The 41,867-nt window shown below is 70.2% G+C and carries 36 protein-coding genes; 10 read left to right on the top strand and 26 right to left on the bottom strand.

The genetic code is table 11. The features are described 5' to 3' along the window. Positions 1-109 precede the first annotated feature (109 nt). Positions 110-1,054 (top strand): phosphotransferase, encoded by a 945-nt coding sequence (locus tag HMPREF0043_RS04105; RefSeq protein ID WP_021601620.1) that lies wholly within the window; start codon positions 110-112, stop codon positions 1,052-1,054. Here the strand turns inward: HMPREF0043_RS04105 and HMPREF0043_RS04100 are convergent. Both HMPREF0043_RS04100 and HMPREF0043_RS04095 read right to left on the bottom strand, forming a co-directional pair. Then, the gene (locus tag HMPREF0043_RS04100) at positions 1,044-4,361 is read right to left on the bottom strand and encodes an ATP-dependent DNA helicase (RefSeq protein WP_021601619.1); all 3,318 of its coding nucleotides are present in this window, start codon (positions 4,359-4,361) and stop codon (positions 1,044-1,046) included. The two genes, HMPREF0043_RS04105 and HMPREF0043_RS04100, sit on opposite strands and share 11 nt — an antisense overlap. Further along, the gene (locus HMPREF0043_RS04095) at positions 4,358-7,582 is read right to left on the bottom strand and encodes an ATP-dependent helicase (protein WP_040317810.1); all 3,225 of its coding nucleotides are present in this window, start codon (positions 7,580-7,582) and stop codon (positions 4,358-4,360) included. The genes HMPREF0043_RS04100 and HMPREF0043_RS04095 overlap by 4 nt, the downstream gene beginning before the upstream one ends. A gap of 211 nt (positions 7,583-7,793) precedes the next feature. Between HMPREF0043_RS04095 and HMPREF0043_RS04090 the strand changes: the two genes are divergently transcribed. Continuing rightward, positions 7,794-8,021, top strand: a complete 228-nt coding sequence (locus HMPREF0043_RS04090) for a DUF3107 domain-containing protein (protein ID WP_040317823.1) — start codon at positions 7,794-7,796, stop codon at positions 8,019-8,021. A 102-nt stretch (positions 8,022-8,123) separates the two neighbouring features. Here the strand turns inward: HMPREF0043_RS04090 and HMPREF0043_RS04085 are convergent, their stop codons facing one another. The 5 genes from HMPREF0043_RS04085 to HMPREF0043_RS04065 form a co-directional block, all read right to left on the bottom strand. Beyond that, entirely contained in the window at positions 8,124-10,076 is a 1,953-nt protein-coding gene (locus HMPREF0043_RS04085; protein WP_021601616.1) for a DUF2334 domain-containing protein, read from the bottom strand. Continuing rightward, positions 10,054-11,262, bottom strand: a complete 1,209-nt coding sequence (gene wecB / locus HMPREF0043_RS04080) for a non-hydrolyzing UDP-N-acetylglucosamine 2-epimerase (protein ID WP_021601615.1) — start codon at positions 11,260-11,262, stop codon at positions 10,054-10,056. Before wecB ends, HMPREF0043_RS04085 begins: the two co-directional genes overlap by 23 nt. 128 nt (positions 11,263-11,390) lie before the next feature. Further along, complete coding sequence (locus HMPREF0043_RS04075; RefSeq protein ID WP_021601614.1) at positions 11,391-12,035, bottom strand: hypothetical protein; 645 nt, start codon at positions 12,033-12,035, stop codon at positions 11,391-11,393. Beyond that, on the bottom strand, positions 12,032-13,441 hold the full coding sequence (locus HMPREF0043_RS04070; protein WP_051317425.1) for a glycosyltransferase family 2 protein: 1,410 nt from the start codon (positions 13,439-13,441) through the stop codon (positions 12,032-12,034). The genes HMPREF0043_RS04075 and HMPREF0043_RS04070 overlap by 4 nt, the downstream gene beginning before the upstream one ends. A gap of 29 nt (positions 13,442-13,470) precedes the next feature. After that, positions 13,471-13,758: a hypothetical protein gene (locus HMPREF0043_RS04065; protein ID WP_156897503.1), complete on the bottom strand. Its 288-nt coding sequence runs from the start codon at positions 13,756-13,758 to the stop codon at positions 13,471-13,473. A gap of 474 nt (positions 13,759-14,232) precedes the next feature. On the opposite strand from HMPREF0043_RS04065, the gene HMPREF0043_RS04060 reads away from it, so the two are divergent. Continuing rightward, positions 14,233-15,762, top strand: coding sequence for a DEAD/DEAH box helicase (locus tag HMPREF0043_RS04060; protein ID WP_021601611.1), 1,530 nt, complete (start codon positions 14,233-14,235; stop codon positions 15,760-15,762). Between the two features lie 3 nt (positions 15,763-15,765). On the opposite strand, the gene HMPREF0043_RS04055 is transcribed toward HMPREF0043_RS04060, so the two are convergent. Further along, positions 15,766-16,383: a MarC family protein gene (locus HMPREF0043_RS04055; RefSeq protein WP_021601610.1), complete on the bottom strand. Its 618-nt coding sequence runs from the start codon at positions 16,381-16,383 to the stop codon at positions 15,766-15,768. Further along, complete coding sequence (locus tag HMPREF0043_RS04050; RefSeq protein WP_021601609.1) at positions 16,380-17,213, bottom strand: PHP domain-containing protein; 834 nt, start codon at positions 17,211-17,213, stop codon at positions 16,380-16,382. The genes HMPREF0043_RS04055 and HMPREF0043_RS04050 overlap by 4 nt, the downstream gene beginning before the upstream one ends. A gap of 160 nt (positions 17,214-17,373) precedes the next feature. On the opposite strand from HMPREF0043_RS04050, the gene HMPREF0043_RS04045 reads away from it, so the two are divergent. From HMPREF0043_RS04045 to HMPREF0043_RS04025, 5 genes are all read left to right on the top strand, one after another. Continuing rightward, entirely contained in the window at positions 17,374-18,867 is a 1,494-nt protein-coding gene (locus tag HMPREF0043_RS04045; protein ID WP_040317816.1) for an aminopeptidase P family protein, read from the top strand. A 3-nt stretch (positions 18,868-18,870) separates the two neighbouring features. After that, positions 18,871-20,136: a magnesium transporter MgtE N-terminal domain-containing protein gene (locus HMPREF0043_RS04040; RefSeq protein WP_021601607.1), complete on the top strand. Its 1,266-nt coding sequence runs from the start codon at positions 18,871-18,873 to the stop codon at positions 20,134-20,136. After that, positions 20,129-20,710, top strand: a complete 582-nt coding sequence (locus tag HMPREF0043_RS04035) for a DUF1003 domain-containing protein (RefSeq protein WP_021601606.1) — start codon at positions 20,129-20,131, stop codon at positions 20,708-20,710. The genes HMPREF0043_RS04040 and HMPREF0043_RS04035 overlap by 8 nt, the downstream gene beginning before the upstream one ends. Positions 20,711-20,871: 161 nt before the next feature. Continuing rightward, on the top strand, positions 20,872-21,999 hold the full coding sequence (locus tag HMPREF0043_RS04030) for an Mrp/NBP35 family ATP-binding protein (RefSeq protein WP_021601605.1): 1,128 nt from the start codon (positions 20,872-20,874) through the stop codon (positions 21,997-21,999). Positions 22,000-22,012: 13 nt separating this feature from the next. After that, positions 22,013-22,642 (top strand): O-methyltransferase, encoded by a 630-nt coding sequence (locus HMPREF0043_RS04025; protein ID WP_021601604.1) that lies wholly within the window; start codon positions 22,013-22,015, stop codon positions 22,640-22,642. Positions 22,643-22,732: 90 nt separating this feature from the next. Here HMPREF0043_RS04025 and HMPREF0043_RS10620 read toward each other — a convergent pair whose 3' ends face one another. The 3 genes from HMPREF0043_RS10620 to dapE form a co-directional block, all read right to left on the bottom strand. Further along, entirely contained in the window at positions 22,733-22,900 is a 168-nt protein-coding gene (locus HMPREF0043_RS10620; RefSeq protein ID WP_084432147.1) for a DUF3117 domain-containing protein, read from the bottom strand. A 134-nt stretch (positions 22,901-23,034) separates the two neighbouring features. Beyond that, a complete protein-coding gene (locus HMPREF0043_RS04020) occupies positions 23,035-23,799 on the bottom strand; it encodes a TIGR00730 family Rossman fold protein (protein ID WP_021601602.1) in 765 nt (254 codons plus the stop codon). Positions 23,800-23,852: 53 nt separating this feature from the next. Continuing rightward, positions 23,853-24,914, bottom strand: a complete 1,062-nt coding sequence (gene dapE, locus HMPREF0043_RS04015; RefSeq protein WP_021601601.1) for a succinyl-diaminopimelate desuccinylase — start codon at positions 24,912-24,914, stop codon at positions 23,853-23,855. A 282-nt stretch (positions 24,915-25,196) separates the two neighbouring features. Between dapE and HMPREF0043_RS11870 the strand changes: the two genes are divergently transcribed. Beyond that, positions 25,197-25,325, top strand: coding sequence for a hypothetical protein (locus tag HMPREF0043_RS11870; protein WP_269528521.1), 129 nt, complete (start codon positions 25,197-25,199; stop codon positions 25,323-25,325). After that, on the top strand, positions 25,318-27,021 hold the full coding sequence (locus tag HMPREF0043_RS04010) for a phospho-sugar mutase (RefSeq protein WP_021601599.1): 1,704 nt from the start codon (positions 25,318-25,320) through the stop codon (positions 27,019-27,021). Before HMPREF0043_RS11870 ends, HMPREF0043_RS04010 begins: the two co-directional genes overlap by 8 nt. Before the next feature lie 210 nt (positions 27,022-27,231). On the opposite strand, the gene deoC is transcribed toward HMPREF0043_RS04010, so the two are convergent. The 14 genes from deoC to HMPREF0043_RS03945 all read right to left on the bottom strand — a co-directional run. Beyond that, entirely contained in the window at positions 27,232-27,891 is a 660-nt protein-coding gene (gene deoC / locus HMPREF0043_RS04005) for a deoxyribose-phosphate aldolase (protein ID WP_021601598.1), read from the bottom strand. Between the two features lie 189 nt (positions 27,892-28,080). Continuing rightward, on the bottom strand, positions 28,081-29,424 hold the full coding sequence (locus HMPREF0043_RS04000) for a thymidine phosphorylase (protein WP_084432144.1): 1,344 nt from the start codon (positions 29,422-29,424) through the stop codon (positions 28,081-28,083). Between the two features lies 1 nt (position 29,425). Next, the gene (locus tag HMPREF0043_RS03995; RefSeq protein WP_021601596.1) at positions 29,426-29,869 is read right to left on the bottom strand and encodes a cytidine deaminase; all 444 of its coding nucleotides are present in this window, start codon (positions 29,867-29,869) and stop codon (positions 29,426-29,428) included. Between the two features lie 63 nt (positions 29,870-29,932). After that, on the bottom strand, positions 29,933-31,216 hold the full coding sequence (locus HMPREF0043_RS03990) for an ABC transporter permease (protein WP_021601595.1): 1,284 nt from the start codon (positions 31,214-31,216) through the stop codon (positions 29,933-29,935). Then, on the bottom strand, positions 31,213-32,523 hold the full coding sequence (locus HMPREF0043_RS03985; protein ID WP_021601594.1) for an ABC transporter permease: 1,311 nt from the start codon (positions 32,521-32,523) through the stop codon (positions 31,213-31,215). Before HMPREF0043_RS03985 ends, HMPREF0043_RS03990 begins: the two co-directional genes overlap by 4 nt. Then, positions 32,520-34,145 carry an ABC transporter ATP-binding protein gene (locus HMPREF0043_RS03980; protein WP_021601593.1) on the bottom strand — a complete coding sequence of 542 codons (1,626 nt, stop codon included), beginning with the start codon at positions 34,143-34,145 and terminating at the stop codon, positions 32,520-32,522. Before HMPREF0043_RS03980 ends, HMPREF0043_RS03985 begins: the two co-directional genes overlap by 4 nt. A 131-nt stretch (positions 34,146-34,276) precedes the next feature. After that, positions 34,277-35,350, bottom strand: a complete 1,074-nt coding sequence (locus tag HMPREF0043_RS03975) for a BMP family lipoprotein (protein WP_021601591.1) — start codon at positions 35,348-35,350, stop codon at positions 34,277-34,279. A gap of 125 nt (positions 35,351-35,475) precedes the next feature. Then, positions 35,476-36,546 (bottom strand): mannose-1-phosphate guanylyltransferase, encoded by a 1,071-nt coding sequence (locus HMPREF0043_RS03970; RefSeq protein WP_021601590.1) that lies wholly within the window; start codon positions 36,544-36,546, stop codon positions 35,476-35,478. 56 nt (positions 36,547-36,602) lie between these two features. Next, positions 36,603-37,670, bottom strand: a complete 1,068-nt coding sequence (locus tag HMPREF0043_RS03965; protein WP_051317424.1) for a YihY/virulence factor BrkB family protein — start codon at positions 37,668-37,670, stop codon at positions 36,603-36,605. Positions 37,671-37,673: 3 nt separating this feature from the next. After that, positions 37,674-38,471: an exodeoxyribonuclease III gene (locus tag HMPREF0043_RS03960; RefSeq protein ID WP_021601588.1), complete on the bottom strand. Its 798-nt coding sequence runs from the start codon at positions 38,469-38,471 to the stop codon at positions 37,674-37,676. Between the two features lie 114 nt (positions 38,472-38,585). Continuing rightward, positions 38,586-39,500 carry a bifunctional methylenetetrahydrofolate dehydrogenase/methenyltetrahydrofolate cyclohydrolase gene (locus HMPREF0043_RS03955; protein WP_021601587.1) on the bottom strand — a complete coding sequence of 305 codons (915 nt, stop codon included), beginning with the start codon at positions 39,498-39,500 and terminating at the stop codon, positions 38,586-38,588. Then, the gene (gene glyA / locus HMPREF0043_RS03950; RefSeq protein WP_021601586.1) at positions 39,497-40,795 is read right to left on the bottom strand and encodes a serine hydroxymethyltransferase; all 1,299 of its coding nucleotides are present in this window, start codon (positions 40,793-40,795) and stop codon (positions 39,497-39,499) included. The genes HMPREF0043_RS03955 and glyA overlap by 4 nt, the downstream gene beginning before the upstream one ends. 110 nt (positions 40,796-40,905) lie before the next feature. Beyond that, entirely contained in the window at positions 40,906-41,169 is a 264-nt protein-coding gene (locus tag HMPREF0043_RS11000; protein WP_156897502.1) for a hypothetical protein, read from the bottom strand. 346 nt (positions 41,170-41,515) lie between these two features. After that, positions 41,516-41,867 (bottom strand): holo-ACP synthase (locus HMPREF0043_RS03945; protein WP_021601583.1); only part of this gene is annotated, 352 nt, incomplete at its 5' end.

Here is a 41,867-nt window from a genome sequence, read left to right as displayed (position 1 = left end):
TCCGGTCTCCGCCGCACGGGGCCGCCTCGGGGCCGCGCCGACGGCGCGGGCGGCACCCGCCCGGAGTGTGAGGCTTCTCCCCGCTTCGTATCCGTCGTAGGTTTGGAAGGTGAGTAACTCTCTGTATCTTGCGGCACTGGCCGTCGCCGCGATCGACGGGCTCGACGCAGTCGGGACGCGCCCGCCCTTCACGGACTCGGACGACTACGTCGCCGGGGGCGTCCTGGACGCCAACGGACGGCACTGGGTGGTCAAGTGCCCCAAGAACTCACACGCCTCGACGCTCATCGAGGCCGAGGCCGCGCTCGCCCCCCTTCTCCTCGACGAGCTCCGCCGAGGCAACCTGCCCTTCGACATCGTGCGCCCCGCAGGCTTCGCCAACGCCGCCACCGGGGGCCGGGCGCTCGTCTTCCCCGAACCCTTCGGGCGGGTCCTGGGCTGGGATGAGATGTCCGCCGCCGACGCGCGGGAGCTCGGGCGGACCCTTGCGGCGATCCACGCGCTGGAGCCCGACGTGATCGCCGACGCGGGGCTTCCAGTCTACAGCGCCGAAGAGTGGAGGGCTCGCGTCTCGGCCGAGCTGCACGACGTCGACGCCGCGAGCCCCCTGCCGGCGATTCTCCGCCGACGGTGGGACGAGGCGCTGGAGGACTCCCGGCTCTGGCAGTTCGAAGGGGTGGTCGTCCACGGGGACGTGGACGCGGAGAACTTCCTGTGGTCCAGCAACGGCATCGCGACCGTCGTGGGCTTCGGCCAGGCGAAGGTGGCCGATCCGGCGCTCGACCTCTCGCCCTTCCTCTCCCTGCCGGAGAGGGCCTACGCCTCGGCCATCGACTCCTACGAGAACACCCGGGACCTCGAACTCGACGACGCGATGTACACGCGCATGCTCCTCATGTCGGAGTTGGCCATTCCCCGGTGGCTCATGCACGGCATCCGCACCCACAATCCGGACGTCGAGACGGAGGCCCACGGGATGCTGGACGAACTCGCCCGCCAGATCGAGGCCGACCCCGAGTTGAGGGCGGGCCTGGCCTGGAGCGTCACCGACTGAGTTCGTCCATGCGGGCGGCGATCTGCTGCTCGTCGAGGTCGCCGGCCATCAGGGTTCCGCCGTCGCGCAGGTAGACGAAGCAGGCGCCGACGGATTGCAGGGGCGTGCCGTGGGCCTTGGCCCAGGCGATCCGGTAGATGGCCAGCTGGAGCTCGCGTGAGGCCAGACCGGCGGCGTCCGGGCGCCTTCCCGTCTTCCAGTCGACGATCGTCACGTCGGGCAGGTCGGGCTGCGCGCTCGTGTCGAAGACGGCGTCGACCGTGCATCGCACGATCCGTCCGCCGACGACGACGGCCAGGCCCTCCTCGATCGCCAAGGGGGACAGTGCCGCCCACCTGCTGGCCTCGAAGACGCCGAGCATCCTCCTCTCCTCCTCGCGGGTGACGGCGTCCTGGTCCACGGGCTGTTCGGCGGCGCTCAGGACGGCGTCCACGTCGAGGGTGGCCGGACGCTCGTAGAACTCGGCTATCCTGGCGTGCAGTTCGGTGCCCGTGCGCGCCGCGCGGCTGGGCCGGCGGGGGATCGGCCGCCGCTGCTGGGCGAGGAAGCCTTCGGGGTCCTCGGCCATGTGGACGACTTCGGTGGCGGTCATGTAGGGCCGCCGCCTCGTGTGCTCCCGGGTGCCCTCGACCTTCTCGGCGATGAGCATCCGCACCGCGTGCGCGCGGTCCGCTCGGCTCTCGGCCCGCGTCCCGGCGCGGCCGTCCCGACCCTCGGCGAGCCGGGCGGCGCTCGGAACGCGCAGGACGTCCGTCGGCCACAAGGGGCGCCCAGAGTAGTCGGGGACCGCGCCGGGCTGCTCATCGCGGCCCCTCGGTGTGCAGCCGGGAGCGAGGGAGGGGCCGGAGCTCGGGGAGGACCCGCCCTCCGCAGACCCCGGCGCCGCGGGGTCGGGCGGGCCGGGAGCGGGGGATTCCTCCGGCGATCCGGACGCGGCGCCTGCGGCGGGGACCGCCGCCGTCCGGCGCCGGACGTCCTCCAGGAAGGCGGATCGGGCGACGTCGCGGCCGTCGCGCCGCGAGTACCCGGCGAGCAGCAGTTCCTCGGTCGGCCGGGTGAAGGCCACGTACGCCAGACGCCTGGCCTCCCGGCTCTCGTGCTCGGGCAGATCCTCCCGCAGGAAGCGGTGGTAGGCCTGTCCGGCTTCGATCTTGCCCTCGTGGTCGGCCGCACGGAAGGCGGGCAGGTGGGCGGCATCCCTGCGCAGGGGGAAGGGGAAGATCCCCGCGTCGCTCACCCACGAGCTCAGTCCGGACTCCCGGGGCGCGAACTGGCCTTCGACGAGTTCGGGGACCGCGACGAGGTCGCGCCATTCGAGGCCCTTCGCCGCGTGGACCGTCATGATCTGGACGACGCCCGGATGGACGTCGACGTCGTCGACCGGGAGCTCGTCGACGCCGGACTCCCCCTCCCCGCCGTGTTCGTGGCGGTCGACCATGTCGAGCCAGGCGGCGAACTCCGCCAGGCCGCTTCCCGGATGCTGATCCTGGTAGTCGCGTCCGAGCGCGATGAAGGAGTCGATGGAGGTCTTGACCCGCTGCGAGCCGGCCGAGGCGACCTCCAGCCCCAGGATCGAGACGCAGTGCGCTATGAGCTCGTCGAGCGGCAGGTGCACGCAGGAGCGCAGGCGCTCCAGGATCGCGGCGACGGCGGCCAGGCGTTCGCGGGCTGGAACGGTGAAGCGGCACCCCTCGGGCAGATCGGCGAGGGCTTCGACCAGGCTGGCCTCGCTCCTGGGATCGAGCCCGGTCCGCTCCGTCTGTTTCCGGGCGAGCTCGACGGACCAGGCGTGGAGGGCGCGCAGATCCGAGGCGCCGATCCCCCACAGCGTCAGCAGGCGCAGGAGCAGGTCGTTGCGGGCGGGGTTGACGGCTACGCCCAGGGCCGCGCGCACCGTGAGGATCTCGGGGCGCATGACCAGGCTCTCCCCTCCGACGATCTCGTAGGGCACGCCCAACTCGCGCAGGGACTCGGCCATCGGGTCCATGTAGGAGCGTTTCCGGCACAGCACGGCTATCTCCGCCTGTCTGCCTTCCGCGGACGCCTCGGATGTCACCTCCCGGATCCTGCGCGCGACGGCCCGGTAGGAGTCGTCGCGCGATTCTGCGCGGACTTCGGCGACGCGCCCCGGTCCGGCCCCGGTCCGAGCGGTCAGCCTCTTCACCTCGACCCCTTCGGCTTTCAGGCCGGACGCCACTGCGTTGGCGGCGTCGAGGATCGCCCGGTCGGAGCGGAACGACGTGGACAGGGACAGCTGCGTCGTCCCTCCCAGGCGCGCGCCGAAACGGCGGGCGAAGTCGGCCAGGGCGTTGGAGCTGGCCCCGCGCCACCCGTAGATGGCCTGGTTGGGGTCCCCCACCGCACACACGGACCGGCCCGGCATTCCCTCGGGCGCCAGCGCCGAGGTGAGGAACTCCGCCTGGCCGACGGAGGTGTCCTGGTATTCGTCGAGGAGGACGAGCCGGTATCTGGCGGCGATGTCGCGTCCGATGGCGGGGTGGGCCCGCACGAGGGCTGCGGCCGTCGCGACCTGGTCGGCGAATTCGACGATCCCCTCGCTTCGCTTGCGCTCGAAGTAGGCTTCGACGATGGGCAGGCAGGCGATCTGGAGGGAGAAGGAGGTGTCTTTGACCTTCGACCAGTCGCGTGAGACCTCCGGCATCCCCGAGAAACGCCGGCGATCGGCGGCCAGGCGTCGGAATGCGGCCGCCTCCCGGTGGAAGAAGTCCCGCGCCCGGTCCACGGTCAGGCCGTTGTCTATCAGTCCGGCCGCGAGGGCGAGGCTCACCTCGACGATGCGGGCGGGGGACGCCGTTCCGGCGACGTCCGGGTCGACGGAGGAGGAGGCGACGACGTCCGACATGACCTGCCACCGCTCCGCCTCGGTGATCAGACGCGCCGAGGGATCGCCTCCCACGAGCATGCCGTGGGCCTGCGCGATGTCGGAGGCGAAGGCGTTGTACGTCGAGACGGTGGCCCGTTCCAGGATCGACCGGCGGGCACGGCCGTCCTCCGGGGCGGCGGGCATGAGCCCGGCCCGGCGGACGGCGGCCAGGGAGGATTCCACCCGCAGGGCGAGCTCCCCGGCGGCTTTGCGGGTGAAGGTGAGTCCGAGGACCTCGTCGGGGCGGACGACGCCGCGCGCGACGTGGTAGGCGATGCGGTTGGCCATCGTCGCCGTCTTGCCGGATCCCGCGCCGGCGACGACGAGGATCGCCGGCGCGTCGCTTTCGATGACGAGGCGCTGTTCGCCGGTGGGAGGGAAGGCGGGGTTGACCGCACGCATGATCGCCTCGTAGGAGGTCACGAGAACATCCTCCCCTCGTTGCGGGCCGGGCAGACCTTGGCGAAGCGGCAGGTGCGGCAGTTCTCCTCCGAGGAGACGGCGGCGAACTCCCCTCCGCGCAGGAGGCCCGCAGCCGCGTGGATGCGCTGGCGGGCGCGCTCACGGCTCTCCGCGTCCAAGCGGCCCTGCCTGCGGATCGCCGGTCCGCCGCGCGAGGCCTTGCCCAGATAGACGAGATCGGCTCCGGCCGTCGAGCCCTCGCCCTCGACCTGTTCGACCGCCCACTGGTAGAGCTGGAGTTGGACGCTGTCCTGAGCGGCCTTGGCCGACACCGGGTACTTCCCCGTCTTGAAGTCGACGACCTTCCATCCGTCGGGCGTCGGCTCGATCCGGTCGATCTTCCCACTCAGGACGACGCCGCCCCCCGCGGGCGCCTTCACCGGGTTCTCCACGCGGGCGCGGCCGGCCCCGGACAGGCGGTAGTCGGAGAGGTAGGCGGCGAGCAGCTCGACCATCGCCCGGGCGCGCAGGCGGTCGAATTCGGCGGTGCCCGGGCTCTCGGGGAGGAAGCGCCAAGCGCGTTCGAAGGCTTCGAGCAGTTCGTCCCTCGTCCCGTCGGGATGCCGCTCGGCGATCGCGTGCACCAGAGTGCCGATCTCGGCCGCCCTGCGATCGTCGGAGGGCTCGCCTCCGATCGAGGAGAGGAAGCCCCGCAGAGGGCAGTCCAGGAGAATCTCGACACGGGAGGGCGACACCCCCACGCTCGCGTCGTCGGCGAGTCCCTCCGCGTCCGTGACGTCCAGGGCGTCCGGCCAGCGGGCGGGATCGGCCTGCGCGAATCCGGCCCGGGCGAGCGACGCCAGGAGGTCGGCGGCGTCCTGGTCGCCGCTGAGCGCGTCCCGTCTGAGGGAGGAGACCAGGCCGGCGGCGTCGAACCGCGCCGGCAGCGGTCCGGCCTCCCGGAGCATCGGCGCGCCGCCGTCGCCCTCCCCGGCGGCGCGCCCCTGCGCCCCCCGTCCGCTCGGCTCCGCGGTTCGGCCGGCCCGCTCTTCGGAGCCGCCTGCCGACTGCGAAGCGTCCCCCGTCTCGCCGGACGGCTCGACGAAGCCCATGAGGTCGAAGAAGCGGGAGGGCCGGGCGCCCTCGCCGTCGACGCATGTCAGGACGAGCCGCCTGCCGGCCCGGGTCACCGCGTGGTGGAGCTGGCGTAGCTCGTCGTCGACGACGTCGTCGACGGCCTCGCGCCTGGCTTCCGCCTCGTCGAGACCTTCGACGTCGCGCCCGCTGACGACCTGGGCGAGGCGGTTCGTGTGAGTGAAGGCGTCGCGCAGGCGCATGTTGGGCCAGAGTCCGTCCTGGAGCTGCGCGATGACGAGGATGTCCCATTCGCGTCCGATCGAGGCCGCCGGCGTGGTCAGGGTGACGGATTCGACGCTCGAACCCGAACGGGCGATGGAGTCCTGCGGCAGGTCCTGGGACTGGAGCTCGCGGAGGAGATCCTCGACGGACACCGCGGCGTCGCGGTCGGCCATGCGCTGGGCGACGCGGAACAGCTGGATGACGGCGTCGAGGGAGGAGTCCGCGGCGTCGGCGTCCACGCCTCCCGCCAGAGCGGCCCGCCTCCATCCCTCGGCGACGCCCGCGGCGTCCCACGCCGCCCACAGGACCTCTTCCGCCTGGCCTCGCGAGCTCTCGTACGCCCGCCGGATCCGCGCGACGAGGCGTGCCGCCCGGACGAGGTCGTCGGCGCCCCGGGGGGCCGCCCGCTCGACGGCCTCGGGGCCGTCCAGGACGAGGGCGAGGAGCGCCTCCTCGCCGCGCTCCCCTCCCCCGGCCAGTTCCCATCCGCGCAGGGTCCGGCCGAGCTGGCGCAGGCGCAGCGGGTCGATCGCCACCATCGGCCCGGCCAGGACGTCTCGCACGTCCGGCGCTCCGTCGCGGTCCGGGAGGGCGAGCCGGACGAGGTCGAGGAGGGCGGCGACCGCGGGCTCCTCGCGCAGCGGCCTGTCCGTTCCGATCTGCCCGACGGGGATCCCCCGGCGCACGAGGGACGCCCGGATGCCCGCGTGGGCGCTGCGGGAGCGGGTCATGACCGCCATGTCGGCGTAGGACGTCCCGCCCAGCAGATGGGCTTCGCGCAGGGTGTGGGCGATCCAGGCGTTCTCCTCCTCCCCGTTGACGAAACGGCGCCCTTCGAGGAGGTCCTCCCCCGTCGCGGGAGCGGGCTCGCGCTGCGCGATCGCCCCTCCTCCCACGCGTATCGCCCCGGCGATCCTGTCCGCGAGGCCCGCGATCCTCCTGCCCGCCCGGTGGCGCCGCCGCAACGGCACCGGGCGGCATCCGAGGAGCCGGATGACGTCGCCGGGAAGGGAGGCGAGGGCTCCGCGGAAGCCCTGGACCGAGGCGTCGGGGTCTCCCGTCACGACGATGGAGGCGCCGTCGCAGGCCAACTCGGCGAGCAGGGCGACGATAGAACCGGGCGCGTTGTGGACGTCGTCGACCAGGACCCAGTCCCAGCGGGGACGGGGAAAGCGCCGGGCCTGCGGCTCCCGGGAGACGTTGCCGTCCCAGTTGCGCAGCATGGCGGTGGCGGCGCCGACCAGGCGGGCGTGGTCGAGCCGGTCCGGCGACTGGGACGATCCCGCGAAGGCGTCCTGTGCGGCCGTCACCGACTCGTACAGGTCGAGTACGTGCGCACCGGCCACCCACATGGGCTCGCCGAGCCGGCGCCCGAGCCGTTCCAGGCGCCCCGAGGAGCATCCGAGCTCCGAGGCGCGGGTGATCAGGTCGCGGATCTGGGACCTGAACCCCTTCGTGGCCCGCAGGTCGTCGGTGACGAACTCGGGGAATTCGATCGGGGCGTCCGCGTCCCCCAGGATCTCGGCGAGAAGGGCGTCCTCCTCGGGGCCGGATATGAGCTCGGGGTCACGCCGGCCCACGGCCTGGGCGTACGCCTGGACGATCGAATAGGCGAAGGCCGTCAGCGTGTGGACGCCCACACGCTCCGACAGCGACCCCAACCGCAGGGACATCGAGTCGTAGAGCGCCCCCGCCGCGCGGCGGTCGAACGTGATGACGGCGATGCGGCCGCCGGGCGCCGCGGCCTCTCGGGCGACGAGGGCCTCCAGGAGCCTGGTCTTGCCGGTGCCCGGAGCGCCCAGCACGCTCACGCGGCACGGCGGGGCGCACTCGTCCAGAGCCGACCGCTGGAATTCGTCCAGGGGCGCGGACCCGTTCGCCATCGTCACCTCCACATGCACGCCGCGCCCCCGGCGGGTGCGGCCGGTAGAAGCCTACCGAGGAGCTCCGACATGCCGAACGCGCCCGGCGCCTTCCCGATTTCGGCCGTAGATGAACACCCCGGGCGGTATCGATCGGCATTCTTCCACGCAGGCTAAGCTGGTTTCGGCGCGCCGTCCGGGCGTGTCCAGCCTCAACACACGGGAGTACGGCATGAGAATCTTGATTGGCATCCAGAACGTTCAGCGGGAGCTGGAGATCGACGTCCCGATCGACGCCGTCGGTGTCAAGTCCGCCGTCGCCGAGGCCCTCTCCTCCGGCGCGCCCCTGGTCTTCACCGACTCGGAGGGCAAGAGCGTGATCGTCCCCATCCACTCCCTCGGCTACGTCACGACCGCCGCCGACAAGTCTCGCCACGTCGGCTTCGGCTTCACGAACTGAACGTTGGAGCCCCGGATTCCCCCGGGGCTCCAACATCTTGCCGTGCACGCGAACGTGCACGCTGCCGACGGGCCCGTGGACGGCTGTGGGCCCGCCTTCAGCTCAATTCATCTGAGTCGCGGCGACGAAATTATACCCCTGGGAGCGGATTCCGCTGACCGCCGTCTTCAACTCGCTGACCGGATAGCCGGGGTGGAAGAAGAAGCTGGCGTTGCCGTCCCGCACCACGAGGTTCGCACGGGCGTTGGCGACGAGGTCCTCGCCGAGGCGCGCCTTGTGGTTGTTGTAGTCGGTGGGCTCGTAGTTGCCCAGGTTCTCCGGCAGGATGCGCGTTCCGTTCGGGTCGGTGACGGTGTAGGGGAAGAACTGGCCGAAATGCCCAGACTTGCCGCTGTTGGCCGAGACCAGGGTCCCCGGGAAGAAGAGGACGCGCTCGTACCGCGTCCGATAGACCTTGTCCATGCCCAGGTAGGCGTTCTTGGAGGCGGCGTAGTGCGGCGTCTCGAAGATGGTCGACTTGCCTAGCCCGACCCTCTGCAGTTCGGCCTGGCCGGATGCCACACGCTTGCGCGCCCAGTCGACCGAGTCGTTGGGAAGCGGCCCGACCAGTTGGACCCACGAGTTCGTCTTGCAATCGACGGCGGGGCCGCCCGACGCCTTGTCCGTGCACCAGGAGCGGTAGAACTCGAAGTCGTCGCCGGAAACCGCGTTGTATGGATTATTGAGCTTCTCATACTGGTGAGTGGTACCGTGTTGTATTACAGTACCGCCATTGGCTTGGGCGTACTTGAGGAGCTTCAGCAACTCCGGATTGTCATTGAAGGTCTTCTTATTGGGAACCTTCTGATTGTATACGCCCTTGGCGTCGACATACTGCGGGATTGTTGCCAGCTGGAACGGGATGCGCTCGGAGACGAAGTAGTCGACGAGCGGCTTGAGATCCTCGACCGTGGTCTCGGGGCTGACGTCCTCGATGCGGACGGCCGCGGTGCGCTGGGCGGCCCCCGTGTTCTTCCCGTCGAGGCCGGTGATGAGATCGGCGTAGGCGAGGTAGCGGTCCTTCTCCTCCATGTAGGCCAGAGGGATCTCCCCGATGTAGGTGAGGTTGGAGGACTGGACGGCCCAGGGGAAGCTGCTTCCCTGGGTCTGGGCGACCTTGTCGCAGTTCTGCGCGGCCGTCTCGCCGCAGGTCGCGGTGGCCAGGACCTTCACCGCCGAGGAGTCGACGATGTGGGGAGCGAGGATTCCGCTGTTGTTGAGCTTGTTGCGCGTCAGAGTCTGCCCCTTGTAGGAGACGGACCTGACGGGGTCGGCCGAATCGATGTACGAGGTGGCGGCATCCCATCCGAACCGGCTGATGAAGGCCTGCCGATCGGAGTCGGTGGAGGCGAGCTTCCAGATGTTGAAGCCCGACCACATGACCGGGACGTCGCCGGTCAAGACGTCGTCGATGAAGGCCCGCGGCAGCTTTTCGTCGTAGGTCGATCCGACGTATGCGACTCCGGTGTAGGCTCCGGCCAAACCGGCCTTGTAGTCGGCGACGGGAAGCGTCGTGACGGTCCCCGAGTGGGACGCGAGCATCGCGGTGCCCACGGCGTACATCTCGCCGAGGTTCGCGTAGTTGCCCGACGTGTCGAACAGGACGAGGGTCTTCGACTTCCCCGACGAGTTGCCGAAGGTCTTGGCCGAGCCGGGCAGGGAGGGGACGGAGTCGGCCAGGTGCCGAGTGCCCGCCTTCGTCGGAGCGACGTCTTTGGCGGGCTTGCCGAGGTCGACCTTGGATTTGGAGTCCAGTTTCAGCGGGAGCTCCCGCTTCTTCGCCGCGGCCGGCTCGGGGGGATCCTTCAACTGGTTGTTGCGAACCAGGGAATCGCTGCCCGCTGCCGCCTTGTCCTTCTGAGCGGATTGACTGGAGGTGGTCGTCTTATTGTCGCGGTCGCTGTCCCCGGCGGCCCAGACGGGCCCCGAGAGGGCGAGCGCGCCCGAGAGCGCGAAAGCCGTCGCGGCAATCCTCGCCCTCCGTCCGGAGGGACTAGACGATTGCGTGATTTTCACTGGTGACATCCCTTTCTCGTTGACGATGTGGGACAAAATCGGACAGGGGCTCTCCCCGTCCGAAGAGCGATGCCGTAGCAGCCAGGATCCGTTCGCACGCCCTGCCGTCCCCGTAGGGGTTGGCGGCGTGCGCCATCTTGGCGTACTCGTCATCGCGGCTGAGAAGAATGCTCGCCTCTTCGACGATGCGGTTCTCGTCCGTGCCGACGACCCGCGCCACCCCGTGCTCGACGGCTTCGGGGCGCTCGGTGTTCTCACGCAGGACCAGAACGGGCTTCGAGAGGGCGGGGGCCTCCTCCTGGATGCCCCCCGAGTCGGTGAGCACGAGGTCGGACCGGTTCATGACGGTGCAGATCGCGCCGTATTCCAGCGGCTCGGTGACGACGACGTTCGCGCGCCCCTCCAGCACCGGCAGCAAAGCCTCGCGGACCTGGGGGTTGCGGTGCGCGGGGAGCGCGAAGACGACGTCCGGGAACGCATCGGCGAGTCTGGCCACGGCCCGCCCGATGCGGGCCATCGGCGCGCCCCAGGATTCCCTGCGGTGGGCGGTGACCAGCACCATGCGGCGCGAGGTCTCGGCTACGGCGGCGTCGAGCCGCTCGTCGCCGCTGGGCACCGGACGCTCGACGGCCGCCAGGAGGGCGTCGATCACGGTATTGCCGGTGACGCGTATGGATTCCGGGGGCGTGTTCTCCCGGAGGAGGTTGTCCTTGCTCTCGGCCGTCGGGCACAGGTGGAGCGCCGTCAGCTGGCCGATGAGGCGCCTGTTGGCCTCCTCCGGGAAGGGCGAGGCGATGTCGCCCGTCCGCAGTCCGGCCTCGACGTGGAGAACCGGCTTCTGGTGGTAGAAGGCCGCCAAGGCGGCGGCGAAGGCCGACGACGTGTCGCCCTGGACGGCGATCGCATCCGGGGCGAACCCCCGGATCGCCTCGTCGGTTCCCTGGAGGGTCCGCGTCGTCACCTGGGTGAGCGTCTGCCCGGGCTTGTGGATGTTGAGGTCCAGATCGGGCTTGATGTCGAAGAAGGAATGGACCTGATCGAGCATTTCGCGATGCTGCCCGGTGACAACGATGCGGGGGTCGAATCGGGGATCCTGTGCGAAGGCCTTCACGAGAGGCGCCATCTTGATGGCCTCGGGCCGAGTCCCGTAGACGAGCATCACCCGGATCGCCGCAGTCGACGGCATATTTCACTCCTTGTCTTTGCGATGTGCGATTGTGATGAGATCTGCCAACGTCCGCTGCGTGAGCGCATCGGGTCGCGGACGCCCGAATGCGCTCAGTCGGACCGCGGGGGCCGACCGGGCGCCGGCAGTCAGCGGGAAGCGCGTCCCGTTCGTATGTCGCTGAAGGTCACGGCCGCGTCTTCGGTGTAGAGGGCCACTCTCCCCTTCTTGTACGGCCGTTCCTTGTCGACGACCTTGGCGAGGTCCTTCCCGTTGGCGGAAACGAGGAAGCCCGCTTCGTCATCGATCGGAGTGACGGTGACCGTGTGCTTGGACCCGAGGGGGAACGTGGGCGTCTTCCCAGAGGCGAGAAAGCGCTGACCTCCCGGATAGGCCGGGTCCTGTTTGGAGACCTCCCAGCCGTTGGGCTTGAGGACCACTGCGTAGAAATGCTGGGGGTCCTGGTAACGCCACAGGAACCATCCTACTTCCCATGGGTTGGGTTGACCATCCCGCACCTGGTCGGTCGTCTGCATGGAGGCGCCCACTTTGCCCGCGGAAGACTGGCCGCCGGCCACCACGAGGCCGGCGTGGGTGTCCTGTTTGCGCGCGGCCGAACGCGGTTGGATCTTGACCGTCCCCTCCTCGCAGCTGACATGGCCGTATCCGTCGTACACGACGTCGTAGCCCGGGCAGGGGTCGTCCTTGCGAGTCGCGATCTTCCAGACCACGGCGGCGGCGACGAGGGCCACGACCGCCGCGGAGGCGATGACGACCTTGCGTCGTCGCCTCATGACGGCGCCCCCGGCGAGGCGACGACGGTGGCGAGCTGGAGACCCTCGGCCTGGAGGGCCGGCACCGCCTCGGGCTCCTCGTTCTCACGCGCCGTCTTAGCCCAGCTGCGGCGCCCCAGGACGATGCGGCCGATCGCCCACCACCCCGAGATGAAGCCCAGGAGCCCGTAGAGGACGAAGAGGTGGGAGCACAGCAGGGCCTTGACCAGCCCGAAGCCGTTCACCCTCTCGACGCGCCAGTATATATACCCGTAGGCCATGCCCGGGCCGAAGGCCAGGAGGTAGGCCAGGATCAGCCATCCCCACGGCTGCGGGACCCCCTGGATCGCCCACGTGACCGACATGACGAGCGATATCGCGAAGGAGATCGTCAGGAGCGAGGAGGCGAGGATCAGGTAGGGGGCCAGGATCTGGTAGAGAGTGTCGGCCCGGGAGCGCCCGCGGTGTTCGCGTATGACCATCGGCAGGAGCTTGAGGGCCTGCAGGTTGCCCTGGAACCAGCGCGACCGCTGGCGCAGGAGGCGGCCCATCTGCGTCACGCCCTGCTGGTGGACGCTGGCGGTCCACGAGTACTCGTTGGCCCATCCGGTGGCGTTGAGCCGGATGCCCAGGTCGAAGTCCTCGGTCAGCGAGTCCGACCAAGGCTTGTCGCCCAGGGCGTCCAGGGCGGCGAGCCTGACGAATTGGCCGTTCCCGCCCATTCCGACGCTTCCCATGTGGCGCCGACCGCGCTGGAAGACCTCGGTGAAGACGACGAACTCCATGTCCTGCATGCGCGCCAGGAGCGAGCGGTGCCTGTTGTTGATCCGGACGCCGACCTGGACGGCGCCCACGTTGGGATCGGTGAAGGCGATCCTGGCCTCCGTGATCGCCTGCGGGTCGAGGCGGCCGTCGGCGTCCACGACGCCGATCACCACGTCTCCGGCCGAGCCCTTGAGGTAGCGCTCGCGCACCAGGGTGAGCGCGTTGTTGAGCGCCTCCCCCTTGCCCTTCCGGGCATTCGGGGGCACCCTCCTCATGACGTGGACCCTGGGGTCGCCGATGGAGTCGACGAGGTCGGCCGTGCCGTCCTCCGATCCGTCGTCGATGACGAGGATGTAGACCTCGGGGTAAGGGATCTCCAGCAGCTTCCCGACGCTGGCGACGATGACCTTGGCCTCGTTCAAGCAGGGGACGAGGATGACCATCCGGGGACGGGCGAGGTCGCCCGCCTTGATCGGGCTGTTCGTCAGCCATTCGGAGAATCGCCGGCGACGCTTGCGGACTCGCGGAGAGCATCGGGAGACGACGAGCATCGACACGGAGTAGATGATGGCCGTGACGACCATGAGGAGCGCGCCCCACCACCCCAAGGCGTCCAAGACGTCGATGGGGCGGGCGCTTTCGTAGCGCGGCGTGACATTCATGAAATTGTGGTACCCCCCTAGAAGAGAAGTCATTCCCTGGACCCGCCGAAAGACGACCTCTTGAGACCGCGAGCCAGGTGGCGCGGATACCGACTCAAGACCTGCGCCAGGTGTCTCGGCGAATGCCCACGCCTCACCGGCGTCTCATCCGAACTGATGCCCCGCAGCCGCCCGGAGAGGTCCGCGACGGCGAAGAAGAGGGCGAAGGCGATGAAGAACAGACCCGCGATGTCCAAGAGGATTCGCGCGATGAGGAGAAGCCCAGGGCCCTCGGGCAGTCCATTTCCTGCGATGAGGAGCCCGATGCCTGATGCCAACGGCGAGTATTGCATGACGTACCACAACCGATCTGTGAGCAAGTCGGAATTTCTGGAAAATCCCAGATGTCTTCTAGGAAATGTCCATTGTTTCCGACGCTACCCGCTTCGGACCTCGATCGCCAGGCTTACGCATGGGTAATTATACCCATGCGTAACCTACCGGGCTGTCGAGTCCGCCCGTTTCCTTGACGCAGCAACGAAAAGCCGCCCCGCCGAAACCCGGAACCCTCCCGGAAACCGAGCGTTCGGCCCGGAGATCCGCGTGTCGCAGTGCATGCCCGGTACCTCCCGGCCTCCGGGTGTGCAATCCGACGTCCGCGGAACACGGCACCGGTGAATGATATAGAATTGTACATGAGCAAAGCTGACCGGTCATCTCGGTAGTTTCCGGCTCAGGCGTTGCCGCACATTCTTTTACGATCGACTGCGATTCAAGTGGAAACTCGACAGTACGTACGAAAGGAAAACTAAATGACGTCGCGCTACCAACCCACCGTTTCTTCGAGCTCCCGCTTGCCCGCTCCTTCCGACCACGCCGAGGATCCCGAAAGCCTTTCATTCGCGGATCTAGGCGTTTCGCAGGCCATCGTCGAAGCCTTGGAGAGCAGAGGGATCGTCCATCCTTTCCCCATACAGGCGCTCACTCTCCCCGTCGCTCTCAGGGGAAACGACATCATCGGCCAGGCGAAGACGGGGACGGGCAAAACCCTCGGCTTCGGCATCCCCATGCTCGAAGCGGTCGCGGGACCGGGCGAGGAGGGGTGGGAGGAGCTGCCGGACGGCGCCAAGGGCAAGCCTCAGGGACTGGTCGTCCTGCCCACCCGCGAGCTGGCCAAGCAGGTGGCGCAGGAACTCTCCCACGCCGCGGCCAAGCGGACGGTGAGGATCGTCGAACTCTACGGCGGCCGCGCTTACGAGCCCCAGCAGGAGGCCCTGGCCGAGGGGGCCGAGATCGTCGTCGGCACGCCCGGGCGCCTCATCGACCTCCTCAGGCACCGGACGCTGGACCTGGGGCGTGCGCGCACCGTGGTGCTCGACGAGGCCGACGAGATGCTCGACCTCGGCTTCCTCGAAGACGTCGAGAGGATCCTCGCCGTCACGCCGCCCACCCGCCACACCATGCTGTTCTCGGCCACCATGCCCGGCCCCGTCGTCGCCATGGCCCGCAGGTACATGTCCAAGCCGACGCACATCCGCGCCTCGGACCCCGCCGACACCGGGGCGACCGTCAAAGCGACCCGGCAGCTGGTCTACCGCTGCCACGTCCTCAACAAATCCGAGGTCGTGGCCCGCATCCTGCAGGCCCGGGACAGGGGGCTGACGATCATCTTCACCCGGACCAAGCGCACCGCGGCCCGCCTGGCCAAGGATCTCTGCGAACGCGGCTTCGCCGCGGGGGCCCTCCACGGCGACCTAGGCCAGGGCGCGCGGGAACAGGCCCTCCGGGCCTTCCGCAACGGAAAGGTGGACGTGCTGGTCGCCACGGACGTGGCCGCCCGCGGCATCGACGTCGACGACGTCACCCACGTCATCAACTACCAGTGTCCCGAGGACGAGAAGACCTACATCCACAGGATCGGCCGGACGGGACGCGCCGGCCATTCGGGAACGGCCGTGACCCTGGTCGACTGGGAGGACCTCACCCGCTGGGCCGTCATCGACAAGACTTTGGGCCTGGGCCATCGCGAACCCGAGGAGACCTACCATACGTCCACGCACCTCTACACGGACTTGGACATCCCTCGCGAGGCGACCGGCAAGCTCCCCCGGGACCAGCGCACCCGCGCCGGCCTGGACGCCGAGTACATCGAGGACCTCGGAGAGACCGGCAGGAGGCCGGGCAAGCGGGGCTCGCGGGGCCGCGGGGCCGGGCGGAAGCGCGACGGGAAGGCGAAGGCGGCGCGATCGCGCGACGTCAAGCGGAACGTCAAGGACAACCCGCAGGCCGCTCCGCGGCGCAACCGCAAGCGCAAGCGGACTCGCAAACCCAGCAGCGAATGATGCCTAGAGGCTTCTGACCAACGTGGTGATTCCGTTGATGACGAGCTGGATGGCGATGGCCGCCAGGAGCATGCCCGAGATCTTGGTCAGGAAGATCGTTCCGCCCTCCCCCAGCACCCGATGGAGGGGGTTGGCGAACCGCATCGTCACCCACTCGATCAGGTGGACGAGGAGAACCGCCGCGATGACGCAGAGGATCCCGACGACCCCTTTGCCGAGAGCCTCCCGGGCGGCGATCATCACCGCGACGATCGCTCCGGGGCCGGCCATGAGGGGGATGCCCAGCGGGACCATGGCGACGTTCGCCGATCCCGGCGCCCCCGGGTCCTCCTCGTGCCCCGACAGGAGTTGCAGCGCCACGATTGCCAGGAGGAGGCCGCCGGATATCTGCATGGATTCCACGGAGATGCCCAGGACCCGCAGAATGTAGTGACCGAAGAGTCCGAATGCCGCCATGACGCCCAGGGAGGTCATCGTCGCCTGGAAGGCGGCCCGCTTGCGTTCGTGAGGAGTCATCTTCGACGTCAGGGAGATGAAGACGGGCAGGTTCCCCGGAGGATCGGTGATCACGAACACCGTCGTGAACGTCGAGAGGAAGAACAGACCGTCGGACCCGGTCACGAATGGATCACCTCCAGGAAACAGCCGGAAGCCAGAGCGCGGAGAACCTCGGGGGCCGTCGTGTTCTCACCCAGTCGGTTCGGTTTGCCGGACCCATGGTAATCGCTGGATCCCGTACGGACTAATCGGTGCCTTTCCGCCAGTTTCTCCAAGGTGTCGAGATCCGTGTTGTCGCGGTGGCCGATCTCCAGCCCGAACAGGCCGGCTTCTGCCAGGGCGCCGATGTCGGCGGCGGAGACCGTCCTGCCCCGCGACGGCGCGTGCGGATGGGCGAGGACCGTCCTGCCGCCGGCGTCCGCCACCCATTCGACGACGTCGCAGGCCTGGGGAGCCCAGTGGGGAACGTAGTAGGGCGAGGACGGCGCGAGAAAGCGGGCGAAGGCCTCGTCGCGGCTGGAGACGGCGCCGACGTCGATGAGAGCGTCGGCTATGTGGGGGCGGCCGACGGGCACCCCCGGTTCGGCGACGGCGGCGACCGCCTCCCACTCCAGCGGAAAGTCCCGGCCGATCCGCTCGACCATCTCCCGGGCGCGGGACAGGCGGGCGTCGAGCATCCTCTCGCGATGCCGCGCCATGGCGGGCGCTGCGGGGTCGAAGAGATAGCCGAGCACGTGGACGGAGACGCCGCGGACCTTGGCCGAGATTTCCATGCCGCGCACGAGGGCGACGCCGGTGGGCTCCACGCGCGCCGCGGCCTCGGCCCAGCCGGCGACGGTGTCGTGGTCGGTGAGCCCGAGCACCGAGATCCCGGCCCCCTTCGCCTCCCACATGAGATCGCCGGGGCTGGTGCGACCGTCGGACGCGGTCGAGTGGGTATGGAGGTCGATCATGGATGACAAGCCTACGCACCGCGTCGGCGGACCGCCCGAACGCGCGGATCCGGCTGAGAGCCGGGAACGGGACGCCTTACCCGTCCGTTTTCACGGGCGTTCCCCGCGAAGGCAAGAATCGCGTGCCACACGTTCGCATCCGGGTGCCAGAATGGAGTCCATGACGAAAGAGCAGAATCTCGAGCGGCGCGAGTCGAACCGCTCGCAGCAGCCGAGCAACGGAGCGTTCAGGGAATTCATCGGATCCGACTGGGGCGAGCGTCCGCCCGGACCCGAGCGCGCAGCCGTGGCCGACTACCTTCCGGCGCGGCACGCCAAGCTCTCCGAGCGCTTCCCCGGTGTGCGGCTGGTCCTCCCCGCGGGCGGGTACAAGGTGCGCAACAACGACTGCGACTACCGGTTCCGCGCCCACTCGGCCTTCGCCCATATGACGGGCTTGGGCGGCGAGCTCGAGCCCGACGCCGTGCTCGTTCTCGATCCGGTAGAGGGCGGCCACGAGGCCACCCTCTACTTCCACCCGCGCGCCTCGCGCTCCTCCGAGGAGTTCTACGCCGACTCCCGATACGGCGAATTCTGGGTCGGGGCGCGGCCCTCGCTGGCGGAGATGGCCGCCCTCACCGGGCTGCGGTGCGATTCGATCGACAGACTCGACGACGCGCTGGCCAAGGATCTCGGGCAGGGCCACGTCGGACTGGCCGTCGTGCCCCAGACCGACGCCGGAGTCGAGGCGAAGGCGGAGGAGCTGCGCCGGAGAGCCGGGCTGGCCGAAGGCGCCGCGCAGGCCGACGCCGAGCTGGAGAGGGCGCTCTCGGAGATCCGCCTGGTCAAAGACGAGTGGGAGATCGGACAGATGCGCGAGGCCGTCGACGCCACGCGGGAGGGGTTCGACGCGATCATCGCCTCCCTCTCCCGCGCCACCGGGCACAGGCGGGGGGAGAGAGTCGTCGAAGGCGCCTTCGGGGCGAAGGCCCGCGAGGAGGGCAACGGCACGGGATACGACACGATCGCGGCGTCCGGCAACCACGCCAACACCCTCCATTGGATCGACAACGACGGGCCGGTCGCGCCCGGCGACCTCATACTCGTGGACGCAGGCGTGGAGCTCGACTCCCTTTACACAGCCGACATCACCCGCACGCTTCCCGTGTCGGGCGCCTTCACCGACGACCAGGCGGCTGTCTACCAGGCGGTGCTCGACGCCGCGGACCGCGCCTTCGAGAAGGCGCAGGAGCCCGGCTGCCGGTTCGTCGACGTCCACAACGCGGCCATGGAGGTCATCGCCGAACGCCTGGAGTCGTGGGGACTCCTCCCGGGGACGGCGGCTCAGTCCCTGGCCCCCGGCGGCGGGTACCACCGCCGGTGGATGCCGCACGGGACCTCGCACCACCTGGGCATCGACGTCCACGACTGCGCCCAGGCGCGACGGGAGATGTACGTGGAGGCCGAACTCGAGCCCGGCATGGTCTTCACCATCGAACCGGGCCTATACTTTCGCGAGGACGACCTCAAGGTGCCCGAACGCCTGCGGGGCATAGGCGTGCGCATCGAAGACGACATCGTCGTCACCGCCGACGGGGCGGAGAGGATCTCGGAGGGGATCCCGCGCACGATAGCGGGCGTCGAAGAATGGATGGCAGCCATCGCAGGGAGGTAGAAGATGAAGCATCGCGTCCAGACGGTTTACGCGGCGCGCCTGGCCGGCACGCCCGTCTTCGACCCCATCGGGGAGAAGGTCGGGTCGGTCTACGACGTCGTCGTCCTCTTCCGCCTCAGGGGCGACCCTCTGGCCGTGGGGCTCGTCGTCGAGGTGGCGGGCAGGCGGCGGGTGTTCCTGCCCCTGACTCGCGTGACCTCCATACACAACGGCCAGGTCATCACCACCGGGCTCGTCAACATCCGCCGCTTCTCGCAGCGCCCCGCCGAGACCCTCGTGCTGGCCGAGCTCCTGGAGAGGCACGTCCGCCTGCGCGAGACGAACGAAGAGGCCGTCGTGGTGGACGCGGCCATCTCGCAGACCCGGCCGCGCCAGTGGCAGCTGTCCACGCTGTACGTGCGGACGATGAAGCGCTCGGCGGGCGGGCAGCGCTCCTTCACCCTCCCCGTCGCCGAGGTGACCGGCCTGATGAACTCTACGGCCGAGCAGGGCTCCGAGGCGATCCTGGCCCAGATCGGCGAGCTCAGGGCCGCCGACGTCGCCGACGTCCTGCGCGACCTGCCGGCCACGCGCATGCAGGCCGTGGCCAGCGAGCTGGCCGACGAGCGCCTGGCCGACGTCCTGGAGGAGATGGGCGACGAGGACAGGATCGGCATCCTCTCCAGCCTCGACGTCGACCGGGCGGCCGACGTCCTGGACGCCATGCAGCCCGACGACGCCGCCGACCTCGTGGCCGAACTGCCGACCGACCAGGCCGCCGTGCTCCTGGACCGGATGAAGCCCGAAGAGGCCGAGGACGTGCGCCGGCTCCTGGCCTACGAGGAGCGCACGGCCGGCGGCCTCATGACGACCGAGCCGATCGTCCTGCCGCCCGAGGCGACGATCGCCACGGCCCTCGCCTCGGCCCGGCGCGCCGACATCCCGCCCGCCCTGGCGGCGATCATGTTCGTCTGCCGGCCCCCCCTGGAGACCCCGTGCGGCCGGTTCCTGGGCGTCGTCCACATCCAGCGGGCGCTCAGGGAGCCGCCGTCGGCGATGATCGGGACGATCGTGGACACCGACGTGGAGGGGGTCGCCCCGGACGTGGGCATCGGCACCGTGACCCGCCTGCTGGCCACCTACAATCTCACGGCGGTGCCCGTAGTGGACGACGAGTCCCTCGTCGGGGCGGTCTCCGTGGACGACGTCCTGGACCACCTGCTGCCCGAGGACTGGCGCGACGCCGACGAGGATGCGACCGACGAGGCGGTGGAGGCGCAGCATGTCTGATTTCGACAAGCCCCTCGAACGCGGGGTCCGGCACCGCCTGCACTGGCGGCGTGGACGGGACTCCGACGGATTCGGGCGCTTCGCCGAGGCGACGGCCCGGTTCATGGGCAGCCCGAAGTTCATCCTCTACATGACGGTCTTCGTCCTGACGTGGGTGGTCGCCAACGTGCTGCTCGTGAAGGCCTCGAGGGGCTACGCGTGGGATCCGTACCCGTTCATCCTGCTCAACCTCGCTTTCTCCACGCAGGCCTCCTACTCGGCCCCCCTCATCCTCCTGGCCCAGAACCGCCAGGACGACCGCGACAGGGTCATCGCCGAGCAGGATAGACAGCGGGCCGAGCGCAACCTGGCCGACACCGAATACCTCACCCGGGAGATCGCCAGCCTGCGCATGGGGCTCGGAGAGGTCGCCACGCGCGACTTCGTCCGCTCGGAGCTCAGGGTGGCGCTGGAGGAGTACGACCGCGACCGCGAGGAGCGGCTGAACGAACGCGACCAGAGGATCGCCGAGTTGCAGGCCGAACTCGACGCGCTGCGCTCGACCAGGGAGCCGGACGCCCCCGAGCCCGACTGAACTGCGCCCGGCCCTCTGCGCCCGTCCGCGCCGCCGACTCCGAAGGGCGGAAACCGGGGCGTCCCGCACCTCGCGGGAACCGTTCCCGCCTCCGCGTCCGAGCCCGGCTGTGCGGCATTCGCCACGGTTTCCTCCCCGATGGAAGCGGGTACGATGGCTGCATGGCTACAGCGGTTACAGCCGATGACGTGCGCACGGCGCTCGGGCGCGTCATCGACCCCGAACTCCGCCGCCCCATCACCGACCTGGACATGGTCGAGGACGTCCAGGTCTCCGATGGGACGGTCTCCGTCTCGATCCTTCTGACGACTCCGGGGTGCCCCCTGCGCGACACGATCGCAGCGGACGTCAGGGAGGCGGTCGGCGAACTGGAGGGCGTCATGCGGGTCAACGTCCGCATGGGCGCGATGAACGACGAACAGCGTGCGGCGCTGCAGAACAAACTCCGCGGCGGACAGGCTGGACGCGTCATACCCTTCGCCCAGCCGGACAACCTCACCCGCGTCTACGCGATCGCCTCCGGCAAGGGCGGCGTCGGCAAATCCTCGGTGACGGCCAATCTGGCCGCCTCCATGGCCGCGCGGGGAATGAAGGTCGGGCTGGTCGACGCCGACATCTTCGGATTCTCCATCCCGCGCATGATGGGCGTGGAATACCCGCCGAGCCAGCTGGACAACATGATCATCCCGCCGGTCGCCCACGGGGTCAAGATCATCTCGATCGGCATGTTCCTCCCCGACAACTCCGCCGTCGTCTGGCGCGGCCCGATCCTGCACAAGGCGCTCGAGCAGTTCCTCGCCGACGTCTTCTGGGGCGATCTCGACGTCCTGCTCCTCGACCTGCCCCCGGGCACGGGCGACATCGCGATCTCGGTCGCGCAGCTCATCCCCGACTCGGAGCTCGTCATCGTCACCACCCCCCAGGCCGTATCCGCCGAGGTCGCCGAACGGGCGGGCCAGATGGTCGAGCAGACGGGCCAGAACGTCGTGGGGGTGGTCGAGAACATGTCGTACCTGGCCATGCCCGACGGGTCGAGAAACGAGATCTTCGGGCGAGGCGGAGGCCAGTCGGTCGCGAACGTCCTCTCCGAGAGGCTCGGCCGGCGGATCCCCCTGCTCGGAACGGTGCCCATCGAACCCGCCCTGCGCGTGGGCGGCGACGACGGCGTCCCCCTAGCCATCCAGGAGGGGGACTCCCCCGCCCAGACCGAGCTCCGCTCCATCGCCGACGGGCTCGCGCACCGCTCCCGAGGCCTGGCGGGGCGGGGCCTGGGCGTGACGCCGATCTAGTACCATATGCCCCATGGCCGCAGATCACACCCTGGCGTGGGCGTACGTCGAAGACGCCTTCGCCGAGGAGGATGACGTCATCGCCCAGGCTCGCTACGAGGCCGGCGAATACGGCATCGCGAGCCTGAGCGCGGCGACCTGCGCGTTCCTGAGGCAGCTCGCCCGGATCGCCGGAGCGAAATCCGCCGTGGAGGTGGGGACCGGAACGGGAGTCTCCGGGATGTACCTCCTGTCGGTTCCGGGGCTGTCGTTGACCTCGATCGACGTGGAAAGCGAGGCTCAGCACTGCGCGCGGGAGTTCTTCGCGGCCGCCGGCGTCCGCAGCGGCCGGATCCGCCTCATCAACGGGCGCAGCGTCGACCTTCTGCCCCGCCTGGCCGCCAACTCCTACGATTTCGTCCTGCTGGACGGCGATCCCCTGGAGACTCCCGGCGACGCCCAGGAGGCCCTGAGGATCCTGCGTCCGGGAGGCCTCCTCGTTCTCGCCCGGGCTCTCATGGCCGGCCGCGTCGCCGATCCGGCGCGCCGGGAGGAGGATGTCGTGGCGATTCGAAATCTCGGGCGCGAACTGCTGGCCTCCCCCGACGTCGAAGCGTCGATGGTCCCGCTCGGGGAAGGGCTGGTCGTGGCCACCGTCGTGTGAACCGGCCCGGCGGCCCCGCACCGCCGGCCGCCCGTCAACGCTGAGCGGCCGGACGACTCGCGCCAGACGGGTCTGCCGGCCGGGATTGCCTCAGCGTTCGACCGCTCCCAAAGCCTCCTTGAGGCTTGTCAGTTCGGCATCGTTGAGCTCGAGAACGAGCCGACCGCCGCCCTCCACGGGTATGCGGACGACGATCCCGCGTCCCTCCCTCTCGACTTCGAGCGGACCATCGCCGGTGCGGGGTTTCATGGCCGCCATGGTGCCCTCCTTCCGCCGGAGGCATAATGCTTCCGGCAGTTTCATTCTACAAAATCGAAGTGCATCTTTTCCCCGAAAATTCGCGGGAATTTGCGCAATTTGGGCGGATCGGCTCCCGGCGGCGAGCGGCGCGCTCACTCGACGGACTCGGCCCAGCGAATCTCCTCCGCGAGCCGGTGAATGCCGTTCAACACGGCGGCCACGGCCTCCTCGGCAGTGTCGACGACGGTGAGCAGCTTCGGGTCGTCGGGGCCGATCATCCCCTCGGCGAGCATGGCCGAATCGATCCAGTCGACCAGTCCGCTCCAGAAGTCCCGACCGACGAGCACGATGGGGAAGGAAGAGACCTTGCGGGTCTGGACGAGCGTCACGGCCTCGAAGAGCTCGTCCATCGTCCCGAACCCGCCCGGCATGACGACGAAACCCAGGGAGTACTTCAGGAACATCGTCTTACGGGCGAAGAAGTAGCGGAAGCTCACGCCGATGTCGACGAACTCGTTCATGCCTTGCTCGAAAGGCAGCTCGATGCCGAGCCCGACGGAGACGCCTTCGGCCTCGTTGGCCCCCTTGTTCCCCGCCTCCATAATGCCCGGGCCTCCGCCGGTGATGACCCCGAAGCCCTCGCCCACCAGCAGCTCGGCGATGCGGACGGCCGTCTCGTACCGAGGAGTGCCGGGCTCGATCCGAGAGGATCCGAAGATGGAGATCGATGGAGGCAGGTCGGCGAGCGAACCGAAGCCTTCCACGAAGTCCGCCTGAATGCGCATGACCCTCCACGGGTCGGCCTTGAACCAGTCGCCCCGCTCGGGGGCCAGGAGGAGGGCGTCGGCCGTGGTCTCCGGGACTTGGGCCCTTCGCAGAAGGACCGAGCCCCGCCGGTGCATGCGTTTGTCGCTCATGGCACTAGTCTGGCACCGCCGAGCGGGCCGGGCCAGAGAGAGTCGTGCACGCCCTAGCGGAGCCAGCGCTCGAAGACGCGGGCCAGGCGGGCGATCTGGTCGGTGGGGCACGCCTCGTCGTCGCGGTGGGCGAGGAGGGGGTCGCCGGGGCCGCAGTTGATCGCGGGGATCGACAGATCGGCGAAACGAGCCACGTCGGTCCAGCCGAGTTTGGCGGTGGGCTCGCCCGCGCCCTCCTCGGCGAGAAGGCGGGCGAGCCGGGCGAATTCCGCGTGGTCCATGCCCGGCCTGGCCCCAGGGGCCATGTCCTGCACGTCGAACTCGTATCCGGGGAAGAGGGACCGGACGTACGCCTCGGCCTCGTCGGGCGACCGGTCGGGGGCGAACCGGAAGTTGACGACGAGCCTGGCCTCGTCGGGCACCGAGTTGCCGGCGCGCCCCCCGCCGATCGCGACCGCCAGGAGCGACTCCGTGTAGTCGAGGCCGTCGACGGCGCGGGTCTGCGGCTGCCAGGCCGCGAGCGTCTCCAGAGCCGGGAGCAGGGCGTGGATCGCGTTCTCGCCCATCCACGGCCGGGCCGAGTGGGCGGCGACGCCCCGGGCGGTGAGGGAGAACCGCATGGTGCCGTTGCATCCGCCTTCGATCCCCCCGTCGGTCGGCTCGCCGAGGACGGCGAGGTCGGCTTCGAGCCAGTCGGGGTGGCGGGAGGCTAGCCGTCCGAGCCCGTTGAGGCTGGCTTCGACCTCTTCGTGGTCGTAGAAGACCCACGTGAGGTCGGTGCGCGGGTGGGAGAGCCTGGCAGCCAGGTGGAGGAAGACGGCGTCCCCCGCTTTCATGTCCACCGAGCCGCGGCCCCACAGGGTTCCGTTCTCGCGCAGCTCGCCGGGGACGTTGCCGGCCACGGGAACGGTGTCGATGTGTCCGGCCAGGAGGATGCGCGACGGCCGCCCGAGGTCCGTCCTGGCGACGACGGCGTCGCCGTCGCGCAGCACCTGGAGGTGGTCGAAGCGCGAGAGCTCGGCCTCGATGAGGTCCGCGAGGGCGCCTTCCCCGCCCGAGACGGACGGGATGCCCACCAGGTCGGCGGCGAGCTGTACGACGTCGTCGAAGTCCATGCCTCCAGCCTACACGCGCGCCCGTACTGCGTCCGAACGGCTGGCGAAGCTGCGCCGGCACTCACTCACCCGGGGGTCCCGTGCTCACATCCCGCGCTCGCCCGGAGACGGGGGCGGCGGCCCTGCCTGAGCCGCGAGCATCCCGCCGGCCTGCACCCGCGACGGCCCCGACCGCGCGCCCGATGCAGGCGCGAACCCGCCTTCCCACATGCGCGACGGCCTCGCCTGCGCACCCGACCGACGTCGCACCGGCGCCGCCGGGCCGTCGGGTACCGTTGAACCATGCAGACATTCGACGTGGAAGGCCCGGCCCGACGCGCGGCGTCCGGCGCCGCGCGCACCCTCTCCGCCGGCTCGGTTCCCCGCCCGCGCGGACGGCTCGCCGGCGTCGAAGGGAGCGCCGATGTATAGCCCCGACGGCGTGCGCGAATGGATCGCCGACGATCCGGACGAAGAATGCCGCGCCGAACTCGAAGGGCTCCTGGACGCCGCGGAGGCGGGCGACGCGACGGCCGCCTCCGAACTGGACGACCGCTTCTCCGGCTTCCTCCAGTTCGGCACGGCCGGGCTGCGCGGCGCGATGGCCGCCGGGCCGTGCCGCATGAACAGGGCGGTGGTGCGCAAGGCGGCCGCGGGACTCGTCGCCTACCTGGCGCAGACCGCAGGGCCCGACGCCCTCGTGGCCGTCGGATACGATGCGCGCCACCACTCCCGGGAGTTCGCCGAGGACACGGCCGCGATCGTGGCCGCCGCGGGCATGCGGGCCCGGATCATGCCGCGCGCGCTGCCCACTCCCCTGCTCGCCTACGCGGTCCGCCGCCTGGACGCCGACGCGGGCGTGATGGTCACCGCCTCCCACAACCCCGCCCGCGACAACGGATACAAGGTCTACCTGGGCGGTCGCTGCGCGGACGAGTGGGGGCGGGGCGTCCAGCTCATTCCCCCCGCCGACGCACGGATAGCCGAAGCGATCGCCGCGACGCCTCCCGCCGGCCGCATCGCATTAGCCGACGGATACGAGACGATCGGCGAGGATCTCGTCGACGCCTACGTCCGCGACTGCGTGGCCGCGGTGCCGCCCGGCCCGCGGGACCTGTCCATCGTCTACACGGCGATGCACGGGGTCGGCGCCCAGATCATGCGGCGGGTCTTCCGGGATGCGGGATTCGCCCGCGTCATCGAGGTGGCCGAGCAGTGCGAACCCGATCCCGGCTTTCCGACGATCGCCTTCCCGAACCCGGAGGAGGCAGGGGCCCTCGACCTGGCCGTGGCGACGGCCCGGCGCGCGGGCGCCGACCTCATCATCGCCTCGGATCCCGACGCCGACCGGTGCTCGGCCGCGGTGCCCGCCGGCGGCGGCGCATGGCGGCAGCTCTCGGGGGACGAGATCGGCGCCGTGCTCGGCGAGGCCGTCGCCGCTCGGCTGGAGACGCCGGAGCGGGCCGCCGGAGCGCCGGGACGCCCGGCGCTGGCCAACTCGATCGTCTCCTCGTGCCTGCTCGGCAGGATCGCCGCCCGCCACGGGCTGGACCATCGGGAGACGCTGACGGGCTTCAAATGGATCGCGAGGGTTCCCCGCCTCGCCTACGGCTACGAGGAGGCGATCGGATTCTGCGTCAGCCCCGAGTCGGTGCGCGACAAGGACGGGCTGTCCGCCGGGCTGCTCCTGGCCTCGGTCGCCGCCGGGCTGAAACGGGACGGGTCGAGCCTGACCGCCGAACTCGACCGGCTCTATGCCGAGCACGGCGTGCACCTGACGGCTCCCGTGACGGTCCGCGTGGAGGACCTGGCGATCATCGGGCGGACCATGGAGAAGGTGCGCGCCGACCCGCCGGGTGAGTTGGCGGGCGCGTCCGTCGTTCGCATCCGCGACCTATCGCTGCCGGAGGGCGACGTCCCGCCCACCGACGGCGTCGCCTGGCACACGCAGGCCGACGACCGCGTGGTGATACGCCCCTCGGGGACCGAGCCGAAGGTCAAGTGCTACCTGGAGGTCCGCGCGCCGGTCGACTCGCCGGAGGGGCTCGAAGCCGCCAAGGCGGCCGCCTCCCAACGCCTGGACCGCCTCAAGGAGGATGTGGCCGCCGCCCTCAGACTGGAGGACTGAACGCCTCGAGGACCGGGCCCTCCCGGAGAGCGCAACGACCCTCCTCCCCGCCGACCTGCCGCCCGGGCCTCTGAGAGGGACGCGACCGCCGCCGAGACCGGGACCGACACAGTCCCCGACGGGACACGGGCACGGCGTGTCGCGGACGCAGGTCAGGCGTCCCCCGGGAGCGGCTCCGGGCCGCGACGGCAAAGTCCCCGGAGGCGCGGGTCAGAGCGTGTCGAGGACTCTCGCCGAAGAGGACAGGCCGAGCCTCGTGGCGCCCGCCTCCAGAAGCTCCACGGCGAACTTCCCGTCGCGGATGCCGCCGGACGCCTTGACGCCGAGGGCGTCGCCGACCGTGCGCCGCATGAGTGCAACCGCGTGGACGGAGGCCCCGCCCGCCGGGTGGAAGCCCGTCGACGTTTTCACGAAGTCCGCTCCGGCCGACGCGGCGGCCCGGCAGGCGGCGGCGATCTGCTCGTCTGTCAAGGCCGCCGATTCGATGATCGCCTTGAGGACCGCCCCGGGGACGGCCTCGCGGACCGCGCGGATGTCCTCCTCCACCCGGTCGAAGCGTCCCGTCGCCTCCCAGGCGAGGTTGACGACCATGTCGACTTCGTCCGCCCCCTCGGCGACGGACCGGGCCGCCTCGGCGGCTTTGACCTCGCTGTGGTGCGCCCCCGACGGGAACCCGCACACGGCGGCGAGTTTGAGGCGGCCGAGGACGATGTCGTCGGGAAGGGGCAGCATGCTGGGCGAGACGCACACCGAGTGCGCGCCCAGGCTCTTCGCCTCGGAGACGAGGTCGCGGACCCCGGCGACGCTCGCCTCCGGCTTCAAGAGAGTGTGGTCGATCAGGGCTGCCACCTCGTCGCGGCTGTATCCCATGGTGTCTCCTAACTTCGGTTGTCGGTTTCCCGTTCCGTTCCGCGCGCAGGGCGGCCGCTCCCCGCCCGGGGCCGGCCGGCGGCCTCGGCGTCCCAGCGGTCCCGCCGCCCTCGCGCTTCCGCGGCGCCCGGGTCTCGCCTGCGGGCATCCCGGGACCGTGTCCGCGGGCACCGAGCGGGTCTGCCGGCGTCACGGGGCGCCGACGCGGCCGAGGACGACGGACCCGCGCGGGGGCGGGGCGCCCCGAGGGGTCTGCTCGCGCCCCGGCGCGCTCTCGTCCCGAGACGTCTCCACGACGATGTCGAGGGTGCCCTCCAGGGCGGCCATCGCGCGTTCGAAGCGGTCGGGATCGTCGGTGTGGAGGGTGAGGAGCCTGTCGCCTTTGCGGACGCGGTCCCCCGGTTTGGCGTGGATCTCGATACCGGCTCCCGCCTGGACGGGGTCTTCCTTGCGCGCCCTTCCGGCTCCGAGCCGCCAGGATGCGACGCCCACCTTCAAGGCGTCGAGGTCCCGGAGGATTCCGTCGTTCTCGGCGAGGACGTCGTGCGTCTCACGGGCCGCCGGCAGGGGTGCGTCGGGGTCGCCGCCCTGTTCGCGGATCATCGTGCGCCACACGTCCATGGCCCGCCCGCCGCGCAGGGCGGCCTCGGGGTCGGCGTCGGGCAGGCCCGCCGCGGCGAGCATCTCCCGGGCGAGGGCCAGGGTGAGCTCGACGACGTCGCCGGGCCCGCCGCCGGCCAGGACGTCGACCGATTCGCGCACTTCCAGGGCGTTGCCGACGGTCAGGCCGAGGGGGACCGACATGTCGGTCAGCAGCGCGACCGTTCCGACTCCCGCGTCGGCGCCCAGCTCCACCATGGTGGAGGCCAGTTCGCGGGCTTGCGGGAGGGTGGACATGAAGGCGCCCGAGCCGACCTTGACGTCGAGCACCAGCGCTTCGGTGCCCTCGGCGATCTTCTTGCTCATGATCGAGGACGCGATGAGCGGGATGCTGTCGACCGTGCACGTGGTGTCGCGCAGCGCGTAGAGCTTGCGGTCGGCGGGGGCCAGGCCGGGGCCCGCGGCGCAGACGACGGCGCCCGAGCCCTCGCCGAGCTGGCGGCGGATCCGATCAGCGGGAATCGCGGCCCGCCATCCGGGGATCGACTCGAGCTTGTCGAGGGTTCCGCCCGTGTGGCCCAGGCCGCGGCCGGACAGCTGCGGGACGGCGACGCCGAAGGAGGCGACGAGCGGCGCCAAGGGCAGCGTGACCTTGTCGCCGACCCCGCCGGTGGAGTGTTTGTCGACGGTCGGCCGGGCCAGGCCGGAGAAGTCCATCCGCTCCCCCGAGGCGATCATCGCGTCGGTCCAGCGGGCCGTCTCGCGCCGGTTCATGCCGTTGAGGAAGATCGCCATCGCCAGGGCGCCCATCTGCTCGTCGGCGACGGCTCCGCGGGTGTAGGCGTCGACGACCCAGTCGATCTGGGAGTCGGTCAGCTCCCCTCCGTCGCGCTTGACCCTGATGACGTCGACGGCGTCGAATGCCTCGGCCACGTCAACCCTCCCCGCGGGTCGCACCGGCCGGCCCGCCCGCGGGGCCGAAGTCCGCGAGGGCGGACGGGCCGAAGGAGTGTGGGAGCACGTCCCGCATCCCCAAGAACCCGCAGGGCATGGCCAGCAGCATGTCCGGATGGGCGTGCTCGGCTAAGAGCTGGCGGCAGCGCCCGCAGGGGGCGATCCGCCGGCCCCCGCCGTCCACGCAGACGAAGGCCACGAGCCGGCCTCCCCCGCCGCGGACCAGGTCGGAGACCAGCCCGCACTCGGCGCACAGCGTCACTCCGTATCCGGCGTTCTCCACGTTGCACCCCGATATCCAGCGGCCGTCGTCGGCGATGGCCGCCGCGCCCACGGGGTACCCGGAGTACGGGACGTACGCGCACTCCATCGCCTCGACGGCGAGGTCATGGAGTCTGCTCCACGTGTCGCCAGAGATCTCCATCTCACTCCTTCGCGGATGCGCACCGCCCGGAGGCGGACTGCGCCGGGGCCCGCCCCGACGCTATCAGTAGGGCTGGTTCTCCGCGGCGGGCGGGCGGGACCGCCCGACGAAGCCGGCGACCGCGAAGACCGTGATGACGTAGGGGAGCATGCTGAAGTAGGCGGCCGCGGCGGCGCTCGGGTCGAGGCTCTTGAGCAGGGTCGCGACCGCGTCGGAGAGCCCGAAGAGGAGCGCCGCGCCCACGGCGCCGAGGGGATGCCACTTGCCGAGGATCATGGCCGCCAGGGCGATGTACCCCTTTCCGGCGGACATGTTCTCCCCGAAGCTCTGCCCCACGTTGGCGCCGATCGTCAGGTAGGCGCCTCCCAGACCGGCGATCGCTCCCGAGAGGACCGTGTTGGCGAACCGGGTGCGCCGGACGTCGATGCCGACCGTCGCGGCGGCCTTGGGATGCTCGCCGCAGGCCCGCAGGCGCAGCCCCCACCGGGAGCGGAAGAGGTAGACCGTCAGCGCGGCGACGAGGGCGTACATGGCGTAGACCAGCAGCGTCTGGTCGAAGAGCGCCGGCCCGACGACGGGGATGTCCGACAGCAGCGGGATGGCCGCGTTCCTCAAATGGACGCCGGAGGAGTTCAGCCCCGACCCCCCTTTCATCGTGGTGTCGAGGAAGAAGGAGGTCAGGCCCAGGGCGAGGACGTTGAGGACCACGCCGACGATGATCTGGTCGACGTTGTACCTGACCGCGAATGCGGCCAACAGCACGCCCAGGAACGCGCCGGCCAGCGGGGCCGTCGCCAGCCCCGCCCACACGCTGCCCGTGGCCGAGGCCACGAGGACGCCGGCGAACGCGCCCATGAGAATCTGGCCTTCGATCGCGATGTTGACGACGCCCACCCGTTCGCTGACCACTCCCGCGAGGGAGCCGTAGACGATCGGGACGGCGAAGACGATCCCTCCCGCGAGGGTCGCCGTGAGCGTCACCCTTCCCGTCGCGTCTCCCCCGTACCAGACGAGCAGGCCGAGGACGAGCGAGGCCCCGACGGTTCCGGCCGGCAAGGCGCCGATCCGGCTGCGCCTGATCGCCCTGACGAAGGCGTGGGCGCATCCGGCTGCGCTGAGCACCGCCAGGACGGCGCACACGATCTGCGCGCGGGCGTCGACGACGGCGATCCGGTTCCCGCCCGAGGGATTGAGGTCGATGGCCGTCCTCCCCTTCGCTGTGACCGCGAAGAAAGCGGACACGGCCGTCGCCGCCAGGCAGGCGAACGGGAACTTCCATCTGACGGGCACCGCGACGGCCGATCCCGCCTCCGCGCTGTCGCCCGGGTGAATCCGCGTAGCGCTCATGCCGCCGCCTCCTTCACATCTCGGGAGAGGAGGCCGCGCAGGCCCGCTCCGTCGGGCTGGGGAAGCCTGAACAACCACCTGACCAGGGCCGGGGCCGCGATGAGCAGGACGATGACGGCCTGGAGGATGAGGACCATGTCGATGGGGACCTGGGCCGTGATCTCCATCTTGCGCCCCCCGGCGCGGAAGGCCCCGAAGAGGAGGCCTGCCATGACGGTGCCGAGCGGGCGGTTGCGCCCCAGGAGGGCCACCGTGATGGCGTCGAAGCCGAGCGTCCCGTCGAAGTTGGCCGTCAGGTACTTGATGTCGCCGGTGATCGTCACCCCGCCGGCCAGGCCGCACAGCGCCCCCGAGAGGGTCATGGTCAGCGCCGTGACCTTGCCGATCGACATGCCCGCGGTGCGCGCGGCGTTCGGGTTGGCGCCCACCGCGCGCAGCTCGAACCCCCAGGTCGAACGCTCCAGGTACCACCACACGAAGACGGCGGCCAGAAGCGCGATGACGACCCCGGCGTCGATCTTGTAGGGAGACATACCCGGCAGCTGGGCGTTCCGGGAGATCTCCGGCGAGATGGGCTCGTTCGACCCCGGCCGCTGGAACGCGTCGTACCGCAGCAGCTGGGCGACGAGCAGGCCGGCGATCGAGTTGAGCATGATCGTCACGATCACTTCGTTGGCGCCGGTGGCCGCTTTGAGGTACCCGGCGATGAAGCCGTACAGGCCTCCTGCGGCGACGGACGCCGCCAGGCAGGCCAGCAGGTGCACGGGTGCCGGCAGATCGTAGGAGAAGCCGACCCACGCCGCGGCGATCCCTCCCATGACGACCTGCCCCTTGCCGCCGATGTTGAACAAGCCGGCCCGGAATCCGAAGGCGAGTCCGAGCCCCGCGATGACGAGGGGCACGGCGGAGAAGACCGACATGGTCAGGGGCAGGATCTGCCGGGTGGGGTTGGAAGCCTCCCAGTCGTAGAAGGCTCCGCGGATCATCGCGCTGTAGCCGTCGACGACGCTCACCCCCGCGATCGCCATGAGCACTGCGCCCACGAGGAGGGAGACGAAGATCGCCAGGAGGAAGACCAGGGCGTTGGACCGCGGGAAGGCGTGGGCGATCGCCCGGAGGGCCCCGGACGCGGCCCGGCCGGTCTTCGGTGCGTGCGAGCCGCCTTCGGGGGAACGGCCGGCCTGGGGCGGCGCACCCGCCGGGCCGGGCGGGTCGCCGGGCGCGGGCGTCTCGGCAGGAGCCGGCCCACGGGCGCCCTCGCGGGATGCCTGCCTCCCGGGTTGCGGGGACGACGTCTTCTCGCTCATTCTGCTTCCCCCTCACGTGTGGAATCGGCCCCACGTCGACTCTGTGCGATACTCGACATTCCCGGTTCCCCCTCACGTGTGGAATCGGCGGCGTCCGCCTCCCGCGCGGCCTGCCGGGCTTCGTCGGGCGTCAGGCCCGCCATCATCAGGCCGAGCACGCCGCGGGGTGTGTCGGCGGGGACGACGCCGAGGATCCGGCCGCGGTACATCACGGCGATCCGGTCCGACAGCCCGACCACCTCGTCGAGCTCGGAGGAGACGAGCAGCACGGGCGTGCCCGCATCGCGCTCGGCGACGATGCGCCTGTGGATGAACTCGACGGAGCCGACGTCCACGCCGCGGGTCGGCTGGTTGACGAGGAGGAGCGACAGGTCGCGCGAGAGCTCCCGGGCGACGACCACTTTCTGCTGGTTGCCCCCCGAGAGCGTGGAGATCGGGTCGGTCGTCCGGCTCAGCCGCACGTCGAACTCCTCGACGAGCCTGCCGGCGTCGGCGAGGACTTTGGCGGGCGAGAGGAACGGGCCTTTGGAGAAGGGTCTGCGGCGATACCGGTTGAGCACCAGGTTCTCCGCCGCCGAGAAGGCCGCCACCATGCCGTCGGCGGAACGGTCCTCGGGGACGAAGCCCACGCCGGCGTCGATGTGGCGGCGCACGCTCGACTTCGTGACGTCCTTGCCGTCGATGCGCACCGTTCCCGAGCTCGGTGCCGTCAAGCCCATGACGACCTCGGCGAGCTCGGTCTGGCCGTTGCCCTGCACGCCCGCCACCCCCAGGATCTCGCCTTTGCGCACCTCCAGTCCGACGTGCGCCAGGAGCGGGGCGCCCGTCGGGGAGAGAAGTGAGACGTCGTCCAGTGCGAGGCCGACCTCGCCGGGCGCAGCGGGCTCTTTCTCGACGCGCAGCATGACGGGGCGGCCGACCATCATCGTGGCGAGCTCCTCGCGGCTGGAGTCGGCGGAGGCGTGCCCGACCACCTTGCCGCGGCGGATGACGGTGATCTCGTCTGCGACGGCCTGGACCTCGCGGAGCTTGTGGGTGATGAAGACGATGGAGGTGCCCGCGGCCGCCAGCTCCTTCATGACGTGCATGAGCTCGTCGGTCTCCTGCGGGGTGAGCACGGCGGTCGGCTCGTCGAGGACGAGGATCTTCGCTCCCCTGGAGAGGGCCTTGACGATCTCGACCTGCTGCTGGACGCCGACCGGCAGGTCCTCGACGAGGGCGTCGGGGTCGATGTCGAACCCGAACCTGGCCGACGTCTCGTCGACGAGGGCCCTCGCCCGTGCGCGGTCGATGAGTCCGGCGGCTCGCGTCGGCTCGTATCCCAGGCACACGGACTCCGCCACGGTGAAGACGGGGACGAGCATGAAGTGCTGGTGCACCATGCCGATGCCGGCGGCGACGGCGTCCGCCGCCGAGTGGAACCTCACCGGTTCGCCGTCCAGGAGGATCTCGCCTGCGTCGGCCTCGTAGAGGCCGAACAGGATGTTCATCAGCGTGGACTTGCCGGCGCCGTTCTCACCGAGCAGGGCGTGGATCCGCCCCGGCTCGACGGTGAGGTCGATGCCGTCGTTGGCGACGAGGGATCCGAATGCCTTCGTGATGCCCCGCAGTTCCAGATGCACAGTCGCCTGCCTTTCAGTCCGCTCCCTCGCGGATGTGACTCATGCCTCCACTGTACCGCGTCGTGGGCGCTTCGGCGTCGCGGACGCGGCTGCGCGGGCCCGGTCCGGCCTGGCGGGCCGGGCCTCGCGCGTCACTTCCCGGATCCGCCCTTAGCGTCGAACGCGCTCTTGGACGTGACGACCGTCTTGCCCTCGACGATTTCCTTCTTGATGGCGTCGAGTTCGCCGGTCAGGCCCGCCGGGAGGCTGCCTTCGAAGTCGTGGAAGGGGGCGAGGGAGACGCCGCCGTTCTTGAGGGTGCCCACGTAGGGCTTCTTGTCGAACTTGCCGTCTGCTCCGGCCTTGATCGTGTCGTAGACGGCCCTGGCGATGCCCTTCTGGACCGAGGTCAGCACGATGTCCTTGTATTCGGGCGCCGACTGGTACCAGTCGGAGTCCACGCCGACGATCTTCGTGCCGGCGTGGTTCTTGGCCGCGGCCGCGGCGCCCAGGCCGACGGGGCCGGCCACCGGCATGATGACGTCCGCGCCCTGTTGGATGAGCTGCTCGGCGATCTGGGTGCCCTTGGCCTTGTCCTCGAAGGTCTCGGCGAACAGGCCCTTCTGGCTGGCCTTGTCCCATCCGATGAGCTGGACGTTGGCGCCCTTGTCCTTGTTGTAGCGGGCGACGCCGTCGGCGAAGCCGTCCATGAAGATCGTCACGGTGGGCAGCTGGACGCCGCCGAAGGTGCCGACCTTGCCGGTCTTCGAGTTGGCGGCGGCGGCGTATCCCGCCAAGTACGCGGCCTCGTGGGTGTTGAAGACGAGGGCGCGTTCGTTGTCGAGGTTCTTCTTGAACGTCGAGTCGACGAGTGAGTAGTTGATGTCGGCGTTGTCCTTGGCCGAGGCCGAGATCGCGTCGCTGAGCTTGAAGCCGACGCCCATGACGAGGTTGCAGTTCTCGCCGACCATCCCCTCGACGTTGCGGGTGAAGTCGGAGTCGGTCTTGGATTCGGCGGTCTTCGATTTGACCCCGAGGTCTTTGACGGCCTTGTCGAGGCCCTCTTTGGCGGACTGGTTGAAGGATTTGTCGTCCCATCCCCCCGAGTCGGAGACGAGGCACGCGGTGTAGTCGCCCTTCCCTCCGCCGGACTTGTCTTTGCCGCCGCAGGCGCCCAGCGCCAGTGCCGCAACGCCGAGGATCGCGGCGAGCTTCTGTGTCTTCACGCTTTCTCCTGAGTGTGCATGCGCCGCCGGTGCGGCGCGGAAGTGGGTGCATAAGTAGTGTACGTGCGCCGCGGCGGAACGACGAACGCCGCCGGGCTGATATCCGCCGCCCCGGGGCGCGCAGCTCAGGCCAGGTCCGCGAGCCCCGCGGTCCCCAGGGCGTCGACGGCCGCTTTGACCCTCTGCGACTCCTCGCGGGTGGTGACGAGCAGGACGTCGTCCGTGTCCACGACGACCACCCCCGGGATACCCACCGCCACGATCGGCTTGCGATTCGCGTAGACGAGGGCGCCGGGCGAGTCGACCTCGACGACCGGCTGGGGCGAGGCGCCGGGGACGACCTGGGCGGCGCGGGCCTCTTCGGGGATGACCGCGGCCAGCGAGGCGTAGTCGCCGATGTCCGACCACCCCATGTCCGCCGGGACGACGGCCACTCCCCCGATGGCCGCGAGCGGCTCGGCGACCGCCGTGTCGATGACGGCCGGCGCCAGCGGCTCCCAGTACGCCTCGACGGCCTCCTGGCGGCCGTCCCCGTCCCACGCCGCCGCCAGGGAGCGCAGCGGCCCGGCGATCTCGGGGTGGAAGCGTTCGAGCACGTCCATGAGGATCGAGGCCTTGGCGACGAACATCCCCGCGTTCCACAGGTACCTCCCGGTCGCCAGGTACTCGGCCGCGGTCTGCTCGTCGGGCTTCTCGACGAAGGCCGTCACGGCCCTGGCCACCCCGAGCCGGCCGCCCGTCTCGATGTAGCCGTAGGCCGTCGAGGGGGCCTCGGGGGCGATGCCGATGGTCACGAGGTATCCGTGCCCGGCGGTTTCGACGGCCGCCCGCACGGCGTCCCGGAAGGCTTCGTCGTCGCGGATGAGGTGGTCGGCGGCGAAGGACCCGACCACGGCCTCGGGGTCCCGTTCGGCGATGATCGCCGCGGCCAGGCCGATGGCCCCCATGGTCCCGCGGGCGGAGGGCTCGACGATCACGGACGCCTGGGGGACCTGGGCGGCGACGGCTCGGGCGTGGGCGGCGCCCGTGACGACGGAGATCTGCGGGGTGAGCTCTTCGAGCCTGTCGACGGTCTGCTGGAGGAGGCTGCGCCCGGCGCCGGTCAGGTCGGCCAGGAACTTCGGCGCGTTCTTGCGCGAGAGCGGCCACAGCCGGCTGCCTGCGCCGCCCGCGGGGACTATTGCGTGAAAGGACATGTGTTTCTCCTGTTCGTCCGGTCCGGCGGCTGTGCGTCGCCTTCGCCGTTGTCGTGTCATGTGTCGTCGTGGGCCGCGGACGGGTCGGGATCGGGCTCGTCCGGGAGGCGGTCGCGGGGGCCGTCCCCTCCGGGATCGGGGACGATCGCGCCGGTGATCGGATTGTGCGGCCACACGAGGGTAGCGGGAACCGAGGCGGTGACGTAGTTCGGGGTCTGCTTGGCGTGCAGCTCCCCGGCGGTGACCGGCTGGTAGGGGATCGGCGGGTTGGCCGTGTAGGCGGCGCCGACCAGGACGATGCGGACCGAGATGTTCAGCCACAGCAACAGGGTGGCCAGCGCCGTGAAGGAGGCGAGCAGGAGGTTGCGGGAGACCATGCCGACCAGGGACGTGCCCAGGAGCCGGAGGATCGAGGTGGCGGCGGCGGTGGCGAGGGCCCCTCGCGCCAGGTCGGCGCGCGGCGCCCGGACGCCGGACATGACGCGGACGAGGAAGACGACGATGCCGACGTCCACCAGCAGCGACAGGAAGAAGTCGGCGATGCGCACTAGCAGGTGAGAGGGGATGCCGAAGAAGCCCAGCAGCCTGCCCCCGGCGAACCCGGCCGTCGCGGTCAGCAGGGAGGAGGCGAGGACGCCCGCGGCGAGCACGACGAATCCGGCGAAGGCGCGGAGCTTGGAGACGAGGACGCTCTGCTCGAGCGTGGTGATGCCGAACATCGCCTGGATGGAGGAGGCCAGGGACCTCATGACGGAGGTGGCCGTCCACACCAGGATGACGCCGGCCGCGGCAGACGCCGGGTTGAGCGGGGAGCCCAGGACGAGCGAGTCCGGGTCGATCAGGCCTCGGCTGCCGCCGTCGGTGAGGATCCCCGGAAGCGCCGAGTTGACCCCCTTGATCGCGTAGTGGCGCAGACGCTCGTTGGATCCCAGGAGCGCCATGAAGACGGTCCAGGCGATCGTCAGCGCCGCGGCGACGGAGAAGACGGCCGAATAGGCGACGCCGCCGGCGAGCAGCCCGCCGCGGGCGTTCCCGTACCGTGTGAGCGCCCGCGCGATCCGCAGCCGTCTGGCTGCGCGGAGTGCGCGTCGGGCGCGCGCGAGCATCGGCCTGTCGGACGCCACGGGTCACGCGTCGTAGTCGACCACGAGCGGGGCGTGGTCGGAGAACCGGGTCTCGTAGGAGTCGGCGCGGTCGATCCGGTAGCCGGCAGCCCTGCCGGCCAGACCGGGGTCGGCGAGGTGGTAGTCGATGCGCCAGCCGACGTCCCTGGCGAAGGCCTGGCCCCGCTGGGACCACCACGTGTAGGGGCCCTGGCTGTCGGGGTCGAGGGCCCGCTGGACGTCGACGTAGCCGTCCGGCCCGAACCACCGGTCGAGGTAGGCGATCTCGGGGTCGAGGACGCCCGACGTCCTGTTGTGGTTGGGCTTCCAGTTGGCGATGTCGGCCGGGCCGCGGACGACGTTGAAGTCCCCGGCCACCAGGAGGCTTCCGGGGGCCTCGGACAGCTCGGCCAGGCGGGCGGTCACGGATTCGAGGTGGGCGTATTTGAGCGCCATCTTCTCCCGGTCGGAGGCGTCGCCCGAGTGCAGGTAGGCGGAGACGACCGTCAAACCGGGCCCCGGGAGGTCGACTTCGAGCCATCGGCCGGTGTCGGCCGGGTGCGAGTCGCCGGCCAGGCCCGCGCGGACCCCGCCGATCTCCAGCCCCTTCCTCACCGCGACGAGGACCCCGGCGCGTCCCTTGATGGCGCAGGCGTGCGAGACCGTCTCGTAGGCGTCGCCGACGAGCGGCGGAACGAGGTCGTCGGGGGCCCGGACCTCCTGGAACAGGAGGACGTCGGCGTCTGCGGCGGCGATCCAGTCCCCCATTCCCTTCCTCGCGGCGGCGCGGATGCCGTTGACGTTGCAGGTTGCTATGCGCATGATCTCCTCGGTTGGCGGATTCCACGGCGGGCCGCGCGGATCTCCCCGCCGGCCGGACGGCGCCCCGTCGGGCTGCGTGGGCCCTCCGGCGGGTCGCGCGGATTCCCCAGCAGGCTACACGACTGAGGAGGGTCGGGCGGACCGCTCGGCGAGTCCGGCGGCTCTCTCCGCCAGCCGGACCACGTTGGCCAGCAGCATGGCGCGGGTCATGGGCCCGACTCCGCCGGGGTTCGGCGACACCCAGGAGGCGACGTCGCGGACGTCCGGTGCGACGTCCCCGACGATCCGGGCCCTTCCGTCCGGGTCCACGGTCCGGGAGACTCCGACGTCGACGACGACCGCGCCCTCGGCCACCCAGTCGGCCGTGACGAGGCGGGGGCTTCCCACGGCGGCGATGACGACGTCGGCTCCGCGGACGATCGCGGGCAAGTCGCGGGTGCGGGTGTGGCAGTTCACGACGGTGGCGTCCACGCCGCGGCGCGACAGCAGGAGTCCGATCGTCCGGCCGACAGTGATTCCGCGGCCTATGACGGCCACGTTCTTCCCGGCCAGGTCGATTCCGTGGCGGTCGAGGAGTTCGAGGACGCCCGCGGGCGTGCAGGGCAGCGGGAAGTCGACGTCCCCGCCGACGCGCAGGACGAGGCGCCCGAGGTTGACGGGGTGCAGGCCGTCGGCGTCCTTGGCGGGGTCGATCGCCTCCAGGAGGGGGGCTTCCTCGACGCCGGCCGGCAGCGGCAGCTGGACGATGTATCCGGTGCAGGCCGGGTCGGCGTTCAGGCGGTCGACGGCGCGCGCGACGTCCTCCTGGGCGGCGGTGGCCGGGAGGTCGACGCGTATGGAGGCGATGCCGACCTGGGCGCAGTCGCGGTGCTTGCCGGCCACGTAGGCGACCGAGCCGGGGTCCTCCCCCACGAGCACCGTTCCGAGGCCGGGGGCCGCGCCGCGTTCGGCGAGCCTGGCGACGCGGGCCGCGAGCTCGGATTTGAGGGCGGCGGCGGTCGCCTTGCCGTCGAGGATCCGGGCGGTCATCGGGCCGCCCCGGTCTGGTCGAGGCCCGGGTAGAGGGGGAAGCCGTCGGTCAGGCGGGCGACGCGGGCGCGCAGGGAGGGCACGTCCGCGGCCGTCCCGGCGGCCAGGGCGGTGGCGATGACGTCGGCGACTTCGGTGAATTCGCGGGCGCCGAATCCGCGGGTGGCCAGGGCGGGCGTGCCGATGCGCAGGCCGGAGGAGATTCTGGCGGGCCGGGGGTCCCACGGGACGGCGTTGCGGTTGACGGTGATGCCCACGTCGTGGAGGAGGTCTTCGGCCTGTCTGCCGTCCATCGAGGAGTTGCGCAGGTCCACCAGGACGAGGTGGACGTCGGTGCCGCCGGTGACCAGGCCGATGCCGGCCTCGGCGACGTCGGGGGCGTTGAGCCGTTCGGCGAGGATCTTCGCCCCTTCGACGGTGCGGGCCTGCTTGTCTGTGAACGCCTCGGTTCCGGCGAGTTTGAGGGCGACGGCCTTGGCGGCGACGACGTGCATGAGCGGCCCGCCCTGCTGGCCGGGGAAGACGGCGGAGTTGAGCCTCTTGGCGTAGGAGGCGGCGTCGCGGGAGAGGATCATGCCCGATCGGGGGCCGCCGAGGGTCTTGTGGATGGTGGTTGTCACGGCGTCCGAGTGCGGGACGGGATTGGGGTGGAGCCCGGCGGCGACGAGCCCGGCGAAGTGCGCCATGTCGGTCCACAGGTAGGCGCCGACTTCGTCGGCGATGGAGCGGAAGGCGGCGAAGTCGAGGTGGCGCGGGTAGGCGGACCAGCCGGCGATGATCATCTTCGGACGGGCGGCCAGGGCCCGTTCGCGCACCATGTCCATGTCGATGCGGAAGGTCTCGGGGTTCAGGCCGTAGGCCGCGATCGTGTGGTTCTTCCCGGAGAAGTTGATCTTCATGCCGTGGGTGAGGTGCCCGCCGTGGGCGAGCTCCAAGCCCATGACGGTCTCGCCCGGGGAGACGAAGGCGTGGAAGATCGCGGCGTTGGCCTGGGCCCCGGAGTGCGGCTGGACGTTCGCGTAGTCGGCGCCGAAGAGGGCCTTGGCTCGTTCGATGGCGAAGGCCTCGACTTTGTCGACCTCTTCGCAGCCCCCGTAGTATCGGCGGCCCGGATAGCCTTCGGCGTACTTGTTGGTCAGCACCGACCCCTGGGCCTGCAGGACGGCCCGGGGCACGAAGTTCTCCGAGGCGATCATCTCCAGGGTGTCCCGCTGCCGGGAGAGCTCGGCCTCGATGGCAGCGGCGACCTCGGGGTCGACGGTCGAGATGGGCTGGTTGAACGCTGGGTCGGCCATTGGTCCTCCTCCGATTGGGTTCTGTTCAAGGCTACCGGATGGGCCGAGCCGCCGAACGGATCGGATCGCCGCACGAGCGGGCCGGAGGCCGCGGGAAGCCTCGGAGAGGCTCAGCCTTCCCCCGCCTCGAGCTCCTCTTTCAATGTTTTGACTTCCAAACGATTGTAGTCGAGCATAGACATGTAGAATTCATGGAATGACGGAAAGCGATCGATTTCGTCGCCTGAAAGCCATACGGCAGTTCCGGCGTTTGGGTTGCCGTGTTTTATGAGAACGAATGTATCGACATTATGCGTGCCGGTAGCTACGGGCAAGAGATTCTTCTGATCAAGCCGCTGGCCTTCAGCGGGCTCATATTCCAACACGAACTCCACATTATACATGATAATACGATGAATGTCGCTGTTATTCAGTAAATCGTGTAGAGGAAGTACATCGACATATTAATAGAAACAGTTCCATCCATTGACATGTAGAAGTAAATCCTTATAATCCTTAGGAAATTCAAACCCGAGTTGTCTCTCTACGTCTTTTGCCTGCCGTAAAGTAGCGCGAACTTCAGGGAGATGATACTCCCATACATGATTAAGATATACTTTTTCACGTTGTTGAAGAATCTGCACACTAGTCACAATAACGGTTTTCCAATCAATAGGATCACCCTTTTTAACCATAGAGCCCTCCATCTGACGAAAGCCGAACCGTCGGGCCCGCGCGGCCCTAGGCCGCCTCGACGATCGCCTGGGCGGCGGCCATCGGCCCGTCGTGGCTGAGGGAGACGTGGATGCGGGCCCGGCCCACCGATTCGGCGAAGGCCCGCGCCGCCTCGCCGTGAAGGGCGATGGCGGGGCGATGCCAGGGGTCGGAGACGATCTCGATCTCGTGCCAGGCGACGTGGCCCATCACGGGCGGGCTGCCGTGCAGGGCCGCGCTCCACGCCTTGACGAAGGCTTCCTTGGCCGCCCAGCGCGCCGCCAGGTGCCGCGCCTCCTCGAGGCCGACCGCCGCGCCGACCCGCCCAGAGGTGGCCGGCTGCCCGGCGCAGGCGCGCGCGGATCCGGCGGCCCGGGGA

This window comes from Actinobaculum sp. oral taxon 183 str. F0552 (genome assembly GCF_000466165.1).
GTDB lineage: Bacteria > Actinomycetota > Actinomycetes > Actinomycetales > Actinomycetaceae > Peptidiphaga.
Note: the sequence above shows the minus strand (reverse complement) of the source record. Positions and strands in the feature narration are given on the sequence as shown.

Excerpts from the sequence above, each read along its gene's own strand:
- HMPREF0043_RS04050 (WP_021601609.1), bottom strand. The coding sequence starts at position 17,213 with ATGATCGACCTCCATACCCACTCGACCGCGTCCGACGGTCGCACCAGC.
- HMPREF0043_RS03955 (WP_021601587.1), bottom strand. The coding sequence starts at position 39,500 with ATGACCGCCCGGATCCTCGACGGCAAGGCGACCGCCGCCGCCCTCAAA.
- HMPREF0043_RS04010 (WP_021601599.1), top strand. The coding sequence starts at position 25,318 with ATGTATAGCCCCGACGGCGTGCGCGAATGGATCGCCGACGATCCGGAC.
- HMPREF0043_RS11870 (WP_269528521.1), top strand. The coding sequence starts at position 25,197 with ATGCAGACATTCGACGTGGAAGGCCCGGCCCGACGCGCGGCGTCCGGC.
- HMPREF0043_RS04020 (WP_021601602.1), bottom strand. The coding sequence starts at position 23,799 with ATGAGCGACAAACGCATGCACCGGCGGGGCTCGGTCCTTCTGCGAAGG.
- wecB (WP_021601615.1), bottom strand. The coding sequence starts at position 11,262 with ATGCCGTCGACTGCGGCGATCCGGGTGATGCTCGTCTACGGGACTCGG.
- HMPREF0043_RS04090 (WP_040317823.1), top strand. The coding sequence starts at position 7,794 with ATGAGAATCTTGATTGGCATCCAGAACGTTCAGCGGGAGCTGGAGATC.
- HMPREF0043_RS03960 (WP_021601588.1), bottom strand. The coding sequence starts at position 38,471 with ATGCGCATAGCAACCTGCAACGTCAACGGCATCCGCGCCGCCGCGAGG.
- HMPREF0043_RS03985 (WP_021601594.1), bottom strand. The coding sequence starts at position 32,523 with ATGAGCGAGAAGACGTCGTCCCCGCAACCCGGGAGGCAGGCATCCCGC.
- HMPREF0043_RS04075 (WP_021601614.1), bottom strand. The coding sequence starts at position 12,035 with ATGAGGCGACGACGCAAGGTCGTCATCGCCTCCGCGGCGGTCGTGGCC.
- HMPREF0043_RS04045 (WP_040317816.1), top strand. The coding sequence starts at position 17,374 with ATGACGAAAGAGCAGAATCTCGAGCGGCGCGAGTCGAACCGCTCGCAG.
- HMPREF0043_RS03970 (WP_021601590.1), bottom strand. The coding sequence starts at position 36,546 with ATGTCCTTTCACGCAATAGTCCCCGCGGGCGGCGCAGGCAGCCGGCTG.
- HMPREF0043_RS04035 (WP_021601606.1), top strand. The coding sequence starts at position 20,129 with ATGTCTGATTTCGACAAGCCCCTCGAACGCGGGGTCCGGCACCGCCTG.
- HMPREF0043_RS04060 (WP_021601611.1), top strand. The coding sequence starts at position 14,233 with ATGACGTCGCGCTACCAACCCACCGTTTCTTCGAGCTCCCGCTTGCCC.
- glyA (WP_021601586.1), bottom strand. The coding sequence starts at position 40,795 with ATGGCCGACCCAGCGTTCAACCAGCCCATCTCGACCGTCGACCCCGAG.
- HMPREF0043_RS04025 (WP_021601604.1), top strand. The coding sequence starts at position 22,013 with ATGGCCGCAGATCACACCCTGGCGTGGGCGTACGTCGAAGACGCCTTC.
- deoC (WP_021601598.1), bottom strand. The coding sequence starts at position 27,891 with ATGGGATACAGCCGCGACGAGGTGGCAGCCCTGATCGACCACACTCTC.
- HMPREF0043_RS03995 (WP_021601596.1), bottom strand. The coding sequence starts at position 29,869 with ATGGAGATCTCTGGCGACACGTGGAGCAGACTCCATGACCTCGCCGTC.
- HMPREF0043_RS04030 (WP_021601605.1), top strand. The coding sequence starts at position 20,872 with ATGGCTACAGCGGTTACAGCCGATGACGTGCGCACGGCGCTCGGGCGC.
- HMPREF0043_RS04095 (WP_040317810.1), bottom strand. The coding sequence starts at position 7,582 with ATGGCGAACGGGTCCGCGCCCCTGGACGAATTCCAGCGGTCGGCTCTG.
- HMPREF0043_RS04070 (WP_051317425.1), bottom strand. The coding sequence starts at position 13,441 with ATGAATGTCACGCCGCGCTACGAAAGCGCCCGCCCCATCGACGTCTTG.
- HMPREF0043_RS10620 (WP_084432147.1), bottom strand. The coding sequence starts at position 22,900 with ATGGCGGCCATGAAACCCCGCACCGGCGATGGTCCGCTCGAAGTCGAG.
- HMPREF0043_RS04040 (WP_021601607.1), top strand. The coding sequence starts at position 18,871 with ATGAAGCATCGCGTCCAGACGGTTTACGCGGCGCGCCTGGCCGGCACG.
- dapE (WP_021601601.1), bottom strand. The coding sequence starts at position 24,914 with ATGGACTTCGACGACGTCGTACAGCTCGCCGCCGACCTGGTGGGCATC.
- HMPREF0043_RS03990 (WP_021601595.1), bottom strand. The coding sequence starts at position 31,216 with ATGAGCGCTACGCGGATTCACCCGGGCGACAGCGCGGAGGCGGGATCG.